We start from the raw sequence: 57,490 nt of genomic DNA, 5'->3' as shown, positions 1-57,490 counted from the left end.
GGCTTCTGCCGTCCGTGGCTGATCCCGGGCATGATCCAAGTCCCTAGCTGGTCCCGAGCGACGCGTACGGAGACGGCCTTGTTCCTGGCGAAGACCCCTGTTGTCCCCGTTGCCCCCGTTGCCCTTGCGGTCCTGGCTGCCGCGGTCCTGGCGGTCGGCTGCTCGCGCACCCCCGGGCCGGGGCTGGCGCGTGGCACGCAGATCTACGACACCTGCGTGCCCTGCCACGGGCCCCGCGGCCTCGGCAACCCCACCATCGGCGCTCCCGAGATCGCAGGCCTCCCGAAGTGGTACCTGGTGGCCCAGCTGGGCAAGTTCAAAGGCGGCCTCCGCGGCACGCATCCCGACGATGCGGAGGGCGCGCGCATGCGCCCCATGGCCCGCTCGCTGTACCGGCCGGGCGACCTGGAGTCCGTGGCCCAGTACGTGGAGACGCTCCGGCCTGCCCGCCCCGCCGCCAGCCTGGCGGGAGGCAACGTCGCAGCGGGCCAGGCGCGCTTCAACGCGGTGTGCATCGCCTGCCACGGTGCCGCGGCCGCCGGCAACCAGGCGCTGGGGGCGCCGCCGCTGAACCGCCAGGCCGACTGGTACATGTTCAGCCAGCTCTCCAAATTCCGCAGCGGGCTGCGCGGCGCGCACCCGCAGGACGCGACCGGCATGCAGATGGCCGCGATGGCGAAGTCGCTGCCCGACACCACGGCGATGAAGGACGTGATCGCCTACATCCGCACCCTCCAGCCGTAACGTGGGAGACTTCCAGATGGCGAAGGCGACCGAGGAGCGCGACGACGACTGGGGCGACTGGCTGGGTGGGAAGACGTTTCTCTGGACGTTGATTGGCGCGGGGCTGTTCGCGGCCGCCGTGTTCCTGTTCATTCTCTGAAGCCCGGGACCCGCCCATGATCGAGCACTACATTCCGAGCCTCTCGACCTACTCCAGCGACGTGGACCAGCTGGTGTGGCTGGTCACGATCCTGGTGGGCTTCTGGTTCGTGGCCGCCGAGGTGATGTTCTTCTGGCTGATCTGGCGTTTCCGCGCCCGGGCCGGCGTGGCGGCGCAGTACGTGACCGGCAAGGAGAAGCGGCTCAAGCGCTGGATCAACGTCCCGCACACGCTGATCCTGGTGTGCGACGTGCTCATCATCGTGGCCGCCATCCGCGTCTGGTACAAGGTGAAGCAGACGCTCCCGCCGGCCGACGAGACGGTGCGCGTGATCAGCCAGCAGTGGACCTGGACGTTCCAGCAGCCCGGTCCCGACGGCCGGCTCGACACCCCGGACGACATCTTCTCGGCCGACACGCTGCACGTGCCCGTGAACCGGACGGTGCACTTCCAGCTGGAGTCGAAGGACGTGCTGCACAGCTTCTTCGTGCCGGTGTTCCGGCTGAAGCAGGATGCCGTGCCCGGGCGCGTGATCACCGGCTGGTTCCGGGCCACCCGCACCGGGGTCCACGACATCCGCTGCTCGCAGATCTGCGGCGTGGCGCACGGGATCATGAGCGCCGAGATCGAGATCCAGTCGCAGGAGCAGCATGCCGCGTGGATGCGCTCCCACGCCGGCACGCCCATCGGGGCGTTCCATGCCGGCGCCGGGGGCGCCGCGCCCGCTCCTGCCGGCACGACCACCGCGGACGCGCCGCGGGCCGCGCTGGCGGCCGCCGCCGCGGCCGCCGACACCAGGAACTGACGGGGAGACGATGGCCAGCCACGCAATCGAAGCGGCCCACGGGGCCGGGCACGCCGCCCACCACGGGGAGTCCTTCTTCCGGAAGTACCTGTGGTCCACGGACCACAAGACCATCGCCTTCCAGTACATGTTCACCGGCATGGCGATGGCCCTGCTGGGCGCCTTCTTCGCCTACGTGTTCCGCATGCAGCTGGCCTTCCCCGGAAACGCGGTGCCCTTCTTCGGGCACGTCTCGCCGGGCAAGTACAACGCGCTGGTGACCAATCACGGCAGCATCATGATCTTCTGGGTGGCCATGCCGGTGCTGATCGCGGGCTTCGGCAACTACCTGATCCCGTTGATGTGCGGCTGCGACGACATGGTCTTCCCCCGGATCAACCGCCTCAGCTACCAGGTGTTCCTGCTCAGCGCGCTGGTGCTGCTGGCGTCCCTGTTCATGCCGGACGGTGGTTTCGGCGGCGCGTGGACGGCCTACCCGCCGCTGTCGGCGTCCGCCAAGTACAACCTGACCCCGCAGGGGGCCAGCATGTGGGTCATCGCGGTGGCGCTGGAGTTCGTGGCGTTCCTGCTGGGGGGGATCAACTTCATCGTCACCGCCATGAATGCCCGCGCCCCCGGCATGAAGGCCTTCGACGTGCCGCTGGTGGTGTGGATGATCGTGGTGGCCACGCTGCTGTTCATGGCCTCGGTGGGCCCGCTGATCGCCGGCGCGGTGATGCTGCTGTTCGACCAGTTGCTGGGCACGGGGTTCTTCAATCCCACGCGCGGGGGCGACCCCATCCTGTGGCAGCACCTGTTCTGGTTCTTCGGCCACCCCGAGGTGTACGTGGTGCTGCTGCCGGCGATGGGGATCGTGGCCGAGGTGATCACCGTGTTCTCGCGCAAGAAGATGTTCGCCTACAAGACGGTCATCTACACGGTCATCGCCACCGGGATCCTGAGTTTCTTCGTGTGGGCCCACCACCAGTTCGTGGCCGGGATCGACCCGCGCATGGCCAACGTGTTCACCGTGACCACGGTGCTGATCTCCATCCCGATCGCCGAAATGTGCTTCCTGTACATCGCCACGCTCTACGGCGGCTCCATCCGGTTTGCGACCCCGATGCTGTGGGCGCTGGGCTTCCTGGCGGAGTTCCTGATCGGCGGCGCGACGGGGATCTACCTGGGTGCCAGCGGCGCGGACATCTTCTTCCACGACACCTACTTCGTGATCGCCCACTTCCACTACACGTTCTTCCCCATCGCGATCATCGCGGTGTTCGCGGGGATCACATTCTGGTTCCCGAAGATGTTCGGGCGGATGATGAACGAGACCCTGGGCAAGATCCATTTCTGGGGCACCATCATCCCGTTCAACTTCATCTTCATCCCGATGTTCATGGTGGGGCTCAACGGCGAGCACCGGCGCATCTACGACTACACCCACTTCCCGGAGCTGGCCACGCCCGCCATGCAGGCGTTGCGCACCACCTCGACCATCGCGCTGGTGGTGATGCTGCTGTTCCAGTTCATCTTCATCTACAACTTCCTGGTGAGCATGCGCCGCGGAAGGAAGGCCGGCGCCAACCCCTGGAAGTCGAACACGCTGGAGTGGAGCGCGGAGTCGCCGCCGCCGCACGGCAACTGGGCGGAGCTGCCCGTCTGCCACCGCGGTCCGTACGAGTACAGCGTCCCGGGCCGGGAGAAGGACTACTGGCCCCAGCACGAGAAGGCCTGAGGAGAGAGCCCAAGTGAGCGCGAAGACGATCGCCGCCACCCGGAGCGCCATGGGGATGCCCACCGGCCGGCTGGCCGTGTGGTGGGTGCTGGTATCGGAGATCGTGGTGTTCGGGGGCGTGCTGGTCTCCTACATCATGAACCGGCTCGGTCACGTCGAGTGGGCGGAGCAGGCATCGCATACCAACACCTGGGCGGGCGCGTTCAACACGCTGGTGCTGCTGAGCTCCAGCCTGTCCGCGGTGCTGGCGCACCAGGCGGCGGAGCGGCGGGACGGCCCGCGCGCGGCGCGCCTGCTGCGGCTCACCATCCTGGGCGGGCTGGTGTTCCTGGTGGTGAAGTCGTTCGAGTGGGCCCACGAGATCCGCGAGGGCTTCACCATCCAGTCCGGCGGGTTCTGGTCGTACTACTACACCGCCGCCGGGCTGCACGCATTCCACGTGATCGCCGGCATGGCCCTGATGGGGTGGGTGGCGGCATCGGCTGCGAGGAACCAGGACCTGCACCGCGTCGAAAACGTGGGCATCTACTGGCACTTCGTGGACGTGGTGTGGATCTTCCTGTTCCCGCTGCTGTACATCGCGAAGTAGGAGGGAGACGGGCATGTCGTCGCATGTGGAGACGCGCCGGGCCGGGGACGGGGAGGAAGACCGCGCCCGCCACGGCCAGGAGCCGCACGCGGGCCCCGCGGGGGCGCACCCCACCAACTACGTGAAGGTCTGGGCGCTGCTGGTGGGGCTGCTGGTGGTCAGCGTGATCGGGCCCATGACCGGGATCCGGGTGGTGATGCTGATCGCCGCCTTCGGCGTGGCGCTGGTGAAGGCCTACATCGTGGCCCGGAAGTTCATGCACCTCGACGTGCAGAAGCCCGTGGTCCACTGGGCGCTGGGGATCGCGCTGGTGTTCATGGTGCTGCTGTTCGCCGGGGTGGCCCCGGACGCCATGAAGCACAGCGGCCAGCACTGGCACAAGACGTACGTGGCGCCGGCCGCCGGCGCGGGCGGGGAAGCCCATGGCCAGCGCGGCCACTGAGCGCCTGGGCGCGCCACCGGCCCCGCGCCGCGGCTTCACCAGCCATGGCGTGTTCGGCATGGCGCTGTTCGTATTCTCCGAGGTGATGCTCTTCACCGCGTTCATCAGCGCGTTCCTGATCGTGCGCGGCGGCACCGCCCCCGGGGCGTGGCCCCCCGCGGGCCAGCCGCGGCTGCCTTTCGCGCAGACCGCGGTGCACACGCTGGCGCTGCTGGCGAGCGGGGTGGCGCTGTGGCTCGCGGCCCGCTCCGGCGGGCGTCGCGCCACGGTGGCGTCGGGCGGCCCGATGCTGGCGGCGCTGGCGCTGGGCGCGTACTTCGTGGCGGCGCAGGGCGTGGAATGGGCGGCGCTGCTGCGCGAAGGCCTGACGCTCACCTCCAGCCAGGCCGGCGCCTTCTTCTACGTGATCGTGGGCGCGCACGCGCTGCACGCGCTGGCGGCGCTCGCGGCGCTGGCGCTCTGCTGGGCCCGCCTGCGCGCCGGAAGGCTCACTCCGGGCGTGTTCGGGGCCACGCGGCTGTTCTGGAACTTCGTGGTGCTGATGTGGCCGGTCCTCTACCTGGTGGTGTACCGGTGAGGCGGGGGATCTGCGGGCTGACCGTGCCGGCCGCGGCCGTGGGACTGCCCGGCCTCGCGCGCGCCTGCGCGGTGTGCGGCGCGGGCGCCGGTCCCGGGCAGGCTGCATTCTTCTGGACCACCGTGCTGCTCTCGCTGCTGCCCCTGGCGATGCTGGCCGCGGGCCTGCTCTACCTGCGCCGCGCCGTCCGCCGGCACCTGCCGGACGAGTTCGCGGACCCGGACGAGGCGCGCTTCACTCCTCCCGCACCGGCACCCTGACCCTCCGCACCTTCTCCTTCGCGAAGTACAGCCTCACGTCGAGCGTGTCGCCCGCGGTCAGCGGCTTCGCGAGGCCCACCAGCATGACGTGGTCTCCGCCGGGCCGGAAATCCACCGGCACGCCCGCCGGCAGCGGCACCGCATCCACCCGGACCATGGACATCTCCCCGCCCGCCTCCCGCAGCGTCCGGTGCAACTGCGCGGCCGCGGCCACGCCGGGCTCCACGCTCACCGCGCGCAGCGTGTCTCCCTCGTCGGAACGCAACGCCAGGTACACGGCGGCGGCGGTCGCGCCCGCGGGCGTGGCGCGGGCCCACGGGCCCGACACCTCCGGACCGGCTTCCGCGGGCCTGCCCGCCTGCTCGCCCAGCAGCACCCGGATGTCGTGCGCCAGGTCGGCGGGTTTCGTGCCGAACTCCCACACCACCACCACGCGCCCGCCCGAATCCACAAGGTAGCTGCTGGCGGTGTGGCTCACGTCCACCTGCCCGCCCGGCTGGCGGGTCACGCTGGACGTGGCTCCGAAGACCGTCTCCGCGAGGGCCAGCTGTTCCTGGGTCTCCGGGACCAGCGCGTGGGCGCTGTCCACGAAGGACGCCAGGTAGCGCGCGAGGACGTCGCCGGAATCGCGCGCCGCGTCCACCGTCACCATGGCCACTTCCACGCGCGCCGCGTCGCCACCCAGCATGGCCAGGGCCTTGCGCAGGCTGCCCAGCGTGGCGGGGCAAATGTCGGGGCAGGTGGCGTAGCCGAAGAACACGTACAGCACGTGCCCGGGGGAGGCCCGGAAGGCGAAGGGCCGTGCGGGGGCGCTGCCGCGCCGCTCCTGCACGCTGACGTGGCCCACGAACCCGCCCTGCGCGGGGCGCGAGCCCTTGAGCTGGGAGCCGCCCCGCGGCCCGCAGCCAGGGAGAGCCGCCGCCGCCATCAGTGCGAGCGCGACCGAAACGGGCATCCATCGCGCCCGCCCCACGCGCCTCCCGACCCGCCCGATCACCCCGCGATCCTCCGGGCGAGGCGCACCAGCATCTCCACGCCGATCTGCATGGCGCGCTCGTCCACGTCGAAGCGCGGGTGGTGGTGCCCGTACACGAGATTCCGCTCCGCGTTGCGCGAGCCCACCGCGAAGAAGCATCCGGGCACACGCTGCAGGAACGATGAGAAGTCCTCGCCGCCCATGGTGCGCACGTCGTCGCGCACGTTGCCGGCCCCCACGACCTCCACCGCCACCTCCCGCGCCAGCGCCGCCATGGCGGGATCATTCACGGTGGGCTGGTGGGTGCGGTTGTAGGTGATCTCCGCCTCGCAGCCCATCGCCGCGGCCACGCCCTTCACCACGCGTTCGAAGTGCCCGGGAAGCGCGGCCCACAGGCCGGTGTCCATCACCCGCACCGTCCCGTTCATCCACGCGGTTTCGGGCACGATGTTGAAGGCCGAGCCGGCGCGCAGCTGCGTCACGCTCACCACCGCACCCAGGAAGGGATCGGTGTTGCGGCTGACCACGGACTGCAGCGCCGTGATCGCCTGCGCCGCCGCCAGCACCGGGTCGCGCCCCAGGTGCGGCGCGGCGGCGTGGCAGCCCACGCCCCGGAAGGTGACGCTGAATTCGTCCACGGCGGCCATGAACGGCCCCGGCGTGACGGCCACGATGCCGTAGTCGAGATCCTGCCACACGTGGTAGCCGAACGCGGCCTCGGGCGCGGGGCCCTCGAGCACGCCGTCGCGGATCATCTCGTTCGCCCCGGAGAAGCCCTCCTCGGCCGGCTGGAAGCAGAGTTTCACGGTGCCCTTGAGGCCGGGCTCCCCGCGCTTCAGGGCGCGCGCCGCCGCCAGCAGCGAGGCGGTGTGGCAGTCGTGTCCACAGGCGTGCATCCGCCCGTCGTGGACCGAGCGGTAGGGAACGTCGTTCTCCTCCTGGATCGGCAGCGCGTCCATGTCCGCCCGGAGCAGCACCGTGCGGCCTGCGTCGCCGGCCGAGGCGCCGCGCCCCACCAGCCCCACGATGCCGGTGCGTGCCAGGCCGGTCCGGTGCGGCACGCCGATCTCACCCAGCCGTTTCGAGACCACACCGGAAGTGCGGACTTCCTCGAACGCAGTCTCGGGATGGCGATGGAGGTCGCGGCGGGTGGCGACGAGTTCCTCGATGTCGGCCGGGGTGAGGGTGCGGATGTCCGGGCTCACGGGCTTGTTCTCCTGGGTGAATGGGACGGTCCTGGCCATGGAATCCGGGGAAACAGGCGGCCGGGCGCCCCGGGCGCGCGCGTCCCATTTTGCGGCATCCGCGGCCGGGGCGCCACACGCGTCGCGGAGTGTGCCCCGGGGCGTCTTGGAGCGGGTCGCCCGGCGTTCCGGGGGCGGGTGGGGGGGCCGGGACCGGCCGCACGGGAATGCGCCTCCGGGGGCGCATCCCCTCGTGCTTTCATGAACTATTGATGTTTCATTGCACCATTGCCGATGAAGCGGGTGAGAACTTGACCTGTCTCGCGGCCGTTGCTGCCACCCACCCCGGAGCGGGGTATGCGACATTTCCGGCGGCCGCCCCTGGAGGGACCATGACGGGTGAGCAGATCTGCCTCCAACTGGACACGTTTGTGGCCTCCGGCGCCGAGTTTCACGACGTCCTGGAAGCGGCCGTGCGCCTGCTCCACGAATCCGACAGCCGCTTTCACTGGACCGGCATCTACGAGCTGTTCCCCGACCAGGTGCTGAGGCTGGGCCCGTTCATCGGCGCGCCCACCGACCACTGCTTCATCGCGGTGGGCCGGGGGGTGTGCGGGACGGCCGTGGCCGAGGGGCGGAACATGAACATCCCCGACGTGCGCCGGCAGGAAAACTACCTGGCGTGCAGCAGCGAGACGCGCTCCGAGCTCGTGGTGCTGATCCGGAGCGGCGAGTGGATCCACGCGCAGGTGGACATTGACAGCCACGAGGTGGACGCCTTCGGCCCCGAGGCCGTGGCCCGCGTGGAGCGCGTCGCCGACTGGCTGGCGATCCTGTACAGCCGCCAGGGCATGGAAAAGGAGCGCTGATCCCGGAATGACTCCGACCCCGCCGACCTCCGGCGCCCCCGCGGGCATGCAAGACGCGCTGGGCGCCTTCCTGGGAGCGGCATCCCTGGCGGAGGGCGCGCGCGCGCTGGCGCGGCTCCTGAGCGAGACCTCGGGGCTGCCCGTGGCGCTGGCGCTCCCCGGCGAGGAGGGTTCCGCCGGCGTGGACTCCTACGGCAGCGACTCCGGGCTTCCTTCCGAGTGCGCCTTCGACCGCCTTGCGCGCCTGGCCGAGTGGGCCCTGCAGGGCTACGAGGACATGGGCCTGCTGCGCGACGGGCTGGGCGAGGACGCGGGCGACGCCGCCGTGGCCGCCGTGCCGCTGCTGGAGCAGGGCGTGGCCGTGGCGGCCGTGGCGTTGCCGCGGCAACAGCGGGCCGCGCTTCCTGGCGGCCCGGAATCGCTCGCGTGGCTCGGTCACATCGTGGCCACCCGGCGGGACCGCGGCCGCGCCGCCGCGGACGCCACGGCCACGGAGCGTCAGCACCAGCGCCGCTTCCGGACCATGGACGCACAGCTGCGCCTGCTGGACCGCGAGCGCCAGAAGTTCCAGGCGTTGGTGAAGCGTTCGGACGCGGCGGTGATGGTGCTGGGCTCCGACCTCAAGATCCGCTGGGTCAACCGGGAGATGGGCCGCATCCACCTCGGGGACGCCCGGCCCGAGAGCGAGCTTCACGGGAGCGTCTGTTGCGACGTGTGCCGGCAGGGCAACGGCAGCTGCACGGAGTGCCCGGTCCGCGCGGCCCTGGGCGGCGCGCCGATCGCGCACGGCGAGTTCAAGCGGGTCATCAACGGCGTGCCCCGCCAGCTCTACGTCACCGCCCAGCCCATCCGCGGGCCCGAGGGTGGCGTGGAGGAGGTCCTGGTGACCATGCAGGACCTGACCGGCCTGGACATCCTGCGCCGCTCCGAGGCCCGCATGCGGCAGCTATTCGATGGCAGCGTGGACTCCATCCTCATGGTGGAGCCGAGCACCCTGCGCATCGTCCTGGCCAACGCCACCGCGTGCCGCACCCTCTCCGCCGGGGAGGACCTGGGCGCCCTGGGTCTCGACGCGCTGTTCTCCGTTCCCGAGCTGGGCCGCGTGCGCGCCTACCTGGACGCGCTGCTGGCCGGACGCCCGGCGGGCGGGGCGGACTTCGAGGTCCGGGCCCCCCGGGGGCCCATCCTGTGCAACGTCGTGGCCACGCCCTTCGACCTGGATGGCACGGAGGTGCTCATGGTGCAGATGCGGGATGTGACCGCCGTGCGGCGCCTGGAGCGGGAGCTCGTCCACGCGGACCGGTTGGCGAGCCTGGGGACCATGAGTGCCGGCATAGCCCACGAGTTCAAGAACCGGCTGGCACCGCTGCGCGGGCTGGCGCAGCTGGTGGCCTCCGGCGCCGGGGATCCCGACCGGGTGGAACGCTATGTTCCGCGCCTGCTCGAGGAGCTGGACCGCCTCGCCCGGCTGGTGCGCGACGTGCTCGACGCCGCGCGCCCGCAGGAGGCGCGGCGGGAGCGCTGCGACCTGCGCAGCCTGGTGCTGGGGCACGTGGAGGAATTCCGTCACGAGTGTGCCGACGCGCTGCACGCCCAGGGTGTGCGGGTGCTCGACTCGGTCGAGGGGGAGAGGCCGGAAGTGGTGGCCGTGGATGCCGAGCAGCTGCGGGTGGTGTTCCAGAACCTGCTCAAGAACGCCCTGGAAGCCTGCCCCGAGGGCGGCGAGATCCGGGTGGAAGTGAAGGCGGAGGGCGGCAGGGTGACGGCGACAGTCGCGGACACCGGCTGCGGCATGGACGCGCGCGTGCGCGAGCGCATCCTCGAGCCGTTCTTCACCACCAAGGGCGCCCGGGGCACGGGGCTGGGAATGTGCATCGTGAAGTCCCTGGTGGAGGCCAATGACGGGGTGCTGGAGATCCACAGCGAGCCGGGCCGGGGCACCGAGATCAGCGTCACGCTGGGCGAGGTGGGGACATCCGGGAACCGATCCCCCGGGCTGCAGACGTCCGGGGACGAGGAACGACGCGAGGAAGCCGCGTGAAGGGTGCGATCCTGGTCGTGGACGACGAACCGGGAATCCGGTTCGTGTACGAGGAATACCTGGGTGACCTGGGCTTCGAGGTTCACGCGGTGGGCGACGGTGTGTCCGCCCTGCGTGAGGCCGAGGCTTGCCGGCCGGTCCTGGCTCTCGTGGACATGAACCTGCCGGACATGGGCGGACTGGAAGTGATCCGAAGGCTGCGCGAGACCCACAGCGGGATGGCCGTGGTGGTGATCAGCGCCAACCCGCCCGAGCGGCACCTCGCCGAGCTGGCGAGCCTGCGCGTGGACGGGGCGCTGGAGAAACCCGTGGAACTGGAGCAGCTCGGAGAGGTGGCGCGGCGCTTCGCCGCCTGATGCGGCCGGCCTCGCCGGCCTGGAACGCCCGGCCATGGCCTGCCGGGAATCGCATTCAGGATGCGCCGCAGGCGCGCCGATCATACCCATGGAACGCCCCCACGATTCCGGGTAGTCCGCCGCGCTCGCGCCGGACCAGCCCGGCCCAGGAGCAAGCATGCCTTCGCAGAACCTCTCCAAGGAGGAGCTGATCCAGCGGGTAGGGGAGCTTCCGCCCCTGCCGCAGACGCTCATGCGGGTGTGGCAGGTCGTGGACAATCCCGCGGCGGATTCGCACACCCTGGCCCAGGCGGTGTCCGCGGACCCGCCCCTGGTGGCCAACCTGCTCCGGATCGCGAACTCCGCCACCTACGGCCGCATGCGCTCCGTGAACTCGATCTCCGACGCCATCACCCTCCTCGGGTTCAACGTGATCAAGAAGATGTGCATGGGCATCATGGTGCACGTCGGCCTGCTCTCGCAGGACAAGGGGACCTCCAACTTCGATCGCGTGCTCTTCTGGCGCCACTGTGTCGGCACGGGGCTCACGGCCGAGATCCTGGCCGAGATGCTCCATCTGCCGCTCGCGCCCACGACATTCTCCCACGGGCTGCTGCACGACCTGGGGCTCCTGGTGCTCGATCGGCACCTGTCCCACGAGCTGGAGGAAATCCTGGGGGTGTACGAGGCGACCGAGGGGGACTGCACCCTTTTCGAGATCGAGCAGGAGCTCCTGGGCCTGAACCACGCCCAGCTGGGAGCCGAGCTGGCGCTGCAGTGGGGCTTTCCGCAGAGCCTGGTGGATGTCGCGGCGAACCACCACCACCCGCGCATCACCGCCGACACGACGATGGAGTGCATCGTGCACCTGGCCTGCGCCATGACCGACCAGCAGCAGCTGTGCCGCTGCGACCAGGCCGAAGCGGTGTTCGAGGACGCCCGGCGCTTCCTGGGGCTGGGCCACGGGCAGCTGCACGAGGCCCGCGAGACCATGAGCCGGCGCCTCATGCCTCTGGCCGAGGCATTCTCGATCTGAGCCGCCGGGGCGCCCCTGCGCCAGCCAGTTGACCCGCTGTTCTCGAGGCCCCGGGGTCGCCACCCCGGGGCCTCGCCTCGTCCGCGCATCCTGGTTTGACCGGTGCCGTCCCCCGTGGCACAGTCTCCGTCCGGACCCCGCCCGTTCGCCCGCCGACCGCGCTCCCGACCGCGCTTCCGGCCCGACTGATTTCCGAAAGGGGATTTCAGGATGCGTTTCCGTGCCCTGCCGAGCCGCCTGCTCCTGTGTGCCTTTGCCTGCGCGTTCGCATGGGGCCTCGCCCCGGCCGCGCCCGCCGGCTCCGCTCCCGCCACAGCTTCGCCGGAGGTTCCCGCCGCCGCCCCGGGATCCGCCGCGCGGGGGCTCGACCCGGCCAACCTCGACCCGTCGGTCTCCCCGGCGGCGGACTTCAACCTCTACGCCAACGGCAGCTGGATGAAGCGCACCCGGTTGCCGGCCTCGTACGGCCGGTACGGCGGGTTCACCGAGCTGGCCGACCGCAACCAGGCGGTCCTGCACCGCCTGCTGGAGGAGATCCTCGCGGATGCGAATGCCGCCCCGGGGAGCGAGCGATGGAAGCTGGCGGCGTTCCACGGCGCGTGCATGGACTCCCAGCTGGCCGACTCGCTGGGCGCCGCCCCGCTGCGGCCGCGGCTGGAGCGCATCGCGGCGCTGAAGGAGAAGGCGGACCTTCCGCGGCTGGCGGCGGAGCTGCACGTGGACGGCGTGGGCGCGCTCTTCCGCTTCGGGGCCGCCTCCGACCAGCGCAACAGCTCGATGACCCTGGCACAATTGGGCCAGGGTGGCCTGGGCCTGCCGGACCGCGACGCCTACTTCAAGACCGACACCGCCGCGGTGCGCATCCGCACGGAATACGTGGCGCACCTGGCGCGCACCCTGCAGCTGCTGGGGGATCCCGGGGCCGAGGCCGGGGACGCCGCGTCGCGGGTGATGGCCGTGGAGACGGCGATCGCCGCGATTTCGAAGAACCGCGTCCAGCTGCGGGACCCGCGGGGCAACTACCACAAGATGAAGGTGGCTGAGCTGCAGGCCCTCACGCCGGATTTCAAGTGGGCGGACTACTTCGAGCAGGCCGGCCTCCCGAAGTTCGACGAGCTGAACGTCGCGCAGCCCGAGTTCCTCACCGCCGTGGGGCGGCTGATGGACAGCATCCCCCTGGCGGACTGGAAGGCCTACCTGCGCAGCCACGCGGTGCAGGATGCGGCCCCGCTGCTCAGCTCGGCCTTCGTGGAGGAGAACTTCCGCTTCGAGCGGCTGCTGAGCGGGGCCCCGGAGATGCAGCCCCGCTGGAAGCGCTGCCTGCGCCTGACCGACGCCGCGCTTGGTGACGCCCTGGGCCAGGAGTACGTGGCCCGCCACTTCACTCCTGCGGCCCGCGCGCGCGCCCTGGAGATGGTGCACAACCTGGAGGCCGCGCTGGAGGCGCGCATCCGGAAGCTGCCGTGGATGAGCGACTCCACCCGCATCCAGGCGCTCGGCAAGCTGCACGCCTTCGGCGAGAAGGTGGGCTACGCCGAGAAGTGGAAGGACTACACCTCCCTGAAGCTGGAGCGGCGCGAGTTGCTGCTCAACAGCATCCGCGCGCAGCAGTTCGAGTACCGGCGCCGTACGGCCCGCATCGGCGGGCCCGTGGACCGCACCGAGTGGGGCATGACGCCGGCCACGGTGAACGCCTACTACAGCCCCACGAACAACGAGATCGTGTTTCCCGCGGGCATCCTGCAGCCGCCGTTCTTCGACCCCGAAGCCGACGATGCGGTGAACTATGGCGGCATGGGCGCGGTGATCGGGCACGAGATGACCCACGGCTTCGACGATCGCGGCCGCCAGTTCGACGCGCAGGGAAATCTCCGTGACTGGTGGACCCCGGCGGACGCCGAGCAGTACAAGGCGCGCGCGGCGAAGATCATCGACCAGTTCTCGGAGTTCGTGGCCATCGACACGCTGCACGTCAACGGGCGGCTCACCACGGGCGAGAACATCGCCGACCTGGGCGGGCTCACGGTGGCCTACGAAGCGCTGCAGCGCGCGCTGGCAGGCCAGCCGCGCCCGGCGCCCATCGGCGGGTTCACTCCCGAACAGCGGTTCTTCCTGTCGTGGGCGCAGATCTGGCGCACCCTGATCCGGCCCGAGGCGCTGCGCAACCAGGTGCTCACCGACCCGCATTCCCCCGGGAACTTCCGCATCAACGGGCCGCTGGCGAACATGCCGGAATTCCACAAGGCCTTCGGCGTGAAGCCGGGTGATGCCATGTACCGGCCGGATACGCTGCGCGTGGAGATCTGGTAGGGCCGGCGCAGGAACGGAGCGGGGAGAACATGGGACGCCTGCTGCTGGTGGGCCTGGGTGGCGCGCTGGGCTCGATGGCGCGCTACCTTGTGGGCGGCCTCGTCGGGCGCATGCGCGGCGGAGCGTCGTTTCCCTTCGAGACACTGTTGGTGAACGTGACCGGCTGCCTGGTGATCGGGCTGCTGGCCGGGCTGGCCGAATCGCGGGGGCTATTCTCGGGAGCCACCCGCGCTTTCCTGTTCATCGGCGTGCTGGGCGGGTTCACCACCTTCTCCACGTTCGGTTACGAGACGTTCCAGCTGGCGCGCGGGGGCGAGGGAGTGGCGGCCCTCGCCTCCGTGGCGCTGCACCTGGTCCTGGGCCTCGGCGCGGTCTGGGCCGGCTTCGCGCTGGCGCGCGCCGCGTGAGGGAGCGGACATGATGCTGCCCGAACAGGGTCACCTGCTGCGCATCTTCATCGGCGAGAGCGACCGGCACGAAGGTCACCCGCTGCACGAGTGGCTGGTGCGGGCCGCGCGCGAGCGGGGCCTGGCCGGGGCCACCGTGATCCGCGGGATCGCGGGCTTCGGCGCCCACAGCCGGCTGCACACTTCCAAGATCCTGCGCCTGTCCGAGGACCTGCCCATCGTGGTGGAGATCGTGGACACCGAGGAGAAGATCGAGGCGTTCCTGCCGGTGGTGGACGGGGCCATCCGGGAGGGGCTGGCCACGGTGGAAAAGGTGAACGTGAGGCTGTACCGCAGCGGGAGCAAGCCGGGGGCCTGAGGGAGTCCCCGTTCGGCCGCACCCCGGGGCTGCCCCGGGCATCCAAGAAGTGATACGCTTCACTCGTTCGTTGGCCGCAACTCGTGAAGTCGCAGGGACGCCTCGCCGCCCCTGCCTCCGCCCGCACCGGGCAGGACGGGTCCATGCAGCCGACGGCACAGGGAAGTGAGTCCGCGTTTGACGCCCACATCCGTGACCACCTCCACGTCGAGCCCCGCGACTGGATGCCCGACTCGTACCGCTCGCAGCTCATCCGCCTCATCTCCCAGCACGCCCACTCCGAGATCGTCGGGATGCTCCCCGAGGGCAATTGGATCACGCGCGCGCCCTCGCTGCGGCGCAAGATCGGGCTCCTGGCGAAGGTGCAGGACGAGGCCGGGCATGGCCTGTACCTCTACTGCGCGGCCGAGACGCTGGGCATCAGCCGCGAGGAGATGTTCGAGCAGCTCCTGGCGGGCCGGGCGAAGTACTCCAACATCTTCAGCTACCCCACGCTCTCCTGGGCCGACATCGGCGTGATCGGCTGGCTCGTGGACGGGGCCGCGATCCTGAACCAGACCACCATGGCGAAATGCTCCTACGGCCCGTACGCGCGCAGCCTGCTGCGCATCTGCCGGGAGGAGAATTTCCACAAGCGCCAGGGCATGGAGATGGTGGCGGCGCTGGTGCGGGGCACGCCCGCGCAGCAGGCCATGGCCCAGGAGTCCCTCGGGCGGTGGTGGTGGCCAACCCTGATGATGTTCGGGCCCCCCGATTCCGACTCGCCGAACTCCGCCGACCTGATGAAGTGGCGCGTCAAGCTGCGCACCAACGACGAACTGCGCCAGAGATTCGTGGACATGACCGTGCCGCAGGCCCTGGCCTTCGGGCTCACCATCCCGGATCCGAAGCTGCGCTTCGACTCCGACACCGGCCACTGGGTGACCGGCGAAATCGACTGGGAGGAATTCCGCCTGGTGATCCAGGGGTTCGGCCCCTGCAGCGCCGAGCGGCTGGAGGCACGGCGGCGCGCGCACGCGGAGGGGGCGTGGGTGCGCGAGGCCGCGCTCGCGCACGAAGCCAGGCGCGGAAGGAGGGAGGTCGCCACCCCATGAGCATCGAGGAAGCGAAGCCCACGCACGACCAGGGGGACCTGTGGGAGGTGTTCCTGCAGGAGGACGGCCAGCCGCACGTCCACGCCGGCAGCCTGCGCGCCCCGGACGCCGAGATGGCGCTGCAGAACGCGCGTGACGTTTACGCGCGGCGCGGCGCCGTGACCGGCCTGTGGGTGGTCCGCACGGCCGACATCGCCGCCACGGAGCCCGCGGACCGCGCGGCCCTCTTCGACGGGCCGCGCACGAAGGCATACCGCCACGCGCATTTCTATCCTCTGCCCGGCGGGATGAAGGAACCATGAGCCGCGAACTGCCCGCCGCCCGCGCGACGATCGTGGAGCTGCTGCTGCGCCTGGCGGACGACCGGCTGGTCCTGGGCCACCGGCTCTCGGAGTGGTGCGGGCGGGCCCCGCTGCCCGAGGAGGACATCGCGGTGGCCAACATCGCCCTGGACTGCCTCGGCCACGCCTCGATGCTGCTGGAGGAGGCCGGCCGGGTGGAGGGCCAGGGACGGGACGCGGACCGCCTCGCCTTCTGGAGGGAGCCGTACGAGTTCCGCAACTGCCTGTTGGTGGAGCAGCCCAACGGCGATTTCGCCCATACCATGGTCCGCCAGTTCCTGGTGGACGTGCACGCGGACCTGCTGTACGGCGGGCTCGAGGCCAGCTCGTTCCCCCCGCTCGCCGCGATCGCGGCCAAGGCGCACAAGGAGATCCTTTACCACGGGCGGCACAGCGGCGCATGGGTGCTGCGCCTGGGCGACGGCACGCCCGAGAGCCGTGCGCGCACCCAGGCCGCGGTGGACGCCCTGTGGGCGTACACCGACGAGCTGTTCGCGGTGGACGAGGCGGCGGAAGCCGCGGCCGCGGCCGGAGTGGCCCCGGTTCCTTCGCGCTTGCGGCAGGAGTGGCGCATGCGGGTGGAGGCGCACCTCCGGGAGGCCACCCTGCGCGTCCCGGAGGCGCGGCCGCGCGTGCCGTTCCGCGGCCGCGCCGGGCGGCACACCGAGTCCCTGGGTCACCTGCTGACCGTGATGCAGTCCGTGCCCCGCGCACACCCCGGCGCGGCGTGGTGAGCCCCGTGGACGCGCCGTGCGACGAGACCCGGGTGCGCGAGATCCTGGGCACGGTAGCCGACCCGGAGATTCCCGCGCTCTCCGTCGTGGAACTTGGGCTGGTCCGCGCGGTCCGATGGACGGGGGAGTTCTTCGAGATCGACATCACCCCCACCTACTCGGGCTGCCCGGCCGTGGCCATGATCGAAGAGGAAATCGCCGCGGCCATGAGCGCGGCGGGGGTGCCCGCGGTGGTCCGGCGCGTGCTCGCGCCCGCCTGGACCACCGACTGGCTCTCGGCGGAGGCCCGCAGGAAGCTGACCGGGGCCGGCATCGCCCCTCCCGGGCGCGTCATCCCCGGGTGGGAGCGGGACCCGGTCGCGTGTCCCCATTGCGGTTCATCCGAAACCGAGTTGGTTTCCGCGTTCGGGTCCACCGCCTGCAAGGCGCTGCACCGGTGCCGGGGTTGCGGATCGCCGTTCGACCACTTCAAGCCGCTGTGACCCCGGAGGGGAAGCCATCCACCTCATGACCGAAGACACCGTATGACCGAAGACTTCGTGCTGCGCGCCGATTCCGGCGCAGTCGCCGTGCTGACCTTGAACCGGCCCGCCGTGCGCAACTGCTTCGACCGGCGCATGGCGCTGCGCCTGCAGGAGCATCTGGCCGCGTGCGCGGCCGACACGCGCGTGCGCGCCGTGGTGCTCACCGGGGCCGGTCCCGGCTTCTGCGCGGGCCAGGACCTCAACGAGTTCATGGCCTGCCCGGAACCAGGGCGGATCCGGGCCACCGTGGAAGCCTGCTACAACCCCACTATCCGCGCGATCCGGGACCTGGAACGGCCGGTGGTGTGCGCGATGAACGGCACCGCCGCGGGGGCCGGCGCCAACCTGGCCCTGGCGTGCGATTTCGTGATCGCCGCCGAGAGCGCGTGCTTCATCCAGTCGTTCACGAAGATCGGCCTGGTGCCCGACAGCGGCGGCTCCTTCTTCCTGCCCCGACTCGTGGGAATGGCCCGGGCCACCGAGCTGATCCTGCTCGGGGACAAGCTGCCCGCCGCGGAGGCGGCCCGCTGGGGGCTGATCCACCGCGCGGTGCCCGACCCCGACCTGATGGAGGCGGCCATGGCGCTCGCGCGGCGCCTGGCCGGCATGCCCACCCGCGCGCTGGGCATGTCCAAGCGGCTGATCAACGCGGGTGTCGTCAACCCGCTGGACGCGCAACTCGACCTGGAGCGCGACGTGCAGGCGGAAGCCGGCGGCACGGCAGACTTCCGCGAGGGCGTGGCGGCCTTCCTCGAGAAGCGCCCGCCGCGTTTCGAGGGGCGCTGATGGCCGGCCTGGAGGCGCGGGACGGGCTCCTGGGCGTGGTCGGAGCGGGAACCATGGGCGCGGGCATCGCGCAGGTGGCCGCCGGCGCGCGCTGGCACGTGGTGCTGGTGGATGCCCGCCCCGGCGCCGCGGAAGCGGCGGTGGGGCGCGTGGCCGCGGCGCTGGCCCGGCTGGTGGAGAAGGGCCGGCTGATTCCTGCCCAGCGCGACGAACGGCTCTCCCGGCTGCGCCCCGCCCGCGGGCTCGGGGAGCTGGCCCCGGCCGCGCTGGTGATCGAGGCCATCCACGAGGACCTGTCAGCGAAGCGGGCGGTGGTGGCCGAACTGGGCGCGCTGCTGTCCGACCCGGCGGTGATCGCCACCAACACCTCATCCCTCTCGGTCACCGCCATCGCCGCCGCAGCCCGGCTGCCTGCCCGCGCGCTCGGGATTCACTTCTTCAACCCGGCCCCGCTCATGGAAGTGGTGGAAGTGGTCCCGGCGCTGCAGACGGAGCCCGGCGTGGTCCAGGAATGCGTGGAACTGCTGCGCGCCTGGGGCAAGGACCCGGTGGTGGTGCGCGACACGCCGGGCTTCCTGGTGAACCGGGTCGCCCGGCCGTTCTACGGCGAGGCGCTGCGGCTGGTAGAGGAGGGCCTCGCCACCCCGGAGGAGGTGGACGCGGCCATGAAGACCGAGGCCGGCTTTCGCATGGGCCCGTTCGAATTGATGGACCTGATCGGCAACGACGTGAACTTCGCGGTGACCGAGTCCATCTTCCGCGGCACGGGCTTCGACCGGCGCTACCTGCCCTCGGCGCTGCAGCAGCGGCACGTGGAGGCCGGCTACCTGGGCCGCAAGTGCGGCCGGGGGTTCTACACGTACCCGCCGGGGCCGGTTGCCCCGGTCCGCGTGGACCCGGAGCGCGCGCGGTGGATCGCGCGGCGGGTCCTGGCCCTGCTCATCAACGAGGCGGCCGAGGCGCTGCGAACGCGCCTGGCGTTGGCGGACGACATCGAGAGGGCCATGACCGGGGCGTCCCACTACCCGAAGGGCCTGCTCCACTGGGCCGACGAGCTGGGTGCGTCGGAAGTCGTGGTCACGCTGGAGGAGCTGTTCGGCACATATGGCGACATGCGCTACCGGCCCTCCCCGTTGCTGAGCTCCATGGCCCGCAAGGGCACGAAGTTCTTCCCGGCGGATGTGCCGGGCGCCCGTGAAGGCGCACGCGCCGCGCGCCCCGCCGCGCGGACGGCGAAGCCGTGAGAGACGCCTTCCTGGTCGCAGGCGTGCGCACGCCGATCGGAAAGTACGGCGGCGCCCTGGCTTCCGTGCGCGCGGATGACCTGGCCGCGCTGGTGCTGCGCGCCGCGCTGGCCGCCGTGCCGTCCGTGCCCCCCGCCGAGATTGACGACGTGGTGCTGGGCTGCGCCAACCAGGCCGGCGAGGACAACCGCAACGTGGCGCGCATGGCGCTGCTGCTCGCGGGCCTCCCGGCCTCGGTGCCCGGCATGACCGTCAACCGGTTGTGCGCCTCCGGGATGAACGCGGCCACCCACGCCGCGGCCATGATCCAGTCCGGCCACGGGGACCTGTTTCTGGCCGGCGGGGTGGAGCACATGACCCGCGCGCCCTACGTGATGGCCAAGCCCACGGAGGCGTTCGACCGGCGGCCGGAAGTGGCGGACAGCACGCTGGGGTGGCGCTTCGTCAATCCCGCGATGCGCGAGGCGCACGGCGTGGATTCCATGGGGGAGACGGCCGAGAACGTGGCCGAACGCTGGCACATCCCGCGCGCGGACCAGGACCACTTCGCCGCGTGGTCCCAGCGAAAGGCGGCCGCGGCCCAGGCCTCCGGACGGCTGCGCGCGGAGATCGTCCCGGTGGAAGTCCGCGGGAGAGGCGGCGCGCGCGTGGCGGACACCGACGAGTTCCCGCGCCCCGACACCACCCCGGAGAAGCTGGCGCTGTTGCGCCCGGCGTTCCGCGCCAACGGCACGGTCACGGCCGGCAACTCCTCCGGCGTGAACGACGGTGCGTGCGCCCTGGTGGTGGCCTCGGGCGAGGCGGTGAAGCGCCACGGGCTGAGGCCCCTCGCGCGGGTGGTGAGCTTCGCCACGGCGGGCGTGGAGCCGCGGTACATGGGCATGGGGCCCGTCCCGGCCACCCGGAGCGTGCTCGAGGCCGCCGGGTTGAAGATGGGTGCCATGGACGTGATCGAGATCAACGAGGCATTCGCGGCGCAGTCGCTGGCCTGCGCCCGCGAGCTGGGGCTGGCCGACGACGACCCGCGGGTCAATCCCAACGGCGGCGCGATCGCGCTGGGACACCCCCTGGGGATGTCCGGGGCACGCCTGCTGCTGACCGCCGCGATCGAGCTGCAGTCGCGTTCCCTGCGCCACGCCCTGTGCACCCTGTGCGTGGGAGTGGGGCAGGGCATGGCCACCGTGCTGGAGCGCGCGTAGGGGTCGGCGTCCGACGGCCCGGAACCACCTGGAGACACGATGATCGAGGTTCGAAGCTACTCGGCGGGGAAGTGGGCGGTGGGGAGCGGCCCGCAGGCGCTGCTGCTCAGCGCGGTCACCGGCGAGCCGGTGGCGGAGGTCCGCTCCGGCGGCTTCGACGCCGCCGCGATGGTTCGCCACGCCCGGGGGGCGGGGGCGGCCGCGCTGCGGGCGCTCACGTTCCACCAGCGGGCGCTGCTCATCAAGGACCTGGCCACCTACCTGGGCGCGCGCAAGGAGGAGTACTACCGCGTTTCCAGCCACACCGGCGCCACGAAGCAGGACAAGTGGATGGACGTGGACGGCGGCTTCGGAACGCTGTTCACCTTCTCCAGCAAGGCGCGGCGGGAGCTGCCCAACGACACCGTGCTCACGGACGGGCCCGCGGAGGCGCTGTCGAAGCGCGGGACGTTCGTGGGGCGGCACGTGTACGTGCCGCGGCGCGGCGTGGCGGTGCAGGTGAATGCCTTCAACTTTCCGGTGTGGGGCATGCTGGAGAAGCTCGCGCCCGCGTTCATCGCGGGCGTGCCGACCATCGTGAAGCCCGCCACGGTGACCTCGTACGTGGCGCAGCGCGTGGCGGAGGACATCGTGGCCTCGGGCCTGCTGCCGCCCGGGACGTTCCAGTTCATCGGCGGCGGCGCCGCGGCCCTCGTCGCGCACCTGGAATTCGGGGACTCGATCAGCTTCACCGGCTCGGCCTCCACCGCCGCGCTGCTGCGGGACGATCCCGCGGTGCGGGCACGCGGCGTGCACCTCACCACCGAGACCGATTCGCTCAACAGCTGCATCCTGGGGCCGGATGTGCGGCCCGGCGACGAGGAGTTCGGTCTCTTCGTGGAGGAGATCGCGCGCGAGATGACCATCAAGTCCGGGCAGCGCTGCACCGCGATCCGGAGGTGCCTGGTCCCCGCGGCGCTGGTGACCGAGGCGGTCGGCGCACTCCGGGAGCGGCTGGGACGGATCGTCACCGGCGACCCCGGGATCGGGGGCGTGCACATGGGCCCGCTGGTGAGCGTGGGACAGCGCGACGAGGTGGTGGGGCGCGTGGCCGAACTGGAGCACAGCTGCGAGCGCGTGGCGGTCGCCTCCGAGACGCGCGACGGCGGCCGGGCCGGAGGGGCATACTTCACCCCGGCGCTGATGCTCGCGCGGCGGCCGCGCGAGAACCGGGCGGTGCACGAGGTCGAGGCCTTCGGGCCGGTCACCTCGGTGCTCGGCTACTCCGACACCGACGACCTGGTGGACCTGGTGACGCGCGGCGGGGGCAGCCTGGTGTCCACGGTGGTCACCAACGACGACCGGGTGGCCCGCGAGATCGTGCTGGGCATCGCGCCCAGCCACGGTCGCCTGCACCTGCTGAACCGGCGCTGCGCCGCGGAGTCCACGGGGCACGGCTCGCCGCTGCCGCACCTCGTGCACGGCGGCCCGGGCCGTGCCGGCGGCGGCGAGGAACTGGGCGGCATCCGCGGCATCCAGCAGTACATGCAGCGGACCGCGTTGCAGGGCTCGCCCACGACGCTGGGCGGCGTGTACCACGAGTACATGCGCGGCGGGGAGACGCACGACGACGTGGTGCATCCGTTCGCGAAGCACCTCGAGGATCTCCGTGTCGGCGACTCGCTCCTCACGCACCGGCGCACCGTCACCGAGGCGGACCTCGTGAACTTCGCGGGCGTGAGCGGTGATTTCTTCTACGCACACATGGACGACGGCGCGGCGAAGGACTCCCTGTTCGGCAAGCGCGTGGCGCACGGCTACTTCGTGCTGTCCGCCGCGGCCGGGCTGTTCGTGCGCCCCGGGCCGGGCCCGGTGCTGGCCAACTACGGGCTGGAGGGCCTGCGCTTCACGAAGCCGGTGGCCCCCGGCGACACCATCCAGGCGCGGCTCACCTGCAAGGCGGTCCGCCCCAAGGAGCGCGAGGATCACGGGGTGGTGGAGTGGGACGTGGTGGTGCGCAACCAGGCCGACGAGGAGGTGGCCGTGTACACGCTTCTGACGCTGGTGCGCAAGCGGCCTGCCGCCGTGGTGCCGGAATGAGCGGGCGGCGGGGCCGGACCGGGCGGAGTGACGGTGCCGGGACGAGCGAGCCCGCGGCGGCAACAAGATGAGCGGTCCCGCGGCCGGCGCGCAGGTGGTCCTCAGGGTGGAGGATCACGTGGCGCGCGTGGAGCTCAACCGCCAGCCGGTGAACGCGCTCGACCGCGGGTTCATCGCCGAACTGCGCGCGATGGCGCAGGAACTGGCGGGCCGTTCCGACGTGTGGCTGGTCGCCATGACCTCGCGGCAGCGCGTGTTCAGCGCCGGAGCCGATCTGAAGGAGCGCGCGGCGATGCCCGAGGCGGAGGTGCCGGCCGCGGTCGGGGCCATTCAGGCCATGGTGCGCGCGTGGGGCGACCTGCCGCAGCCGCTGCTCGCGGGCGTGCAGGGGGCCGCGCTGGGCGGCGGATTGGAACTGGCGCTGGCGGCGGACCTGATCGCCGCGGCCGACGGCGCCGTGCTGGGATTCCCGGAAGTGAGCCTGGGCATTCTCCCCGGGGCGGGCGGCATCCCGAGGCTGGCGCTGCGCGCCTCCATGGGCGTGGCCCGCAGGTGGGCGCTCGAAGCGCGACAGCACACCGCCGGCGAGGCCCTTGCGGACGGGGTGGTGGATTACGTGCTGCCGTCCGGGGGGTTCCGCGACGGCTTCGAGCAGCTGGTGCGCTCGCTGGCCGGCAACGCGCCTCGCGCCCTGCGCGAAGCCAAGGGCCTGCTCGCCCGGATCTCCGCGCCGCTGCTGGACGCGGGCGCCGCCGCCGAGCGCGAAGCCTACCGGCCGCTCGTCGGCACGGAGGACCGCCGGGAGGCGCTGCGGGCGTTCGCCGAGAGGCGCGCGCCGCGCTGGCAGGGGAAGTAGGGCGGGGCGGGAGGCCGCGCTCCGAGGATCGCGACCCACGGCCTGCGGCCCCCCGAACCCGCCCCTTGCCCCGGCCCATCCGGATGTTATGATGCAGCCTTTCCCGCCCATTTGGGGATCCACGCGCGGAGGGGGCTGTGCACGAGGCCGGGACCATCCTGGAAGTCCGCGAAGACGAGACCATCCGGCGTCACCAGATCGCCAACCGGCTCACCGATGTCGAACGGCGCCTGCTCACCTACCTGGCACGCCACCAGACCCTCATCGCGTGCGTGGGCAACATCGGTGCGGGCAAGAGCTCGCTGGTGAAGCTGCTGGCCTATAGCACCGGCATGAACGCGCTCTTCGAGCTGCCCGACGAGGGGTTCGAGGACTATGTCGCGCAAAACCCGTCGCTGTTCCCGCTCCTGGCCACGGCCAAGGACTCCGCCAAACGCACCCTGGGTCGCTACTACGGCGCCATCAACGAGTTCATCGCCTGCCAGGCGCGCGAGCCGGCCGGGAGCCCCGCATGGCTGGCCGCGAAGCGCAATCTCGAGCACGCCGCGCTGGACATCCAGCACGCCTACCTGGACCTCCGCAAGATGCAGCTGCAGGCGGTGCCCCACCTGTCGTCCTCGACCTGCATCGACGGGTCGCCGCTCGCCGACCGCTACGCCTTCTGCGAAGTGCTGCACCGCGACATGGACGTGCCCTACCTGACGTCGGAGTCGCTCCAGGTGATTGACGCGCGGCTGGAGAGCGAGTTCCGCGCGCTGGTGCGCCCCGGACTGCTGGTGCTGCTCAAGTGCCCGGTGGAGTCCCTGCTGCGCAACATCCGCGACCGCTGGCGGGACGAGGAGCGGGCGAACGGCGGCGAACTCCCGGAGGGGCTGACCCGCCTGGTGCGGGCGCTGAACCACCGCTACGACGAGTTCGTGGCCAAGCTGCGCGAGAGCGGCTGGTACACCGGCCCGGTGCTGGTCATCGACGTGTCCAGGATCGACTTCGTGTCCAACGTGCGTCACCTGATCGCGGTGTACGAGGGTATCGAGTCCCTGCTCGTGCCGAAGGAGTTCCGGGCCTGACCGCCCGGCGCCCGGCCGCGGCGCAATGCCCGGACTTCATGTAGGAAGATCTCAAGGAGGGATTCCATGCGTAGGTGTGCCAGCCTGCTGCTCATCGCGGTGATCGCATTCGCACTCGGGGTGTCTTCCGGGCCCGCCCGGGCCCAATTCGGCGGCCTCAAGGACAAGCTCAAGAAGAAGGCCAGCGACAAGGTGGAGAAGAAGGTGGACGACACCCTGGACGGCAAGGACACGAAGTCCTCCGACGACCAGGCGAAGGACCCGCAGGACTCCGGGAAGTCCGCGAAGAAGGGGTCATCGGGCGAATCCGCGGACGGCGCCGCGGCCGCACCGGCCGAAATGGCGCTGTACACCAAGTACGACTTCGTTCCAGGTGACAAGGTGATCTTCTACGACGACCTGTCCCGCGAGGAAATGGGCGAGTTTCCTTCGCGCTGGAAGCTGCAGAACGGGGTGTTCGAGGTCGCGAAGGGAGGGGACCGGCCGTGGATCCTGTGCACGGACCGGGGGACGATCTTCCCCAAGGTGGCCGAGGGCCCGCTTCCGCCGAAGTACACCTTCGAAATGGACTTCTACAGCAAGGGTCCGGGTCTCCGCGGGCACTGGTTCTGCATCGCCTGGTTCGGGAAGGGCCTCGATCCCATCGGATACTTCCGGCTCGGGAACAACGGCCAGACGAACGTCAGGATCCTGGACAAGGACCTCGCTTCGAAGACCCTTGAACCGGAGCTTGCCGCGGGTCCGCACGCCATGCGCATCATGGCCACCAGCACGACCCTGAAGTGCTATGTGGACAACGTGCGCGTGGCCAACATCCCGGCGACCGACGGGTTCCTGCCCACCCATTTCGGGCTGTACCAGAGTCCCTACACGGAAGAGGGCAACAACCCGATGCTGTTCGGAAACGTCCGCTACGCCGAGGGCGGCAAGACGCTCAAGGAGCAGCTCGACGAGGCCGGGCGCATCGTGACCCACGGGATTCTCTTCGCCTCGGGCTCGGCCGTCATCAAGGGCGAGTCCTACAAGACCCTGGCCGACATCGGCAAGCTGCTCACGGAAAGCGCGGAACTCCGGCTGTCCATCGAGGGCCACACCGACAGCGACGGCGCGGACGCGGCCAACCTGGGCCTCTCGCAGAAGCGGGCGGAATCGGTGAAGACCTACCTGGTGGAGAACTCGGGCGTTGACGCCGGCCGGCTCGAGACCAAGGGCTGGGGCGAGGGCAAGCCCATCGACAAGAACGTCACGCCCGAAGGCAAAGCCAACAACCGGCGGGTGGAACTGGTCAAGTTGTAGACCGTGGCCCCGGCGGCGGTGCCGGGGACACGCACCATCGGAGGGATCCCAATGAAGACGGTCCCCGCTGTCCTCCCCGCGATGCTCCTGGCCACGGCGGTCGCCCTGTTCTCCGGCTGTTCGAACTCCACCCGCACGGACCTGCCGCCCGGCATCTTCGCGGTGCAGGAGCAGCTCGTGGACGCCCACGGCGTGCTGATCTACGTGAAGACCGTGGGCCAGGGCGACCCCCTGGTGATCCTCCACGGCGGCCCCGGCGCCTCCCACGACTATTTCCTGCCGCATCTGCTGCCGCTGGCGCGCACCAACCGGCTGGTGTTCGTGGACGAGCGCGGCTGCGGGAAGTCGGAGAAGCTCGAGGACCCGACGCAGTACACCGTGGAAAACATGGTGGAGGACGTGGAAGCCGTGCGGGTGGCCCTGGGCGGGGGGAAGATCAACCTGCTGGGCCACTCGTTCGGCGGCGTGCTGGCCCAGGCGTACGCGCTGAAGTACCAGTCCAACCTGGATCACCTGGTGCTGTGCAGCACCCTGCACAGCACCAAGGCCATGAACGAGGTGTTCCGGAAGCTCAAGGCCAGGATGCCAGCCGAGCTGCGGCTGCGGATCGAGAGCATGGAGGCGGCGGGGCTGTACGGGCGCGGCAAGGACTTCGAGAAGAATCGCTACACCGGCGCCTACATGACCGCCGCCTGGGGCGAAGGCTACTTCCCCTATCTCTACGGAAAGCGGCCGGACCCCAACTTCGACCCGGTGGCCTCCGGGATCATGTCCTGGGACGTGTACCGCGAGATGTGGGGCTCGCACGGCGAGTTCGTGATCGACGGCAACATGGTGTCCGTGGAGTACGCCGGCCGCCTGGGCACGCTCAAGGTGCCCACACTCATCACGGTGGGCGACCACGACGAGTGCGCCCCGTCGCTGTCGCAGGACATGCACGCGCGGATTCCCGGCTCGAAGCTGGTGGTGCTGCCGGAGAGCGGCCACATGACGTTCGTGGACCAGCCCGTGCAATTCCGGGCGGCCGTGGACGGTTTCCTGCACCCGAAGTCCCGGTAGCCCACCCGGAGGAAGCATCCATGAAGCGCGCCACCATGCTCTTGTGCCTCGCGATGCTGGCCCTGTCGGCGGAGGCGTCGATCGCCGCCGATCCCGCGCCGGCCCCGGATTCCGCGCGGGTGCTGGCGATCCGCGCCGCCCGCCTGATCGACGGCCGCAGCCCCCGGCCGATCGCCAACGCCGTGATCCTGGTGCGCGGGGACCGGATCACGGCCGCGGGACCGGGCCTGGCGATCCCGCAGGGCGCGGAGGTGATCGACCTGGGCGAGGCCACGATCCTGCCCGGCCTCATCGACTGTCACACCCACATGACCTCCCAGCCGCAGGACTACTACGCCGACAAGTTCCGCCGCAGCGCCATCGACGTGGCGGTCTCGGCGCACGTCTACGCGCGGCGCACGCTGGAGGCCGGATTCACCACGGTGCGCGACATGGGCGCCACCGAGTTCGTGGACGTGGCGCTGCGCAACGCGATCGACAAGGGCATGGTGGCCGGCCCGCGCATGCAGGTCTCCACCCTGGACGTGGGCTCCACCGGCGGCCACATCGACCTGGTGGGCTTCTCGCCGTATCTCCGCTTCGAGAAGTTCAAGGGCGTCGCCGACGGGGTGGACGAGATCCGCAAGCTGGTCCGCTTCGAGGTCAAGAACGGAGCCGACTTCATCAAGATGATGGCCACCGCCGGCGTGACCAGCGAGGAACAGGCCGTGGGCGCGCCGCAGTACTCCCAGGAGGAAATGGATGCGGTGGTGCAGGAGGCGGCCATGTGGGGCCGCCGCGTGGCGGCGCACGCGCACGGCACCGAGGGCATCAAGCGCGCGGTCCGGGCCGGGGTGCACTCCATCGAGCACGGCTCGCTCGTGGACGACGAAGGCATCCGCATGATGAAGGAGCGCGGCACCTGGCTGGTCGCCGACATCTACAACGACGACTACATCCTGGCCGAGTACGGCCGCCTGGGCTTCCCGCAGAAGGTGCTCGACAAGGAGCGCCTGGTGGGCCGCCTGCAGCGGGAGAACTTCAAGAAGGCCGCGCTGGCGGGGGTGAAGATCGCCTTCGGGACCGATGCCGGGGTGTACCCGCACGGCTGGAACGGGAAGCAGTTCAAGTACATGGTCCAGTACGGGCTGACCCCGATGCAGGCCATCCAGTCGGCCACCTCGCGCGCGGCCGAGCTGCTGGAGTGGTCGGACCGGGTGGGGGCCGTGGCGCCGGGGCTGTACGCGGACCTGGTGGCGGTGCGCGGCAATCCCCTGGACGACATAACGGAGCTGGAGCGGGTGACCTGGGTGATGAAGGGGGGCGTGGTGTACCGGAAGTAGGGTCTGAAAACGATTTCTCGACCTCCGATGTTCTTTCTCACGCAAATTCCGCGCTGCGACCCCGTCCCCGGGCATCCAACAGGTGGAGGGGGAGGTACCAGGGAACATGAACATCCGAACTTGGGGTACCGCAGCGATCGTCGTGTCCGTGGCGGCCGTGGGCCTGGCTCTTGCCGGGGCCCGCGGCGGCGTGCCCCGGGCGAACCCAGCGAAGGACGGAAACCGCGTGAGCCAGGAAGACAAGCCCAGCCGGGAGGAGCTCAGGAAGAAGCTCACCCCCACCCAGTACCAGGTGACCCAGGAGTGCGGCACCGAACCGGCCTTCCAGAACCAGTTCTGGAACGAGCACCGGGACGGGATCTACGTGGACATCGTGAGCGGGAAACCGCTGTTCTCCTCGAAGGACAAGTTCGACTCCGGCAGCGGGTGGCCCAGCTTCACGGAGCCGCTGGCGGCCGACGAGGTCGTGGAGAAGCGGGACGTTTCCTTCGGCATGATGCGCACCGAGGTGCGCTCGAAGACCGCGGACTCCCACCTGGGCCACGTCTTCGACGACGGCCCCCGGGACCGCGGGGGCCTGCGCTACTGCATCAACTCGGCCTCGCTGAGATTCGTCCCGGTGGACGACTTCGAGAAGGAGGGCTACGGCAGCTATCTCGCGCTGTTCGGGAAGGCCCCCACGGGGGTGAAGCAGACTCCCTCCGGTGCCAAGCAGGCTCCCTCCGGTGCGAAGCAGGCCGCAGCGGCCGCGAAGGAGGAGGTGGCGACGCTGGCCGGCGGGTGTTTCTGGGGCATGCAGGAACTGCTGCGCTCGCAGCCCGGCGTGATCCGCACCGAAGTCGGCTACACCGGGGGCAAGGTGGCCCACGCCACCTACGGGCACCACGAGGGCCACGCCGAGGCCGTCGAGATCGTCTTCGATCCGTCGAAGACCAGCTACGAGGCGCTGCTGCGCTTCTTCTTCCGGATGCACGACCCCACGACGCTCAACCGCCAGGGCAACGACGTGGGCAGCTCCTACCGCAGCGCCATCTTCTACCACGACGAGGAGCAGCGGAAGACCGCGGAGAGGGTGAAGCGCGAGGTGGACGCTGGCGGGAAGTGGAAGAAGCCGCTGGTGACCGAAATCGTGCCCGCGGGGGCGTGGTGGAAGGCCGAGGAATCCCACCAGGACTACCTGGTGAAGCACCCCGACGGGTACACCTGCCACTTCGTGCGGGACTGAGGCGCGCGGCGGCAGACGCCGCGCGCGGGAACAAGGAGGAGGCCGAGCCGTGCGAGTTCTCGTTGTGGGCGCCACGGGCCTGATCGGGGGCGCCGTGGTCGAGGCTCTCAGGCCCCGCCACGAAGTCGTGGCGGTGAGCCGCAGCAAGGCGGCGCTGGCGGTGGACCTGGATGATCCGGGTTCCATCACCCGCATGTACCAGGCGGCCGGGAGGGTGGACGCGGTCGTGAGCGCCGCGGGCCTGGGCACGTTCGGCCCGCTGGCGGACCTCACGGACGCGGACTTCCTGGCGGGGTTGGGCAACAAGCTGATGGGCCAGGTGAACCTGGTGCGCCGCGGAGCCGGCTTCGTCAACGACGGTGGTTCGTTCACCCTCACCAGCGGCGTGCTCTCGCGCCGGCCGATGCAGGGAAGCGCGGCCATCAGCATGGCCAACGCGGGCCTCGAAGGCTTCGCCCGCGCGGCCGCGCTGGAGCTGCCGCGGGGCATCCGCATCAACGTGGTCAGCCCGGGCTGGGTCGCGGAGACGCTGAAGGCGATGGGGATGGACCCCTCGAAGGGCACCCCGGCTTCCGAAGTGGCCCGCGCCTACCTGTCCTGCGTGGAGGGCTCGGCCACCGGCCAGGTCCTGGACACGCCGCCGCTCTGAGGCCCGCCGGTCCCTGAGATCCCCGCGAGCGGGCCTTCAGACCCCCGTCCTCCTGCGGATCAGGTCGCGCAGCCACGCATGCTCGTCGCCCGTGATCTCCTGCCGGACCACGGCTCCCCGTGCCGGAAGGTCCTGGGCGATCCGGTAGACGCCCGCCGATCTCGACAGGAATCCGTAGTCCACCAGCTCCCGCCGCAGCGTGGCCACGTCGTCGTGGGCGGCGCGCAGCAGCTCGTTGACGTCCCCCTCGGTGTAGTCGCGGTCCGCCCGGAAGCGCTCCATGAGATGCTGCAGCACGATCACCCGCTTCTTCCGCTGGGCCGGGATGCGCTTCAGCCGCGGGCCCTCGAAGAACGCGCCCAGGACCCGGGTGCGGGCGGGGGCGTTCGGGGCTGCCGCCTCGCGCGTCTCGGCCGCGGCGGTGTCCGCCGCCAGCTTCGCGAGCGCGTCCAGCGCGCGCACGTCCAGCGCGTACCTTCGACGCTGGCCCTCCCGCGTGACGCTCACCAGCCCGGCGCGCTCCAGCTTGTCCATGTGATGGCTGATGGTCGCGGCGGAAAGGCCCAGCTCCGCCGCGCACTGCATCCCCGTGCGGTCCTGCCCCGCCAGCAGGCCGAGAATCCGCAGCCGGCTCGGATCCGCCAGTACCCGAAGGAGTTCCGCCCACTGTTCGACCGTCTTCCCGTGCCTGTTCATGACCCCTTCCTGGTTAGACAGTTAGACAACTATCTAACTATAGCCGCGCGCGGAATCCAGCGTCAAGCCGGTTGTCGGAGTGCTAGACTCGCCCGTTGGTGTGCCCATCTCTACCCAAAGGAGCGAAGCATGAAGCGTATCCGACTGACCCTCGTTCTCGCCGCCCTGGCGGCCGCCGTCACCCTCGCGCCGGCGATCCGTGCCGAGGAGCGCGCCAACGTCCCCGAGAAGTACAAGTGGAACACCGCCGACCTGTATGCCACCGAGGACGCCTGGAGCAAGGCCAAGGACGAAATCGCGGCGCGGATCCCGAAGATGTCCGCGTTCCAGGGCAAGCTCGGCGAATCGGCCGCGAGCTTCAACGCCGCGCTCTCGGAGATCGAAGACCTGGACCGGGACCTCAGCCGCCTGGCGGTCTACGCCAATATGCGGTCCGACGAGGACACCCGGGTGGGCAAGACCCGCGAGATGAACCAGGCCGCCAACCAGCTGGCGGTGCAGTTCTACGCCGCGATTTCCTACCTGCGCCCCGAGATCCTGGCGATAGGCAGCGAGAAGGTGAACGGCTTCATTGCCGCCGAGCCGAAGCTCGCGCAGTACAAGCCGCTGCTCGACGACATCCTGCGCTACGCGCCGCACACCCTGACCGCGGCGGAGGAGAAGGTCTCGTCCGAGGCCGCGATCATGGCCGACGCGGCGGGCAACTGCTACCGCACCTTCACCAGCGCGGACCTGCCGTATCCCTCGATCAAGCTCTCCAGCGGAGAGACGGTGCGCCTCGACGCCCAGGGCTACACCAAGTACCGCGCCTCGGGCGTGCGCGCCGACCGCGACTCGGTGTTCCAGGCGTTCTGGACGCGCTACCTGGACTTCGAGCGCACCCTGGGCACCACCCTGGACGGAAACGTCAAAGCCCACATGTTCGACAAGACCGTCCACAAGTACGGTAGCAGCCTCGAGGCCGCGCTGTTCAATTCGAACGTCCCGGTGAGCGTCTACAAGCAGCTCATCGCCGACGTCCACACCAACCTGCCCACGCTGCACCGCTACCTCAGGCTGCGCCAGCGCATGATGGGCGTGGACCAGTTGCGCTACGAGGACCTGTACGCGTCCATCGTGAAGAAGGTGGACCTCCGGTACACGCCGGAGCAGGCCATGGACCTGGTGCTCAAGGCGGTGGCTCCGCTCGGGCCCGACTACGTCTCGGTCCTCAAGGGCGGCTTCGACAGCCGCTGGGTGGACTTCGTGCCCACCACCGGCAAGCGCTCCGGCGCCTACAGCACCGGCGTCTACGGCGTGCACCCCTACCAGCTGCAGAACTTCACGGGACTTTACGAGGAGGTCTCGACCCTGGCGCACGAGTCCGGCCACTCGATGCACACGTATCTCTCGGCCAAGAACCAGCCGTACGCCAGCAGCGACTACAAGATCTTCGTGGCGGAAGTGGCCTCGACGCTCAACGAGAACCTGCTGCTGCACTACATGCTCGACCAGACCAAGGACCGGGACACCCGGCTGTTCCTGCTCGGCAGCTATCTCGACGGGATGCGCACCACCCTGTTCCGCCAGACGCTCTTCGCCGAGTTCGAGATGAAGATGCACGAGATGGCCGAGGCAGGACAGCCGCTGACCGGCGAGAAGCTCTCGGAGCTCTACCTTGGCCTGCTGAAGGACTACTACGGCGATGCGAAGGGCGTCTGCAAGATCAACGACCTGTACCGCATCGAGTGGGCCTACATTCCCCACTTCTACCGCAACTTCTACGTGTTCCAGTACGCCACCAGCCTCACCGCGTCGCAGCAGATCGCTGCCAACATGCGGGCGGACGCGGCGGCGAAGAAGCCGCTCACGACGGCGCGGGATGCGTATCTCAAGATGCTCTCCTCGGGCTCGTCCAAGTACCCGATTGACCTGCTCAAGGGCGCAAACGTGGACATGACCACCTCCGGCCCGTTCAACGCGGCGATCACCGAGATGAACGTGATCATGGACGAGATGGAGAAGCTGTTGAAGTAGGCGGGCCTCGATCCGGGAAATGCGAAGGGCGGGCAACGAGGTTGCCCGCCCTTCCGCAGTACGCCGGTGGCCCGATTCATCGGAATCTGCTATCATCTTCGGACTGGTCGCCACACGCACTTTCTGTCAGGAGATCCCCATGCGAGCGACCTTCCGCGCCTGTGCCACAACCCTGCTGCTGATCTTCTGTTCCTTCCTGGCCGTTTCCGACGCCGCGGCCGTCAACCTGGTGCCCAATCCCGGATTCGAGAGCCTCACGAGTTGTCCCACCGGGTTCGGGCAGCTGAACCTCGCTGCGCCGTGGGACATGCCCAACACCGGTACGTCGGATGCGTTCAACACCTGCGTGACCGGGTGGCCTCCGTTCCCGACGCCCTGCGTGCCGGTGAGCCCGTTCGGCTACCAGGTGCCCCACGGCGGGAACGGCTACGCCGGGATCATCGTCCGCAGCAGCGCGGCCGACTACCGCGAGTACCTCGAAGTGCCGCTGTCCTCGCCCCTGGTGAACGGACAGACCTACGCGGTGAAGTTCTACGTGAACCTGGGCGACACCTGCTCCATCGCCATTGACCGGCTGGGGGCGTACTTCTCCGTCGGTCCCGTGGGGCCGCTGGGCAACTACGCGCCGCTGGCCTACACCCCCCAGGTCGAGACCCCGGTCAACGTGTTCTACAGCGACACACTCAACTGGGTGCTGGTGAGCGGCACGTTCGTGGCGGCCGGCGGGGAGACCCACATGATCGTCGGCAACTTCCACGACGACGCGACCACCAACACCCAGGCCACCGGCAACACCTGGCCCGGCGGCGCCTACTACATGGTGGATGACTTCAGCGTCGAGGTGCAGCTTCCCACCGTGCAGGCCTGCTGCACGCCGGACGGCCTGTGCTCGATGCAGTACCCCGGCGAGTGCACGCTGATGGGAGGCTACCCGGGCGGCGCGGGCACCAACTGCACCTCCAACCCGTGCGGCGTGACGCCCGTCGGCAAGGGCAGCTGGGGTAAGCTGAAGAGACTGTACCGCTGAGGACGCCCGCGGCGACGGCACCGCGGGAATGGTGACGCGTCGCGCGAAGTCGGCCCGGCTGGGATGGCGCAGCGATCCATGGAACTGGCCCAGGAGCCTTGACCGATGCCCGTGGTGGCAGGTAGACCAGCACCCGCCTTCTCGCTCCAGGATGCGGAAGGGCGCGCGGTGAAGCTGGCGGACTTTGCAGGCAGGAACCTCATCCTTTACTTCTATCCCAAGGACGACACGCCCGGCTGCACCAGGGAGGCCTGCGGTTTCCGCGATGGCTGGAGCGAGCTCAAGAAGCTCAAGGTCGCGGTGGTCGGGGTTTCCGCCGACGGAGCGGAATCCCACCGGAAGTTTGCGGACAAGTACAGCCTCCCGTTCACGCTGCTGTCCGACCCGGACCGCTCGGTGATGAAGCGCTACGGGGCATGGGGCGAGAAGGTGTCCTACGGCAAGGCCACCGTCGGGGTCATTCGCTCCACGGTCTGGATCGGGCCGGACGGCAAGGTGCGCAGGCTGTGGCAGCCGGTCCGCGATGCCGCGGCGCACCCCGAACAGGTGCTGGCGGCGCTCCGCGAGGGCTGAAGCGCCGGGGCCGCCCGCCCCGCAATCACGATTCGCTCCCTGGCCGATTCGAGTCCTTCCGTTGCCTGATGGGCCGCGTACCCGTGACCGCCGACCCCCCCCTCATTGCACCACACGGAGGAACGATGCTGCGAAGGCCCACGATCTTCCACGCTTGCGCCCTGCCGGTCCTGTGGACTGCCTTGTTCTCCACGGCGTCGGCCCAGTCGACTTTCCAGGTTGTCTCCCAGGGAATCGTCACCTCGGGATCCACGCCGCAGACCGTGGGCTCGATGCCCTTCACGGGGACCTCCGGCGCCTCCGGCACCACCGGGGGCACAGCCGACCGCGGCATCCTCAAGGCCCACTCCGAGTGCCAGAACCCGGCGCTCAAGAACGCCGCCACCATCACGATCGATCCCTGGGGGATCACCCAGGCGTCGTTCGACGTGAACGACGTGGTCATCACCGCCCCGCCCGGGCCGCCTCCGACCGGCACGATGAACCTGGTGCTCGAGGGGGACGTCGCACCGACCGGCTGCGGACTCAGCCTGTGGGACTCCGGCGTCACCGTCGAGGTGAACTGGAACTCGTCCACCGGCAGCTGCCTGGTCGAGGGGAGTGGCCCCGTCACGGCCGGCCTGCTGGCGGGCACGTCGGGCCCGCACTTCAACAAGAGCATCCACGTTCCGATCCCGCCATTCGGCGCGGGCCCGCAACGTCTCTGGTGCCAGCTGACCAGCCGCGTGGGGGGCCAGGCCGATGGCCTTTGCATCAACACCGGCCTGTCGGACTTCGCCACGTTTCCAACCTACGGGCTCCGTTTCCCCGCCGCAAGCCCCGCGTTCAGCGTGCCGGCCGGCGTGACCGTGAACATCCCCTCCCTGAACATCGTGAACAACTACTGGCGCGGCGGGGAACTGGTGGGCGTGGGGCCCGTGCCGGGCGTCGGCGGGAAGCTGGTGTTGAGCGTTGCGCCCAATCCCGTCCGCGGCCAGGGGGAACTGCAATTCCACCTGCCGCGGGATGGCCGGGCACTCCTGCAGGTGTTCGACGTGGAGGGGCGCGTGCGCAGCGTGCCGCTGGACGCCGTCCTGGCATCCGGCCCGCATACTGTGGCCTTCCCGGCGGGTGGGGGCCGCGGGGCCGCGCTGGCCTCAGGGGTGTACTTCGCGCGGCTGACCTTCGGGGGTCAACACGTCGTCCGGCGCATCGCCGTGGTTCGGTGAGAGCATCCCTGCCAATGCGCATCCTGGGCGGAATGGTCCTGGCGGCGGTCGTGGTGGCGACGGCGGCGGCGTCCCCGCCCGGCACGGTGCCGCCCCCGGAGCCGGCCGTCGCTCCGTCCACTGCCGGTGTGCGGTCGGCGGCCGCACCGGGTGTGGCCTCGAATTTCGAGATCCAGCAGGTCGCGCCGGGTGTGTACGCCGTGCTCCGCCGCGACCCGCCGGGCCTGATGTGCGACGGCAACTGCGCGTTCATCGTCAACGACAGCGACGTGGTGGTGGTGGACGCCCCGGAATCCTCGCGGGAGGTGCTGGCGGCGATCCGCAGCGTCACGGACAAGCCGGTGACCTGCGTGGTGAACACGCACTGGCACGACGACCACGTCACCGGCAACCAGGTGTACCGGGACGCCTTTCCGGGAGTGCAGTTCATCGCGCACGCCGCCACGAAGCAGTACCTGCCGGGGAAGGGCGTTGCGGCGCGCAGGCAGATGCTCCAGGGCGCGCCGGGCGGGGTGGACATGCTGCGCGGACTGCTCGAGAAGGGACGGTCGCTCCTCGGCGGGGAGCTGAACGCCGAAGAGCGGGAGAGCTACACCAGCGACATCGCCCTGGTGGAGCACTACCTCAAGGTGGTGCCACACACGGAGTACATCCTGCCCACGCGCACTGTCGAGGACAGCCTGGTGCTGCGCCGGGGAGCGCGGAACATCGAGATCCGCCGTCCCGGGCCGGGGCACACGGGGGGGGACGTCGTGGTGTGGCTGCCGGCCGAGCGCGTGCTGATGAGCGGCGACCTGGTGGTGTGGCCCGTGCCGCTGGTGGGCGCCGAGCAGTCGCACGTGGGGGAGTGGAGCGCCAGCCTGGAAGCCCTGCGCGCGCTCCGGCCTGCCGCGATCGTGCCCGGGCACGGGCCGGTGCTGCGGGACGACTCCTACCTGGCGCTGATGTCCGGGCTGTTCGCCTCGGTGACCCGCCAGGTGCGCGACGCGGTCGCGCACGGAGACAGTCTCGCGCTGGTGCGCAGGAGCATCGACCTGTCGGACTTCCGGGAGAAGTTCGCCGGGGCGAGCAGGGTGCGCGGGGTGCTCTTCTCGAACTACGTCGTGGGGCCCGCCGTGACCGCCGCGTACCGCGAGGCCACGGCGAAACCGTAGAGGTGGGTTGGGTTTCCAGAAACCCTGCCGGCCACCGGATCCGTGGCGCCGCCGGACTTCTACCTGGTCTCCCCTGCCGTGAACTCGACCCACGGCTGCGAGGGCCGGCTGTCCAGGATGTCCCTCATCCACTCGAACTGCGGGTTGGCCTTGAGGAACGCGGTGGCGTCGAAGGCCCTGCCGCAGGCGGCCCCCCAGCGGGCGGCGAAGCTCATCCTCCTGGCCAGGGCCGTGTCCAGCACCTTGCCGTCGAACGTCCCTCCGGGCTCGTTCGGGGTGCTCGCCGGCCACGCCGGCGAATGGTCCATTTCTCCGTGGGAGCACAGACCCCGGGAGCCGAGGTGCTCCTCACCCAGGTACACGTCGAAGTGGTCGGCCTCGAAGCGCTTGCCGGCCTCCAGGTCGATCCTGCCCACGTTCTGATCCAGGAGTTGCTTCCAGCGGATGCGGCGCGCCACGTTGGAGGCGCGGATGTCGTTGTCCTTCGTCTCCGTCTCCAGGCGCAGGATCTTGAGGTCCTCGGCCACGTTCGAACCGCTGAACCAGCCGTCGCGCTTCTTCTCGTAGCCCACGTACTTGAGTCCCAGCTCCAGGCGGGCGATCTCGCGCGTGTTCACGTCGCCCAGCAGCCACGCGTTGGCGTAGCCGCCGTTGTTGCCCTTGCGCATGATGGCGCACCACTCGTCGATGGACGCAGCATCCTGCGTGGCGCGCCGCATCCGGCTGAACTCGGGCACGCCTGTGGAATCGAAACCGTCGAAGCCGCCGAGGGTGGTCTCCGAGCCGACCAGTCCGGCGTCGGTGATGAAGAAGTCGGACCCGCTGTGGATCCAGCCCGCGGCCGACTGCATCAGGATGCGATGACCCTTCTCCGGGGCGACATCAAGGACCAGGTTCATCGGCGCCCCCTCGTAGCCGCCCACCGTGTTGTGCCCCAGGACCACGCCGCCGTCCGCCGTCGCGCCGCCCGTGGCGATGAACGAACTGCATCCTGCCCTCTTCACCGGCGGCACCTCCGCCTTCAGCTTCCCGATGTAGCGCGGCCACCAGTACCCGGACAGCTCGATGATGCCGTTCCAGGCGATGAGATCCGCCCGCGACGCGGGGACACCGGCTGCCGCCAGGCCCTCGACGATGCCGTCCACCTCGGCCAGGTTCTCCGGGTCGATTCTCGGGGTGAACATGGTGTCGGCCTTGGCCGCCAGCCAGCTCCACTCCATGGAACTCTGGCGGGTCCAGCAGATTCCCGCCGCCCGCAGCGCGCGGCCGATCTCCGGCGCGAGCAGGTAGCCGTGCTGGAACCCGCGTTCCCGCGCGGGGCCCTCGACGTGCAGGAAGAGCCAGCCGGCCTTCTCGTGGCGGTGGGCCTTCGCGGCCCAGGCGCGCTGGGTGTCGGTGAGCGGGGCTGCGGGGGCCGCGGTGGCGGGGAAAGACCGGCACAGCGTCGCCGTTGCGGCGGCGGTGATGAGGGCCAGGAGCAAACTCTTCACGGCGGGTCTCCCTCCGGGTTCGGGCCCGGGCGCCCCGCGCCGGAATGGTGTGCGCGGTGCAGCGCCTCGGCGGCCACGAGGCAGGATCGTTCCGGCGAAGAGTACCATCCGGCCGCTCCCGGTGCTACGATCCGGCTTGACTCCCGCCCCGACCTGCGGGCATCCGAGCAGATTTCCGGTTCGTCCTCGGAATTCCGGGGACATCAGTCACTCGCCCGCCGACCGGACGAAGGGGAGGGAATCCACCATGAGCAGCAAGTCCCTGGCCGCGGCGCCCGCCGTGGCGGCACTGCTGTGCCTCACAGTCATCCCCGCCCGCGCAGGCGCGCTGCAGAGCGTGTGGGCCGGGCAACCGGTCCCCTTCGACAGCAGCGGCGCCTCCTGGAGCCCGCGCCTCGCCGACACCGACGTGCAGGGCGTGCGCCTGGCCGCGTGGAACGACTCTCATTTCCTGTACCTGTGCTTCGAATTCCACGGTGCGCCCGCATCGCGCGCCGTGATGCGCTCGGGTCTCACCGTGTGGCTGGACGCGCGCGGCAAGGAGAAGAAGGAATTCGGGGTCCACTATCCGATGGGCCTCGCCACCATGGGCCTCATGCTTGTGGGCGGCCCGGAAGGCGGCGGGCGAGACAGGATGCGTGGACGCGCGCCCCAGGAGGGCGACGAGGCCGGCAATCCGCCGGACGCGCCTCCGGGGGAAGCCCCCGCCCCGCCGGACTCAGTCGCGCGCGAAGCCGAGCGCGCCGCGCGCAGGACCCAGCTCGCGAGGCTGCAGCAGGAGATGCTGCACGAAGCCGAGATCATCGGGCCCGCGAAAGATAACCGGCGCCGGGTACTGACCAGCGAGCTCACGGACCTGACGGTGACCGTGGCCTGCCGCGATTCCGTGGTGCTGTACCGGCTGTGCGTGCCGTTCTCCACCAGTGCCGCAGGGCCATACGCGCTGCGTCTCGAGGAGCGCGACCAGGAGATCGCGGTCGGCTTCGAGTGCTCGCGTCCGCAGCGGTCAATGCGGGGTGGCGGGGAGGGTGTGGAGGGCCGGGGCCGCGGAATGCGTGGAGGAGGGGGGGGCGGCGGCTGGGATGCTGGGCGCGGTCGCGGCCCGCGCGGCGAGGGCCGGGGAGGCCCGCGTGGCGGCCCCGGCGGCGAGGGCCGCTTCGGGGGCGAGCGCATGGATGCCGAGTTCGATGCCTGGGTCAGGGTGAAGCTGGCGGAGGCAGAGCCCGCCGCGAAGTGATTCGTGCAGGCCGGGATGAGGAACCGGCCCGCGCCGGCCTGCGGCCGACCACCTTGGCTATGGCGGAGGGTGGTGCCGACATGTAACATGATACCGCCGGATCGAGATCGCGATGCGACGACGCCCCGGCTCGCGAACCGTAACGGAATCACCCGTGCTTGTTGGTCGTCGCCACTTGCGTTGTCGGCCCAATCGGACCGGCCGCGCCCAGGTCTTAAGGCGTGCACCGATGGGAAAGGCCGCGCTCCCGTCGCCAGCCGAGCAGCCCGGGTCCCGCGCGCCGTGCGGGATCTCCCGGGGCGACCCACATGCCCTCGATCCTGCACCCTCCCATTCGCTTCGACGTCTCCGATATCTCACGCTCGTCGCAATCCTGTGCGCCGGGTTCTCCCCGGGCTGCAACCACGAGGCCGAAGACAAGGGACCGCGGTTCGGGACCCGGGCGCCCACGGCCGAATTGCCGGTCTACCGCCTCGCCATTCACCCCCTGCACAATCCTGCCCGGCTGCTGCAGGCGTACCAGCCGCTGGTGGACTACCTGAACACCCGCGTGCCCCACGCAAGACTGGTGCTGGAAGCATCCCGGGACTACGGCACCTTCGAAGAGAAGTACCGGGACCGCCGGCCGGACTTCCTCCTGCCCAACCCGTGGCAGACGCTGCAAGCGATGAAGGCCGGGTATCACGTGATCGCCATGGCGGGCCAGCCCCGGGATTTCAAGGGCCTCATCGTGGTGCGCGTGGACAGCCCCATCCGGCGGCCCGCCGACCTCAAGGGGAAGGCGGTGAGCTATCCCTCTCCCACCGCCCTGGCCGCCTGCGTCATGCCGCAGTACTTCCTGCACCGCCACGGAGTTGACGTCACCCGGGACATCGAGAACCGGTACGTCGGCTCCCAGGAGTCCTCGATCATGAACGTCTACCTGGGGCAGACGGCGGCCGGCGCCACCTGGCCGCCGCCCTGGCGGGCCTTCCAGCGGGATCATCCGAAGGAGGCGGCGATGCTCAAGTGCATCTGGGAGACCGAATCACTGCTGAACAACTCGGTCATGGCGCGCGACGACATCCGCGCCGACGTGCGCGAGCAGGTCCGCGCGCTCCTGCTCGGGCTGGAAGGCGCGCCCGGGGGGCGGGAAATCCTCGACGGGATGGAAACGGGCGGCTTCCTTCCCGCGACGGACCGGGACTACGACGCGGTCCGCCGCTACGTGGCCCGCTTCGAGCGGGAGGTCCGGCCCGTGGAGACACGCTGATGTTCCTGCGGCTCGTCCGTTTCCTGTTCGGCACGCTCCGGGGCAGGCTGATCCTCGGTGTGGCGGCGGTGCACGCGGTGATGATGGCCCTGTTCATCTTCGACCTCACCATGCGCCAGCGCGCCATGCTCCTGGACCGGCAGGTGGAGGAGGCGGCGGCGCTGGCTCACGCGCTGGCCACCTCCGCGGCGGGCTGGATCGCCGCGGACGACATTTCCGGCCTGCAGGAACTGGTGGAAGCCCAGCACCGCTACCCGGAGCTCCTCTACGCCATGCTGACCGACGACCAGGGCCGCGTGCTCGCGGACACCGACAAGTCCAAGCTGGGGCTGTACATGCTCGATGTGCCGCAGGCCACGCGCCCGGTGGTGTTCTCACGGGCGGCGCGACTGGTGGACGTGGCCGCCCCGGCCATGGTCCGCGGCCGTCACGTGGGCTGGGCCCGGGTGGGCGTGGGCCAGAGGGCGGCCGGCGAGAGGCTCGCGCACATCACCCGCAGCGGCATCGCCTACGCCCTCGCGGCGATCGTGGTCGGTTCGGTCATCGCGTGGATGATGGGGCGCCGGATCACCCGCAGGCTCTACGCGGTCCAGGACACGATCAACCGGGTGCGTGCGGGCAACCGCGGTGCCCGCTCCTCGATCACCGGCGTGGACGAGGCCGCCGTGATGGCGCACGAGTTCAATTCCATGCTGGACGCCCTGGCGGAGCGGGACCTGGACCTTCGGGCCAGCGAGGAGAAGTACCGCGGGCTGGTGCGGAGGATCCGGGCCGCGATCCTGGTCCACGGGGCGGACACCCGGATCCTGATGAGCAACCCCCTGGCCCAGGATCTCCTCGGCCTGACCGAGGAGCAGTTGCTGGGCCGGGAGGCCACGGATCCGTGCTGGCAGTTCACACGGGAGGACGGGACCACGATGCCCCCGGGTGAGTTCCCCGTCAGCCGGGTGCTGACCTCGGGGCAGCCGCTCCGGGACGCCGTCCTGGGCGTGCGTCGTCCCGCCACGGGAACCGACGTGTGGGTCCTGGTCAGCGCCGATCCGGTGCGCGACGAGCGCGGGGCCGTCGAGCAGGTCATCGTCACCTTCGTGGACATCACCGACCGCAGGCTGGCGGAGGAAGCGCTGCGCCGGCTGAACCGGGAACTGCGGGCCATCAGCGACTGCAACCAGGCCCTGATGCGGGCGCAGGACGAACAGGCGCTGCTCCTCGAAGTCTGCGGGATCATCTGCGACGAGGCGGGCTACCGCATGGCGTGGGTCGGCTACGCCGGGCTGGATCCGGCCAGGACGCTCCGGCCCGTGGCATGGGCGGGAGCGGAAGACGGCTATCTCACAGGTTTCAAGGTGAGTTGCGCCGGGGGCTCGGAAGGCGGGCAGGGGCCCGCCGCGACGGCGATCCGAACCGGGGATGTGGTCTACCTCCAGGACTTCATGGTGGATGCCCACCTGGACCCGGGGCGGGAGGGCGCCCTGCGGCGCGGTTACCGATCCGGGATCGCCCTGCCGCTCAAGGACAGTGGCGGATCCGTGTTCGGCGCGCTGGTGATCTACTCCGCCGAGCCGGACGCCTTCACCCCGCACGAAACGCGGCTGCTGGAAGAGCTGGCCGGAGACCTGGCTTTCGGCATCGTGACGTTGCGCACCCGCGTCGAGGGCGCGCGGGCGGAGGAGGAGCGGGCCCGGCTGAGGCAGCACCTGCAGCAAAGTCAGAAGATGGAGGCCATCGGCCGGCTGGCCGGCGGTGTGGCCCACGACTTCAACAACCTGCTCACGGTCATCAACGGCTACAGCGAGCTGGCCCTGGGGCAGCTGGCGAAGGGCGATTCGCTGCAGGGTGATCTCCAGCAGATCCAGGCGGCAGGGCGCCGCGCGGCGGAACTGACCCAACAGCTGCTGGCGTTCAGCCGGATGCAGGTGGTGCAGCCGAGGGTGATCACGCTGAACGACCAGGTGAGGGACGCCGAGAAGATGTTGAAGCGGGTGATCGGCGAGAACATCGAGCTGGTGTGCTCGCTGGATCCGGCCTTGGACACGATCCGGGCCGACCCGGGGCAGATTCACCAGATCCTCATGAACCTGGTGGTCAACGCCCGGGATGCCATGCCCTCCGGGGGCCGCGTGGTGCTGGAGACGCGCAACGAGGTCGTGGAAACGGTCACGGCCGCGCACGGCTGGACGCTGGAGCCGGGCCGCTACGCCGTGCTCTCGGTGAGCGACACGGGAGTCGGCATGAGCGAGGAGGTGATGAACCGGGTCTTCGAGCCGTTCTTCACCACCAAGGAGCCGGGCAAGGGGACCGGCATGGGGCTGGCCACGGTGTTCGGGATCGTGCAGCAGGCGGGCGGGTTCATTTCGGTTTCCAGCCGGCCGGATCACGGCACGGCGTTCACCATCTACTTCCTGCGCGTGACGGAGGAGGGGGCGGAGCCGACCCGGCCCGCCGCGGGAGAAACGAGGGCGCGGGGGGATGAGACCATCCTGGTGGTGGAGGACCAGCAGGAGGTGCGCGGGCTGATGCTCGCCAACCTCCGGAGCCTGGGCTACCGCGTGCTGGAGGCTCAGAATGGCGAGGATGCCCTGAGGGTCTGCGAAACGCACCCGGGACCGATCCACCTGGTCATCACGGACGTGGTCATGCCGCGGATGAGTGGACCCACGATGGCGTCCCGCCTGGTGCTCATGCGGCCGGACTCCCGGGTGCTGTTCGTCTCGGGGTACTCGGAGAATCTCGAGTTGCAGGGGGACTCGCCGCAGATGTGCTTCGACTACCTGCAGAAACCCTTCAGCCTGGAAGGGCTGGCCCGCAGCGTGCGGGAACTCCTGGACCGGTCGCGCGCGATGACCTAGGCGCGCGGGATCGGCTCGATGGGTCGCGCCGCGTCCCGGTGGCGCGGGAGCGTCCGGCCGGCTCGCGCCGGCCTATGCCCCCGAACCGCCCTCGACCGCCTCGTTCAGTTCCTCGGGCGCCACGATGGGCGGACCGGAGCCCTCGCCTTCCGCGGCCGCCTTGGCGAGATTGCGCGACTGGCGCTCCTCGCGCTTGCGGTTGGCCTTGGCCGCGCGTTTGATCTCCTTCTGTCTCTTCAGCATGGACGGCATTCTGTTTGCTGCCACGGCTGCTCCCTTCCTGTCAGGCCCGCCACCCGGTTCGCCGGGTATTCCGGCCCGGGCGGCAGACTCCTCGAACTCGAGCTTCCAACAGCCTCGCGTACCCCCAGTTTACACGGCATTGCCTCCCGGTGATAGAATGCGTTCTTCGCAGTTCCCGCGGACCATCGAACATCGGGGGGCCCAACCGTCATGCACGATGAACCAGCCCAGAAGTCGTTGCCGGAGAATGCGTACACCCCGCTGAAGCCCGGCGAGACCTACCAGCCCATCATCCCGGCGGCGACGCGACTGCCCGAACTTACCTGGCGCTCGATCCTCTGGGGGCTGTTCCTGTGCATCGTGTTCACCGTGGCCTCGGCCTATTCGGGGCTGAAGGTGGGGCAGGTCATGGAGGCCGCGATTCCCATCTCGATCCTGGCCATCGGCCTGGCGCGGGTGTACCCCCGCCGCTCCACGCTGCTCGAGAACGTGATCATCACCGGCATCGGCGGCGTGTCGGGCTCGGTGGTGGCGGGCGCCATCTTCACCCTGCCGGCGCTCTACATCCTGAACCTGAACCCGCACCCGGTGCAGAGCATCTTCATCTGCCTCGCCGGAAGCTGCCTGGGGATCCTGTTCCTGATCCCGCTGCGCCGCTACTTCGTGCGCGAGACCCACGGCGAGTTCGCCTACCCCGAGGCCACCGCCATCACCGAGGTGCTGGTCACCGGCGAAAAGGGCGGCTCGCAGGCGGCGCTGTTGCTCCAGGCGACCGGCATCGCGGCGGTGTACGACTTCTTCGTGACCACCTTCCAGGTGTGGCGCGAGACGATCAACTTCCAGTTCCTCCCGGTCGTGAAGGGCCTGGCCGAACGGGGGCGGGTGGTGGTCAACTTCGACGCCATCGGCTTCATCCTGGGCCTGGGATACGTGATGGGGCTCCGCTCCTCGATGATCCTGTGCGCGGGAGGGGTGCTGGCGAATTTCGTGGTGGTGCCCCTCATCTGGATGATGGGCCAGCACTCCCCGGAACTGGTGGTCTACCCGGGGGCGATCCCCGTCGCGGACATGACCGCCGCGCAGATCTTCCGCTCCTACGTGCGACTCATGGGCGTGGGGGCCATCGCCTCGGCGGGCATCATCGGCATCATCAAGTCGCTGAAGATCGTGTGGGGATCGTTCGCGGTGGCCGCCAAGGCCTTCCGCGGAGGCGAGCACTCGGGCCTCGAGCGCACCGACCGGGACCTGCCCATCATGGGCATGCTGCTCGGCGTGGTGCTCAGCGCCGTGGCGGTGGCGGTGTTCATGGGCACGCTCGGCGCTTCCGTGGCGGTGCTGGCGGCGGGCCTGGGGCTGGTGCTGGTGTTCTCGTTCTTCTTCACCTCGGTGGCGGCCAACGCCATCGCCACCACCGCGCGCAACCCGGTCTCGGGCATGACCATGCTCACCATCATCATCTCGAGCGTGGTGCTGCTCCGGTTCGGGGTCTCGGGCACCTCCGGGATGTTCTTCGTGATGGCCATCGCCGGCATGGTCTGCACCGCGGTGTCGGTTTCGGGACAGACCATCACCGATCTCAAGGCGGGCTACTGGCTCGGCTCCACGCCGTCGGCGCAGCAAAAGGTGAAGTTCCTCGGGGCCGTTGCCGCCGCGGTGGCCGCCGGGCTTACCATCGTGATGCTCTCGCGCACCTTCCAGTTCGGGGAGGCCGCGGCCGGAGACCTGCGCCCGGTGCTGGCCTCGCCGCAGGCCGCGATCATGAAGGAGCTGGTGAGCAACTTCATGAGCCAGCAGCCCATCGCCTACATACTGTTCGGCACCGGGATCATGGTGACGCTGCTGCTCGAGATGCTGGGCGCGCCCTCGCTCATCTTCGCGCTGGGCATGTACCTGCCGCTGGAGCTCAACTCGCCCGCGCTGGTGGGCGGCTTCCTGCACCACCTGGTGACGCGCCGCTCCGAGAAGGCCGGCGGGCGCGACGGGAGCCGCATGCGGGAGCGGGGCGTGATCATCGCTTCGGGCCTGATGGCCGGCGGCGCGCTGGGTGGTGTCTTCGGGGCCGCGTTGCGGCTGTTCCCCTGGTTCCGGGAGGACCTGGTGAAGACCCCGTTCTTCGACAACGACCCCGTCTCGCAGATGATCTCGGCGGGGATGTTCGTGGCGCTGTGCGCGTACCTGTGGTGGGGGGCGCTGGCGAAGCCGGGGAAGGCGGAGAAGGCGGGGACGTAGCCGCGATCGCACGGCGGTTCGAGTTCGGGGTCATCCCCGCGAGGCGGTGCGCTCGAGTCGCCCCTGCACGGCGACGCGATTGAGTCATGCCCGCACGGCAGCGGGAGGGAGGGTACGTGTCCGATCACGATTGGGTGGAGGGGTTTCCCGGCGCCGTCACGGTGTGCGATCTCCAGGGGATCATCCTGTCCATGAACCAGCGCTCCGTGGAGGTCTTCGCGGCGGACGGCGGGCGCGAGCTCCTGGGCACCAACGCCCTCGACTGTCATCCCGAGCCCTCCCGGACCCGCATGGCCGAGCTGCTGGCCACGGGGGCGACAAACGTCTACACCATCGAGAAGGCCGGGGTGAAGAAGCTGATCTTCCAGGCGCCGTGGTTCCGGGGAGGCGTGCGAGCCGGGATCGTCGAGCTGGCGCTCGAGATTCCCGGGAGCCTGCCGCACTTCGTGCGCGGCGGTTGAGCATCCGGCGACGACGAATTCCGGCCACGAGACCTCGAAATTCGGCGCGCCGCTGATCCGGCGCGTTCAATAACATGAGTTGTCAATTGTACTATCGGGGTCGATCGGCGTACTCAGTTGTCCAGCCGGGGGACGCCACCCACGCCCCTCCCTCGCGCTAAGTAGCTGATCTTTCAACAGTCCTCCTCTCTGGCATGGGACTTGAGTCCCTGTGCCTTCACACGGGGCAGCCGGGCCGGCCGCAGGATGCCCGGCGGCACCCGTGAGAGTGGAGGACACCATGAAGACCATCCTTCCGCACGCTTCGATCACCTGTGCCCGACGCGGCCGCCGGATCGCGGTGCCCTGGATCCTCGTGGCCACGGCGGGCATCTTCTTCGCGGTCCCCTCGTTGGCCGAAACCTCCGCGGCACCGGGCGGACAGCTGATCCCCTCCGTCGGCATGACCCGGTCCGTCGATGGGGATCAGGCCCGCGCGTCCGTGGGCATCGCCGCGCGGGCCCCGCTGATGCCGGGGCTGCTCGACGCCGAACTGGGCGTGTCCTACCGCAGCCAGCAGTACTACGGCGGTACGATGACCGTCCGGAGCTGGCCGCTCACCGCCTCCGCGTGGCTCACCCCGATGCGTCCGCTGTACGCGGGCGGGGGCGTGGGGTGGTACAACACTTCCTACCGCTATTCCGCCGGATCCCCCGGCGAGGATCGGACCACGCAGAAGCTCGGCCTGCACCTCGGCGGTGGGATGCAGTTGCCGCTCGGGCGCAGCGTGGCGCTCGACGCCTCCGGCCGCTACATCTTCCTGGGCAAGGAAGACAGCGGGCTGTTCCCCGACAAGTACAACCCCGATTCCTGGGTGACCTCCGTCGGGCTGGCCATCCGCTTCTAGCCCGTTCGAAGGCCGCCGGGATTCGCAGGTGGCCGTGGTGGCCGCAACTCCCCCCGAGGAGGACGTCATGAACGGATTGACGCGCAGGTGGATTGTCGCGTCGGTCGCGTTGCTGGCGGCCGGCGGAGTGGCCGGTGCGACGCTGACCGGATATCACCGAACACCGTTGCGGAATACGGCAGTTTCCACGGAGCCGACACGCGGCTTGCTGGTGTCCACCGACGCCTACGATCGGCACGAATCCCCGGTCACCCTGGTGGCCGGGATGCGGGCCTTCGCCCGGATGCAGTCGCGCATCTCGAGCGAGAGCGCGCGGGTGGGCGATGAGTTCCAGGCCACGCTGACGGATCCGTGGCTGCTCGGCAGCCGCGTGGTGGTGCCGGCGGGCACCCGGGTCCTCGGCGAGGTGTCCGAGGTTGAGCCGACCGGCCGCGGCAAGCACAAGGCCCGGCTCGTCCTGCGCTTCACGCGCCTGGAGCCGGAGGACGGGGAGCCGGTGCCGCTGGAGGCCGCGCTCATCGGTGGCGGCGCGCTCGTGGGCGGCATCGTGGGCAAGATCACCGGGAACGCCGGGCGCGGGGCGGTGCTGGGCGCGGCCGCGGGGACCGGCGCGGCCGTCGCCACCAAGGGCGAGCCCGTGGTGATTCGCCCCGGTCGCGCGCTTCGCGTTGTCCTGCAGCGCGACGTGCGCATCCCGGTGCCGTCCACGCGGTCCTGAGGGGTGAGGGCGGGGTAGTCGCGGCCGGCTGGGAGGGAGCCTTCCAGCCGGCCGCGAGCGTGTCCGGCATGCAGGCCGTCCAGGGACCCCACCCGGCCCCGCGGGCGGCCGGATTGACCGCTCCTCGAGTCCTCCGCTAGCTTCCAGTGCAAAGGCATCCCCGGCATCCCGCGCCGATCCCGTATTCCACCCGAACCAGGAGCACCCCCGATGTCCGACTGTTCGCGTTTCGCCCCGCGGCCCGCGTCGCTCCTGGCCGCGCTGGCCGTGTTGCTTGCCGCTGCCGCCGTCGCCGCTGCCGCCCCGGATCCCGCGCCCTTGCCCGCCTACACCCCGGACGCCAACACGCCCCGTTCCGCGGTGCCCGACGTCTACAAGTGGGACCTCTCGCCCATGTTCGCGTCGGACGCGGCCTGGGAGCAGGGGCGGGTCGCGCTCCTCGCGGACATCCCGCAGCTCAGCAAGTACAAGGGCAGGCTGGCCGACCCGAAGGCGCTGCTGGCCTGCCTCGGCCTGTACTTCCGGCTGCACGGGGAGGTCAACCGTCTCACGCTGTACGCCAACCTGCGCCAGACCACGGCCCAGTCGGACGATCGCGCCGGGGCCATGAACGACCACGGGCTGGCGGCCATGGACCGGCTGACCTCGGCCGCCTCGTTCATCCGGCGCGAGGTGCAGACCCTGTCCCGCAACGCCGTGGCGAAGGCCTTCACGTCCCAGCCGAAGCTGGCCCCGTACCGCGCCTACGTGGAGGGCCTGCGCCGCCGTGCGCCGCGCCTGCTGAGCCCGGACGCGGAGAGGGCCCTGGGGCTGCTGGGGGACAACCTGTGGGCGGAGATCGACCTGAACGAGATTCCCTCCGCCCTGGAGACGTGCCACTCGGCGCTGCTCACCGACATCCCGTGGCCCGTGGTGAAGGACGCGCACGGCAAGGACGTCCAGCTCACCCTCTCCAACTACTCGCTCTTCCGTCAATCGCCCAGCCGCGACGTCCGCAAGGGCGCGGTGGAGGCGCTCCTGGCCACGCTGCGCCAGTACCAGCGCTCCCTGGCGACCACGCTGGCCGGCCAGTTCAAGCTGGATGTGGCCTATGCCCGCGCGCGCAATTACGACACCGCGCTGGAGGCGTACACCGACAAGGACGAAGTCTCGACCGCCGTCTACGACAACCTCGTCCGCACGGTGAACGCGCACCTGCCGCTGCTGCACCGCTACATGGCGTTGCGCAAGCAGACCCTCGGTCTGCCGGAACTGCACCTCTACGACCTCTACATCCCGCTGACCGAGGAGGTGCAGGAGGACGTGCCGTACGCCCAGGCGGAGAAGACGCTGGTTGAGGCGCTCGCCCCACTGGGTCCCGCCTACACCCGGCGGCTCGCGGAGGGCCTCGACCCGCACAACGGCTGGCTCGACCTCTACCCGCACAAGGACAAGGACAGCGGCGCATCCTCGTCGAACGTGTACGGCGCCCACCCGTTCGTGAAGATGAACTACCAGGACAAGCTGGACGACATGTCCACTCTGGCCCACGAGATGGGCCACGCCCTGCACAGCGACATGGCCATGAAGGCACAGTCCTATCCCGACGCGCGCTACGTGACCTTCCTGGCCGAGATCGCCTCCACCTGCAACGAGGCGCTCCTGAACGACTACCTCGTGGCCCACTCGAAGAGCGACGCCGAGAAGGCGTACCTCCTCGTGGACCGCCTGGAGACCATGCGGGGAACCATCTTCCGCCAGACCCTGTTCGCGGAATTCGAGCGCGCGGTGCACGGCTACGTGGAGAAGGGCGTTCCGGTCACGGCCACCCTGCTCGACTCCACCTACTCGGAGCTGGTGCGCCGCTACTACGGCCCGGCCTACACGCTGGGTGAGAACGACGGCATGGAATGGGCGTACATCCCGCACTTCTTCTTCAAGTACTACGTCTACCAGTACGCCACCGGGCTCACCAGCGGCATCGCCATCGCCGACCGGGTGCGCCAGCTGGGGCCGCCGGCCGCGGAGGCCTACCTGGGAATGCTCAAGGGCGGCTGTTCGGAGCCGCCGCTCACGCTGCTGCGGAAGGCCGGCGTGGACCTGACCCAGCCCGCCCCCATCGAAGCGGCCATGCACGCGTTCGAGCGCACGCTGGGCGAGGTGGAGAAGCTGGTGGGGAAGAAGTAGGACCGCAGAGGCCGAGCCGGGCCTGCAGCACCGAAGCCGCACCACCTCAGTCTGGGAAACCGGGGGCGGTCGCCCCCTGCACGGCCGCGATTGATCGCAGGAGGCGTGAGTGGATCCCATTCTCACCGAAGAGCAGCTCGCGATCCGGGACCTGGCGCGCACCATCGCCGAAGAGAAGGTCAAACCGGTCCGGGCGAAGTATGACGAGGCGGGCACCTTCCCCTGGGACATCGTGAAGGAGCTGGCGAAGGTGGACCTGTTCCGCGTGTTCATCCCCGCCCAATACGAGGGCATGGTCGAGAGCGGCTACGGCATCACCAACATGTGCCTGGCCACCGAGGAGCTGTCCAAGGCCTGCGCGGGCATCGCGCTGGCCTTCGCCGGCACCGCGCTGGGCACCTTCCCGATCCTGCTGTTCGGCTCCGACGCGCAGAAGCAGAAATACCTCCCCCAGATCGCCTCCGGGAGCCGGCTGGCGGCGTTCGGGCTGACCGAGCCCATGGCCGGCTCCGACGCCGGCGCCCAGCGCACCACCGCGCGCAAGGACGGTGACGACTACGTGCTCAACGGCACCAAGGTCTTCATCACCAACGGGGGGGAGGCCGACATCTACACCACCGTGGCGCTGACCGACCCCAAGAAGGGTGCGCGCGGAGCGTCGTGTTTCATCATCGAGAAGGGCACGCCGGGGTTCACCTTCGGGAAGACGGAGCACAAGATGGGCATCCGCGCGTCCGCCACGCGCGAACTGGTCTTCGAGGACGCCCGCGTGCCGAAGGAGAATCTCCTGGGGCGCGAGGGCCAGGGCTTCGTGGTGGCCATGAAGACCTTCGATGTCTCGCGGCCCGGCGTGGCCGCTCAGGCGCTCGGGATCGCCGAGGGGGCGCTGGAGGAGGCGCTGCGCTACGCGCACCAGCGCAAGCAGTTCGGGCAGAGCATCGTGAACTTCCAGGGTCTGCAGTGGATGCTGGCCGACATGGCCACGCAGGTCGAGGCGGCCAAGGCCCTGATCTACTCCGTCGCCGCCCGCGTGGACGCCGGGGACATGCGGGACGTCGGCTCCCTCTCCGCGATGGCCAAGATGTACGCCAGCGACGTGGCCATGAAGGTCACCACCGACGCGGTGCAGATCCTGGGTGGCTACGGCTACATGAGCGACTACCCGGTGGAGAAGATGATGCGCGACGCCAAGATCACCCAGATCTACGAAGGCACCAACCAGATCCAGCGCAACGTGATCGGCTCGTGGCTGGCAAAGGAGGCGGCGCGGCTGGCGCGGTGAGGCCCGGAGTTCCGGCTCCGGGAGCGCCCAAGTCCCGTGAATAGAACATTTTGTGGATTTCGAGGGAATCGCGGACCGGTCTCCCTACATCCCAAGAACTGACGGTCCAGTCGCATCTGCGGAGCGGGGGCATCCCCGCTCCGCTTCCGCTCACCCGTCTCCCGCATTTCGATCGAGGCTGGCCGCCACGTCGAGGCCCCCATGCCCCTGTCCATTGGTTCGCGCTTCGGTCCGTATGAAGTCCTTGCACCCCTCGGCGCCGGCGGCATGGGTGAAGTGTACCGGGCCCGCGACAACCGGCTCGGCCGCGACGTCGCGCTCAAGGTCCTGCCGCAGCACCTCGCCGCCACCCCGGAACTGCGCGCGCGCTTTGAACGCGAGGCGAAGTCCATCTCCAGCCTCAATCACCCGCACATCTGCACGCTCTTCGATGTCGGCCGCGAGGGTGACGTCGATTTCCTGATCATGGAGCTGGTGGAAGGGGAGACGCTGGAGGCGCGGCTGGCGAAGGGCGCCCTTCCCGCCGAGCAGGTCCTCAAGCTGGGGGCGGAGATCGCGGACGCGCTGGACAAGGCGCACAAGGCCGGCATCATCCACCGCGACCTCAAGCCCGGCAACATCATGCTCACGCGCAACGGCGCCAAGCTGATGGACTTCGGGCTGGCCCGCGCCACCGGCCTGGAGGGCCCGGGCACGGGCAGCGGACTCACCATGGCCGCGCTCACGCAGTCGCCGACGATCGCCAAGCCCCTGACCGTCGAGGGCACCCTGGTGGGCACGTTCCAGTACATGTCCCCGGAGCAGCTCGAGGGGCGCGACGCGGACTCGCGCAGCGACATCTGGGCGTTCGGCTGCGTGCTCTTCGAGATGGCCACCGGCAAGCGTGCGTTCGAGGGCCGCAGCCAGGCCAGCCTCATCAGCGCGATCATGGAGCGCGTGCCGTCCTCGGTGTCCCAGGTGGCGCCCACGGCCCCGCCGGCGCTGGACCGCCTGGTCTCCCAGTGCCTGGCCAAGGACCCCGAGGACCGCTGGCACAGCGCCGCGGACATCCGCCGCGAACTGGAGTGGATCGCCACGGCGGGCTCGCAGGCGGGCGTGCCGGTCACGGTGTCCGCCCGCCGCAAGGGCCGCGAGCGCCTCGCGTGGGCGCTCTCCGCGGGGCTGGCGCTGCTGTCCCTGGGGCTGGCCGCCTGGATGGCCACGCACCCGGTGCCCTCCACGCCGGCGACCCGGTTCAGCGTGATGCCCACCAACGGCATCCGCACCATGCAGTGGCCGCGAATCTCGCCCGACGGGCGCACGCTGGCCTTCCTCGCCACCGACACCAGCGGGAAGGCGCTGATCTGGGTCCGCCCGGTCCACACCCTGACGGCCACTGCGCTCGCGGGCACCGAGGGAGCGGGCCGGCCGTTCTGGTCCCCGGACAGCCGCTACCTCGCCTTCATGGTGGGCACGCAACTGAAGAAGATCCCGGCCGCCGGCGGCCCGGCGCAGCTGATCTGCGACGCCCGATCGGCCGCGGACGGCTGCTGGGGCTCGAAGGGCGTGATCCTGCTCGACGGGACCACCAGCGACAGTATCCGGCAGGTGAACGCGGAGGGCGGCGAAATCACCGCCGCCACCACGTTGAACCACAAACGCGGCGAGACCTCGCACGCCTGGCCCGCGTTCCTTCCCGACGGCCGGCATTTCCTGTTCCTCGCGAACAGCCCCTCGCGCGACAGCACCCGGCTCTGTGTCGGCTGCCTCGGATCGAAGCAAGTGAAGGTGCTGGGCGCCGGCGCGACCCGCATGGAGTTCGCCCCGCCCGGCTTCGTGGTCTACGGCGCCGAGGGCACCCTGATGGCGCGCCCGTTCGACACCCGTTCCCTCCAATTCCGCGGCGAACCGTTCCCGGTGGCCGAGCGGGTGGAGTCCTCCGGCGACCTGGTCCATTTCTCGGTCTCGAACACCGGCGTGATCACCTTCATGCCCAGCGGCGCGGGCGAACGCAGCCGGCTGGTGTGGCTGGACCGGACCGGAAGGGAAGTGGGTCACGTTGGAGGTCCCGCGGCGTACGGCGACTTCGCCATCTCCCCCGATGGCTCCCGCGTGTGTTACGGACAGGTGGACCCCGGCACGCGCACCTCCGACCTGTGGGTGTGGGACTCGCGTCGGGAGGTGGCCACCAAGCTGACCTTCGACCCGAAGACGAGCGAGATCTGGCCGGTGTGGGCCCCGGACGGCTCGCGGATCGCGTACGCGTCCGACACGAGGGGAACTTACACCGTGTGGACGCTGCCTGCCTCCGGCACGGGGGAACCGCGCGAAGTGTGCCGCTCCAGCGGGCCCACCGGGCCCTCGGGCTGGCCAGGGGCGGGGCCGATGCTGGTGCTGAATTACGACGACGGCGCGCCACGGATCTGCACCGCCTCCGCGGACACCCTCGGGCCGCCGCGCCCCCTGATTGGCGGGAAGGCCGGCTACACCGGCGCGCAGCTTTCACCGGACGGCAGGTGGATCGCCTACCGATCCGACGAGTCGGGGCGGGGCGAGATCTACGTGCAGTCCTTTCCGCCCTCGGGCGGAAAGTGGCAGGTCTCCATCCAGGGCGGGGGCCAGCCGTTCTGGCGCGGAGACGGCAAGGAACTGTACTACCGGGACCGCTCCAACGGCGTGATGGCCGTCCCCGTGAGCACCTCGACCGGGTTCGAAGCGGGCATCCCGGTGCGGCTCTTCGAGCGCCCCGCCGCCGGCGGCAACATCATCCGGAACCGGATCGCCCCCAGCGCCGACGGCCAGCGCTTCCTGATGAACGTGCCCGAGGAGAGCGGTGCGCTGGCCACGTTCACGGTGGTGCAGGGGTGGACTTCCGAGATCCGGAGGAAGTAGGGGGATGAGAGCGATGGAGACGCGATGAACCTGGATCCCGGAACCCGGCTCGGCCCCTACGAGATCGCCGGCCCGCTGGGCGCGGGCGGCATGGGCGAGGTGTACCGGGCTCGCGACACGAGGCTGGGGCGCGACGTGGCGCTCAAGGTGCTGCCCGCGGCCTTCGCGCTCGACGCCGAACGGCTGGCTCGCTTCGAGCGAGAGGCGCGCACCGTGGCCGGGCTGAGCCATCCGAACATCGTGGTGCTGCACTCCATCGAGGCGGCCGGGGACCACCGGTTCCTCACCATGGAACTCGTGGAGGGCCAGACCCTCGACCGGCTGGTGACCCCGGGCGGGCTGCCGGTGGCGCGCGTCGTCGAGCTCGCGCTCGCGCTCTCCGACGCGCTGGCGGCGGCGCACGCGAAGGGCGTGGTGCACCGCGACCTCAAGCCGGCGAACGTGATGGTGACCCGCGAAGGGCGGGTCAAGGTCCTCGATTTCGGCCTCGCCAAGCTGGCCGATTCCCACGCGGGACTGGACGCGACCCTGGCGCTGACTCTGGACTCGCCGGTGTCCTCGGCCGGCCAGGTCGTGGGCACGGTGCCGTACATGGCGCCGGAGCAGGTGCGGGGCGAGCCGTCGGACGCGCGCACCGATCTCTTTGCGCTTGGCGTGGTGCTGTACGAGCTGACCTGCGGGCACCGGCCCTTCAGGGGGGACACCCCGGCGGACGTGAGCTCGGCGATACTGAGGGACGCGCCCGCGCCGCTCGGCACCGTCCGCGAGGGACTGCCCGGGGAACTGGAGCGCATCGTGGACCGGTGCCTCGCCAAGGATCCGGGCGGCCGGTTTCCGTCGGCGCTCGAAGTGCACAATGAACTGCACCGGCTCAAGCGGACGCTGGAGCGGGGCGGGCCCGCCCCCGCGAAGACGGGGGCGGAGGAGTTGCCCTCCATCGCGGTGCTGCCGTTCGTGAACATGAGCCGCGACGAGGAGAACGAGTACTTCTCCGACGGGCTGGCGGAGGAACTCCTGAACGTGCTGGCGAAGATCCGCGGGCTGCGCGTGGCGGCGCGCTCGTCGTCCTTCGCATTCAAGGGCAAGGGGGCCGCGGTGGCCGAGGTGGGCCGGGCGCTGGGCGTGGCGACGGTGCTGGAAGGCAGCGTGCGCAAGGCGGGCAACCGGGTCCGCATCGGCGTGCAACTGGTAAAGGTCGCGGACGGCTTTCACCTGTGGTCGGAGACCTACGACCGCACCCTCGAGGACATCTTCGCGGTGCAGGACGACATCGCGCAGCGGGTGCTGCGCGAGCTGCGGACCACGCTGCTGGGCGGGGAGCCGGACTCGAACGCCAGCGGGGAGGCGAAGGCGGAGGTGGCGGCGGCCGCAAAGGGCCGCGGCGGCAGCGGCGAGGCGCACCGGCTGTTCCTGCAGGGTCGCTACCTGGTGAACCGGCTCGTCCGCAACGACGTGGCCCGGGGCATCGACTGCCTGCGGCAGGCGATCGACGCGGACGCGGGACACGCGCTGGCCTGGGCCTGCCTGGCGTGGGCCCACTCCCTGGAGGCGGCCGCCGGCTTCGCCCCGGTGCTGGAGGCGAACACCCGCGCGCGAGAGGCCGCCCTGCGCTCCCTGGCCCTGGAGCCCAACCTGTCCGAAGGGCACCTGGCGCTGGGCACCGTCCAGCTCTGGTACGACTGGGACTGGAGCAGCGCCGACGCCTCCTACCGCAGGGCTCTGGCGCTGGCTCCCGGCAACGCCGAGGTGCTCCGCTCCGCCGGGCTGCTGGCCTACGACCTGGGCCGCATGGACGAGGCCCTGGATCTCTGCCGGCGTGCGATCGAACAGGATCCGCTGGCCGTTTCCAGCTACGCGTTCTACGGCCGTGTGTGCCGCGGTGCGGACCTGCCCGCGGAGGCGGAGAGGGCATTCCGCAAGGCGCTGGAGATCTCTCCCGACAGCGCCTCCTGCCGCGCGCTCCTGGCGTTGAGTCTCGCGGCCCAGGGCCGCATGGACGAGGCGCTCTCCGAGGCCCGGAACGACAAGGAGGACTGGGCGCGCCTGTACGCGCAGGCGGTGATCCATCACGCCGCGGGCCGCGCCGCGGAATCGGACCGGGCGCTGCGCGACCTCGTCGAGCGGTGCGCCTCGGACGCCGCCTACCAGGTGGCCATCGTCCACGCGGTGCGCGGCGAGACGGAGTCATCCTTCGAGTGGCTGGAGCGGGCCTACGCGCAGCGCGACTCGGGCCTGGCCATCATGAAGCCCGAGCCGCTGCTCCGCTCGCTGCACGCCGATCCGCGGTGGGCGGCGTTCATGACGAAGATGGGGCTGGCGGGCTGAAGGTTGCGTCCGCGCCCGGGCCGGCTTGGTGGTAGAATGAAGTGGTGGGACCGACCCCACGTTATTCCTGCCGCAATTGAGAGGCCTGCCATGAATCGAGCACTGCTGATCGGGGCCATCGCCACATTGGTGATGGCCGGAAGCGCCCCTCGCGCATGGTCCTTCGACTTGAAGGACGTCGTTGCGATGCACGAGGACAGCATCTCCGACGAGTTGATCATCGAGAAGATCCAGCACAGCGGGGAGTCCTTCGACCTCGACGCGGGTGACCTGCGCGAGCTCAAGGCCGCCGGGGTCTCCGACCGGGTGATCACCGCCCTGCTGCGCACCGAGGACCAGGGAGACGAGGAGGACGACGGCGGTTACCGCTACGCCCACCCCTACCGCGCCTACTCCTATGGCCCGGAAGGTGTGCGATTCTTAGTTGGAAATTGAAACGGCTCCAACCTCTGTGCTTTGATGGCGTTGCGAAGCGTCCATCAGGCGCAGACGAAAGGAGCCGTAGATGGGTAGTGTCATTCGTCGGGTTCGGAAGCGCAAGCG

The 57,490-nt window shown here is 70.2% G+C and carries 51 protein-coding genes; 46 read left to right on the top strand and 5 right to left on the bottom strand.

What is annotated here, in order from left to right:
- The first annotated feature begins 78 nt into the window (after positions 1–78).
- From HZB25_06350 to HZB25_06320, 7 genes are all read left to right on the top strand, one after another.
- Entirely contained in the window at positions 79–744 is a 666-nt protein-coding gene (locus tag HZB25_06350) for a c-type cytochrome (GenBank protein ID MBI5836845.1), read from the top strand.
- A 155-nt stretch (positions 745–899) separates the two neighbouring features.
- On the top strand, positions 900–1,688 hold the full coding sequence (locus HZB25_06345; GenBank protein ID MBI5836844.1) for a cytochrome C oxidase subunit II: 789 nt from the start codon (positions 900–902) through the stop codon (positions 1,686–1,688).
- A 10-nt stretch (positions 1,689–1,698) separates the two neighbouring features.
- Positions 1,699–3,405 (top strand): cbb3-type cytochrome c oxidase subunit I, encoded by a 1,707-nt coding sequence (locus HZB25_06340; protein MBI5836843.1) that lies wholly within the window; start codon positions 1,699–1,701, stop codon positions 3,403–3,405.
- A 13-nt stretch (positions 3,406–3,418) separates the two neighbouring features.
- Positions 3,419–3,994 carry a cytochrome c oxidase subunit 3 gene (locus HZB25_06335; GenBank protein MBI5836842.1) on the top strand — a complete coding sequence of 192 codons (576 nt, stop codon included), beginning with the start codon at positions 3,419–3,421 and terminating at the stop codon, positions 3,992–3,994.
- 13 nt (positions 3,995–4,007) lie between these two features.
- Positions 4,008–4,436, top strand: a complete 429-nt coding sequence (locus HZB25_06330; protein MBI5836841.1) for a cytochrome C oxidase subunit IV family protein — start codon at positions 4,008–4,010, stop codon at positions 4,434–4,436.
- Complete coding sequence (locus HZB25_06325; protein ID MBI5836840.1) at positions 4,417–5,013, top strand: heme-copper oxidase subunit III; 597 nt, start codon at positions 4,417–4,419, stop codon at positions 5,011–5,013. The genes HZB25_06330 and HZB25_06325 overlap by 20 nt, the downstream gene beginning before the upstream one ends.
- Positions 5,010–5,273 (top strand): hypothetical protein, encoded by a 264-nt coding sequence (locus HZB25_06320; protein ID MBI5836839.1) that lies wholly within the window; start codon positions 5,010–5,012, stop codon positions 5,271–5,273. Before HZB25_06325 ends, HZB25_06320 begins: the two co-directional genes overlap by 4 nt.
- Here the strand turns inward: HZB25_06320 and HZB25_06315 are convergent.
- Both HZB25_06315 and HZB25_06310 read right to left on the bottom strand, forming a co-directional pair.
- Positions 5,248–6,228, bottom strand: coding sequence for a copper chaperone PCu(A)C (locus HZB25_06315; GenBank protein MBI5836838.1), 981 nt, complete (start codon positions 6,226–6,228; stop codon positions 5,248–5,250). The genes HZB25_06320 and HZB25_06315 overlap by 26 nt on opposite strands.
- Positions 6,229–6,266: 38 nt before the next feature.
- Entirely contained in the window at positions 6,267–7,454 is a 1,188-nt protein-coding gene (locus tag HZB25_06310) for an amidohydrolase (protein MBI5836837.1), read from the bottom strand.
- A 371-nt stretch (positions 7,455–7,825) separates the two neighbouring features.
- Here HZB25_06310 and HZB25_06305 point away from each other — a divergent pair, with 371 nt between their 5' ends.
- From HZB25_06305 to HZB25_06200, 22 genes are all read left to right on the top strand, one after another.
- Positions 7,826–8,302: a GAF domain-containing protein gene (locus HZB25_06305; GenBank protein MBI5836836.1), complete on the top strand. Its 477-nt coding sequence runs from the start codon at positions 7,826–7,828 to the stop codon at positions 8,300–8,302.
- 7 nt (positions 8,303–8,309) lie between these two features.
- On the top strand, positions 8,310–10,343 hold the full coding sequence (locus tag HZB25_06300) for a PAS domain-containing protein (protein MBI5836835.1): 2,034 nt from the start codon (positions 8,310–8,312) through the stop codon (positions 10,341–10,343).
- On the top strand, positions 10,340–10,699 hold the full coding sequence (locus HZB25_06295; GenBank protein MBI5836834.1) for a response regulator: 360 nt from the start codon (positions 10,340–10,342) through the stop codon (positions 10,697–10,699). The genes HZB25_06300 and HZB25_06295 overlap by 4 nt, the downstream gene beginning before the upstream one ends.
- A gap of 157 nt (positions 10,700–10,856) precedes the next feature.
- Positions 10,857–11,714: an HDOD domain-containing protein gene (locus tag HZB25_06290; GenBank protein MBI5836833.1), complete on the top strand. Its 858-nt coding sequence runs from the start codon at positions 10,857–10,859 to the stop codon at positions 11,712–11,714.
- A gap of 210 nt (positions 11,715–11,924) precedes the next feature.
- On the top strand, positions 11,925–14,024 hold the full coding sequence (locus HZB25_06285; GenBank protein ID MBI5836832.1) for a M13 family metallopeptidase: 2,100 nt from the start codon (positions 11,925–11,927) through the stop codon (positions 14,022–14,024).
- Positions 14,025–14,053: 29 nt separating this feature from the next.
- On the top strand, positions 14,054–14,431 hold the full coding sequence (crcB, locus tag HZB25_06280) for a fluoride efflux transporter CrcB (protein MBI5836831.1): 378 nt from the start codon (positions 14,054–14,056) through the stop codon (positions 14,429–14,431).
- A 10-nt stretch (positions 14,432–14,441) separates the two neighbouring features.
- A complete protein-coding gene (locus HZB25_06275; protein ID MBI5836830.1) occupies positions 14,442–14,789 on the top strand; it encodes a DUF190 domain-containing protein in 348 nt (115 codons plus the stop codon).
- Positions 14,790–14,932: 143 nt separating this feature from the next.
- Positions 14,933–15,883, top strand: coding sequence for a 1,2-phenylacetyl-CoA epoxidase subunit A (gene paaA, locus HZB25_06270; GenBank protein ID MBI5836829.1), 951 nt, complete (start codon positions 14,933–14,935; stop codon positions 15,881–15,883).
- Positions 15,880–16,185: a 1,2-phenylacetyl-CoA epoxidase subunit B gene (gene paaB, locus HZB25_06265; protein MBI5836828.1), complete on the top strand. Its 306-nt coding sequence runs from the start codon at positions 15,880–15,882 to the stop codon at positions 16,183–16,185. The genes paaA and paaB overlap by 4 nt, the downstream gene beginning before the upstream one ends.
- Complete coding sequence (gene paaC / locus HZB25_06260) at positions 16,182–16,958, top strand: phenylacetate-CoA oxygenase subunit PaaC (protein ID MBI5836827.1); 777 nt, start codon at positions 16,182–16,184, stop codon at positions 16,956–16,958. Before paaB ends, paaC begins: the two co-directional genes overlap by 4 nt.
- Positions 16,952–17,440 (top strand): phenylacetate-CoA oxygenase subunit PaaJ, encoded by a 489-nt coding sequence (gene paaJ / locus HZB25_06255; protein ID MBI5836826.1) that lies wholly within the window; start codon positions 16,952–16,954, stop codon positions 17,438–17,440. The genes paaC and paaJ overlap by 7 nt, the downstream gene beginning before the upstream one ends.
- Before the next feature lie 42 nt (positions 17,441–17,482).
- Positions 17,483–18,268 carry a 2-(1,2-epoxy-1,2-dihydrophenyl)acetyl-CoA isomerase gene (locus HZB25_06250; protein MBI5836825.1) on the top strand — a complete coding sequence of 262 codons (786 nt, stop codon included), beginning with the start codon at positions 17,483–17,485 and terminating at the stop codon, positions 18,266–18,268.
- Positions 18,268–19,512: a 3-hydroxybutyryl-CoA dehydrogenase gene (locus HZB25_06245; protein ID MBI5836824.1), complete on the top strand. Its 1,245-nt coding sequence runs from the start codon at positions 18,268–18,270 to the stop codon at positions 19,510–19,512. The genes HZB25_06250 and HZB25_06245 overlap by 1 nt, the downstream gene beginning before the upstream one ends.
- Positions 19,509–20,711 (top strand): 3-oxoadipyl-CoA thiolase, encoded by a 1,203-nt coding sequence (gene pcaF, locus HZB25_06240; GenBank protein MBI5836823.1) that lies wholly within the window; start codon positions 19,509–19,511, stop codon positions 20,709–20,711. The genes HZB25_06245 and pcaF overlap by 4 nt, the downstream gene beginning before the upstream one ends.
- A gap of 42 nt (positions 20,712–20,753) precedes the next feature.
- Complete coding sequence (paaZ, locus tag HZB25_06235) at positions 20,754–22,790, top strand: phenylacetic acid degradation bifunctional protein PaaZ (GenBank protein ID MBI5836822.1); 2,037 nt, start codon at positions 20,754–20,756, stop codon at positions 22,788–22,790.
- Positions 22,791–22,857: 67 nt separating this feature from the next.
- Complete coding sequence (locus HZB25_06230; GenBank protein ID MBI5836821.1) at positions 22,858–23,646, top strand: enoyl-CoA hydratase/isomerase family protein; 789 nt, start codon at positions 22,858–22,860, stop codon at positions 23,644–23,646.
- A gap of 137 nt (positions 23,647–23,783) precedes the next feature.
- A complete protein-coding gene (locus HZB25_06225; protein MBI5836820.1) occupies positions 23,784–24,713 on the top strand; it encodes a deoxynucleoside kinase in 930 nt (309 codons plus the stop codon).
- A gap of 66 nt (positions 24,714–24,779) precedes the next feature.
- Positions 24,780–26,009, top strand: a complete 1,230-nt coding sequence (locus HZB25_06220; GenBank protein ID MBI5836819.1) for an OmpA family protein — start codon at positions 24,780–24,782, stop codon at positions 26,007–26,009.
- 51 nt (positions 26,010–26,060) lie between these two features.
- Positions 26,061–27,068 (top strand): proline iminopeptidase-family hydrolase, encoded by a 1,008-nt coding sequence (locus HZB25_06215; protein MBI5836818.1) that lies wholly within the window; start codon positions 26,061–26,063, stop codon positions 27,066–27,068.
- A gap of 35 nt (positions 27,069–27,103) precedes the next feature.
- Positions 27,104–28,390, top strand: a complete 1,287-nt coding sequence (locus HZB25_06210; GenBank protein ID MBI5836817.1) for an amidohydrolase family protein — start codon at positions 27,104–27,106, stop codon at positions 28,388–28,390.
- 106 nt (positions 28,391–28,496) lie between these two features.
- On the top strand, positions 28,497–29,615 hold the full coding sequence (locus HZB25_06205; protein MBI5836816.1) for a bifunctional methionine sulfoxide reductase B/A protein: 1,119 nt from the start codon (positions 28,497–28,499) through the stop codon (positions 29,613–29,615).
- Between the two features lie 49 nt (positions 29,616–29,664).
- Positions 29,665–30,264, top strand: coding sequence for a short chain dehydrogenase (locus tag HZB25_06200; protein ID MBI5836815.1), 600 nt, complete (start codon positions 29,665–29,667; stop codon positions 30,262–30,264).
- A 36-nt stretch (positions 30,265–30,300) separates the two neighbouring features.
- On the opposite strand, the gene HZB25_06195 is transcribed toward HZB25_06200, so the two are convergent.
- Positions 30,301–30,960, bottom strand: a complete 660-nt coding sequence (locus tag HZB25_06195; GenBank protein MBI5836814.1) for a metalloregulator ArsR/SmtB family transcription factor — start codon at positions 30,958–30,960, stop codon at positions 30,301–30,303.
- Between the two features lie 129 nt (positions 30,961–31,089).
- Between HZB25_06195 and pepF (HZB25_06190) the strand changes: the two genes are divergently transcribed.
- From pepF (HZB25_06190) to HZB25_06170, 5 genes are all read left to right on the top strand, one after another.
- Positions 31,090–32,976, top strand: a complete 1,887-nt coding sequence (gene pepF, locus HZB25_06190; protein ID MBI5836813.1) for an oligoendopeptidase F — start codon at positions 31,090–31,092, stop codon at positions 32,974–32,976.
- 139 nt (positions 32,977–33,115) lie between these two features.
- Positions 33,116–34,003 (top strand): hypothetical protein, encoded by an 888-nt coding sequence (locus HZB25_06185; protein MBI5836812.1) that lies wholly within the window; start codon positions 33,116–33,118, stop codon positions 34,001–34,003.
- 105 nt (positions 34,004–34,108) lie between these two features.
- Positions 34,109–34,576, top strand: a complete 468-nt coding sequence (gene bcp / locus HZB25_06180; GenBank protein MBI5836811.1) for a thioredoxin-dependent thiol peroxidase — start codon at positions 34,109–34,111, stop codon at positions 34,574–34,576.
- A gap of 125 nt (positions 34,577–34,701) precedes the next feature.
- Positions 34,702–35,784 (top strand): hypothetical protein, encoded by a 1,083-nt coding sequence (locus tag HZB25_06175; protein MBI5836810.1) that lies wholly within the window; start codon positions 34,702–34,704, stop codon positions 35,782–35,784.
- A 14-nt stretch (positions 35,785–35,798) separates the two neighbouring features.
- Positions 35,799–36,938: an MBL fold metallo-hydrolase gene (locus HZB25_06170; protein MBI5836809.1), complete on the top strand. Its 1,140-nt coding sequence runs from the start codon at positions 35,799–35,801 to the stop codon at positions 36,936–36,938.
- Between the two features lie 59 nt (positions 36,939–36,997).
- On the opposite strand, the gene HZB25_06165 is transcribed toward HZB25_06170, so the two are convergent.
- A complete protein-coding gene (locus HZB25_06165) occupies positions 36,998–38,428 on the bottom strand; it encodes a phospholipase (protein MBI5836808.1) in 1,431 nt (476 codons plus the stop codon).
- Between the two features lie 247 nt (positions 38,429–38,675).
- On the opposite strand from HZB25_06165, the gene HZB25_06160 reads away from it, so the two are divergent.
- From HZB25_06160 to HZB25_06150, 3 genes are all read left to right on the top strand, one after another.
- Positions 38,676–39,665 (top strand): hypothetical protein, encoded by a 990-nt coding sequence (locus tag HZB25_06160; GenBank protein MBI5836807.1) that lies wholly within the window; start codon positions 38,676–38,678, stop codon positions 39,663–39,665.
- Positions 39,666–39,894: 229 nt separating this feature from the next.
- Entirely contained in the window at positions 39,895–40,917 is a 1,023-nt protein-coding gene (locus HZB25_06155; protein MBI5836806.1) for a phosphate/phosphite/phosphonate ABC transporter substrate-binding protein, read from the top strand.
- Positions 40,917–43,766, top strand: coding sequence for a GAF domain-containing protein (locus HZB25_06150; protein ID MBI5836805.1), 2,850 nt, complete (start codon positions 40,917–40,919; stop codon positions 43,764–43,766). The genes HZB25_06155 and HZB25_06150 overlap by 1 nt, the downstream gene beginning before the upstream one ends.
- A gap of 72 nt (positions 43,767–43,838) precedes the next feature.
- Here HZB25_06150 and HZB25_06145 read toward each other — a convergent pair whose 3' ends face one another.
- Positions 43,839–44,009 (bottom strand): hypothetical protein, encoded by a 171-nt coding sequence (locus HZB25_06145; protein MBI5836804.1) that lies wholly within the window; start codon positions 44,007–44,009, stop codon positions 43,839–43,841.
- 210 nt (positions 44,010–44,219) lie between these two features.
- On the opposite strand from HZB25_06145, the gene HZB25_06140 reads away from it, so the two are divergent.
- From HZB25_06140 to HZB25_06100, 9 genes are all read left to right on the top strand, one after another.
- A complete protein-coding gene (locus HZB25_06140) occupies positions 44,220–46,238 on the top strand; it encodes an oligopeptide transporter, OPT family (protein ID MBI5836803.1) in 2,019 nt (672 codons plus the stop codon).
- A gap of 134 nt (positions 46,239–46,372) precedes the next feature.
- The gene (locus HZB25_06135) at positions 46,373–46,699 is read left to right on the top strand and encodes a hypothetical protein (GenBank protein MBI5836802.1); all 327 of its coding nucleotides are present in this window, start codon (positions 46,373–46,375) and stop codon (positions 46,697–46,699) included.
- A gap of 280 nt (positions 46,700–46,979) precedes the next feature.
- Positions 46,980–47,585 carry an outer membrane beta-barrel protein gene (locus HZB25_06130; GenBank protein MBI5836801.1) on the top strand — a complete coding sequence of 202 codons (606 nt, stop codon included), beginning with the start codon at positions 46,980–46,982 and terminating at the stop codon, positions 47,583–47,585.
- 205 nt (positions 47,586–47,790) lie between these two features.
- Entirely contained in the window at positions 47,791–48,303 is a 513-nt protein-coding gene (locus tag HZB25_06125; protein ID MBI5836800.1) for a TrbI/VirB10 family protein, read from the top strand.
- A gap of 210 nt (positions 48,304–48,513) precedes the next feature.
- Positions 48,514–50,469, top strand: coding sequence for an oligoendopeptidase F (gene pepF / locus HZB25_06120; GenBank protein ID MBI5836799.1), 1,956 nt, complete (start codon positions 48,514–48,516; stop codon positions 50,467–50,469).
- Between the two features lie 109 nt (positions 50,470–50,578).
- Positions 50,579–51,751, top strand: coding sequence for an acyl-CoA dehydrogenase family protein (locus HZB25_06115; GenBank protein MBI5836798.1), 1,173 nt, complete (start codon positions 50,579–50,581; stop codon positions 51,749–51,751).
- A 201-nt stretch (positions 51,752–51,952) separates the two neighbouring features.
- Positions 51,953–54,622, top strand: a complete 2,670-nt coding sequence (locus tag HZB25_06110; protein MBI5836797.1) for a protein kinase — start codon at positions 51,953–51,955, stop codon at positions 54,620–54,622.
- A gap of 24 nt (positions 54,623–54,646) precedes the next feature.
- The gene (locus HZB25_06105) at positions 54,647–56,947 is read left to right on the top strand and encodes a protein kinase (GenBank protein ID MBI5836796.1); all 2,301 of its coding nucleotides are present in this window, start codon (positions 54,647–54,649) and stop codon (positions 56,945–56,947) included.
- A gap of 90 nt (positions 56,948–57,037) precedes the next feature.
- On the top strand, positions 57,038–57,382 hold the full coding sequence (locus HZB25_06100) for a hypothetical protein (protein ID MBI5836795.1): 345 nt from the start codon (positions 57,038–57,040) through the stop codon (positions 57,380–57,382).
- Positions 57,383–57,490: the final 108 nt, after the last annotated feature.

The sequence above is a fragment of the Candidatus Eisenbacteria bacterium genome (assembly GCA_016235265.1).
Lineage (GTDB): Bacteria > Eisenbacteria > RBG-16-71-46 > RBG-16-71-46 > JACRLI01 > JACRLI01.
The sequence above is the reverse complement of the archived record's forward strand: the minus strand, read 5'-3'. Positions and strand labels throughout refer to the sequence as shown.

Excerpts from the sequence above, each read along its gene's own strand:
- HZB25_06345 (MBI5836844.1), top strand. The coding sequence starts at position 900 with ATGATCGAGCACTACATTCCGAGCCTCTCGACCTACTCCAGCGACGTG.
- HZB25_06340 (MBI5836843.1), top strand. The coding sequence starts at position 1,699 with ATGGCCAGCCACGCAATCGAAGCGGCCCACGGGGCCGGGCACGCCGCC.
- HZB25_06330 (MBI5836841.1), top strand. The coding sequence starts at position 4,008 with ATGTCGTCGCATGTGGAGACGCGCCGGGCCGGGGACGGGGAGGAAGAC.
- HZB25_06325 (MBI5836840.1), top strand. The coding sequence starts at position 4,417 with ATGGCCAGCGCGGCCACTGAGCGCCTGGGCGCGCCACCGGCCCCGCGC.
- HZB25_06315 (MBI5836838.1), bottom strand. The coding sequence starts at position 6,228 with ATGCCCGTTTCGGTCGCGCTCGCACTGATGGCGGCGGCGGCTCTCCCT.
- HZB25_06305 (MBI5836836.1), top strand. The coding sequence starts at position 7,826 with ATGACGGGTGAGCAGATCTGCCTCCAACTGGACACGTTTGTGGCCTCC.
- HZB25_06300 (MBI5836835.1), top strand. The coding sequence starts at position 8,310 with ATGACTCCGACCCCGCCGACCTCCGGCGCCCCCGCGGGCATGCAAGAC.
- HZB25_06290 (MBI5836833.1), top strand. The coding sequence starts at position 10,857 with ATGCCTTCGCAGAACCTCTCCAAGGAGGAGCTGATCCAGCGGGTAGGG.
- HZB25_06285 (MBI5836832.1), top strand. The coding sequence starts at position 11,925 with ATGCGTTTCCGTGCCCTGCCGAGCCGCCTGCTCCTGTGTGCCTTTGCC.
- crcB (MBI5836831.1), top strand. The coding sequence starts at position 14,054 with ATGGGACGCCTGCTGCTGGTGGGCCTGGGTGGCGCGCTGGGCTCGATG.
- HZB25_06275 (MBI5836830.1), top strand. The coding sequence starts at position 14,442 with ATGATGCTGCCCGAACAGGGTCACCTGCTGCGCATCTTCATCGGCGAG.
- paaA (MBI5836829.1), top strand. The coding sequence starts at position 14,933 with ATGCAGCCGACGGCACAGGGAAGTGAGTCCGCGTTTGACGCCCACATC.
- paaB (MBI5836828.1), top strand. The coding sequence starts at position 15,880 with ATGAGCATCGAGGAAGCGAAGCCCACGCACGACCAGGGGGACCTGTGG.
- paaC (MBI5836827.1), top strand. The coding sequence starts at position 16,182 with ATGAGCCGCGAACTGCCCGCCGCCCGCGCGACGATCGTGGAGCTGCTG.
- HZB25_06250 (MBI5836825.1), top strand. The coding sequence starts at position 17,483 with ATGACCGAAGACTTCGTGCTGCGCGCCGATTCCGGCGCAGTCGCCGTG.
- HZB25_06245 (MBI5836824.1), top strand. The coding sequence starts at position 18,268 with ATGGCCGGCCTGGAGGCGCGGGACGGGCTCCTGGGCGTGGTCGGAGCG.
- HZB25_06230 (MBI5836821.1), top strand. The coding sequence starts at position 22,858 with ATGAGCGGTCCCGCGGCCGGCGCGCAGGTGGTCCTCAGGGTGGAGGAT.
- HZB25_06220 (MBI5836819.1), top strand. The coding sequence starts at position 24,780 with ATGCGTAGGTGTGCCAGCCTGCTGCTCATCGCGGTGATCGCATTCGCA.
- HZB25_06215 (MBI5836818.1), top strand. The coding sequence starts at position 26,061 with ATGAAGACGGTCCCCGCTGTCCTCCCCGCGATGCTCCTGGCCACGGCG.
- HZB25_06210 (MBI5836817.1), top strand. The coding sequence starts at position 27,104 with ATGCTCTTGTGCCTCGCGATGCTGGCCCTGTCGGCGGAGGCGTCGATC.
- HZB25_06205 (MBI5836816.1), top strand. The coding sequence starts at position 28,497 with ATGAACATCCGAACTTGGGGTACCGCAGCGATCGTCGTGTCCGTGGCG.
- HZB25_06195 (MBI5836814.1), bottom strand. The coding sequence starts at position 30,960 with ATGAACAGGCACGGGAAGACGGTCGAACAGTGGGCGGAACTCCTTCGG.
- pepF (MBI5836813.1), top strand. The coding sequence starts at position 31,090 with ATGAAGCGTATCCGACTGACCCTCGTTCTCGCCGCCCTGGCGGCCGCC.
- HZB25_06185 (MBI5836812.1), top strand. The coding sequence starts at position 33,116 with ATGCGAGCGACCTTCCGCGCCTGTGCCACAACCCTGCTGCTGATCTTC.
- bcp (MBI5836811.1), top strand. The coding sequence starts at position 34,109 with ATGCCCGTGGTGGCAGGTAGACCAGCACCCGCCTTCTCGCTCCAGGAT.
- HZB25_06175 (MBI5836810.1), top strand. The coding sequence starts at position 34,702 with ATGCTGCGAAGGCCCACGATCTTCCACGCTTGCGCCCTGCCGGTCCTG.
- HZB25_06170 (MBI5836809.1), top strand. The coding sequence starts at position 35,799 with ATGCGCATCCTGGGCGGAATGGTCCTGGCGGCGGTCGTGGTGGCGACG.
- HZB25_06160 (MBI5836807.1), top strand. The coding sequence starts at position 38,676 with ATGAGCAGCAAGTCCCTGGCCGCGGCGCCCGCCGTGGCGGCACTGCTG.
- HZB25_06155 (MBI5836806.1), top strand. The coding sequence starts at position 39,895 with ATGGGAAAGGCCGCGCTCCCGTCGCCAGCCGAGCAGCCCGGGTCCCGC.
- HZB25_06150 (MBI5836805.1), top strand. The coding sequence starts at position 40,917 with ATGTTCCTGCGGCTCGTCCGTTTCCTGTTCGGCACGCTCCGGGGCAGG.
- HZB25_06145 (MBI5836804.1), bottom strand. The coding sequence starts at position 44,009 with ATGCTGAAGAGACAGAAGGAGATCAAACGCGCGGCCAAGGCCAACCGC.
- HZB25_06140 (MBI5836803.1), top strand. The coding sequence starts at position 44,220 with ATGCACGATGAACCAGCCCAGAAGTCGTTGCCGGAGAATGCGTACACC.
- HZB25_06130 (MBI5836801.1), top strand. The coding sequence starts at position 46,980 with ATGAAGACCATCCTTCCGCACGCTTCGATCACCTGTGCCCGACGCGGC.
- pepF (MBI5836799.1), top strand. The coding sequence starts at position 48,514 with ATGTCCGACTGTTCGCGTTTCGCCCCGCGGCCCGCGTCGCTCCTGGCC.
- HZB25_06110 (MBI5836797.1), top strand. The coding sequence starts at position 51,953 with ATGCCCCTGTCCATTGGTTCGCGCTTCGGTCCGTATGAAGTCCTTGCA.
- HZB25_06105 (MBI5836796.1), top strand. The coding sequence starts at position 54,647 with ATGAACCTGGATCCCGGAACCCGGCTCGGCCCCTACGAGATCGCCGGC.
- HZB25_06100 (MBI5836795.1), top strand. The coding sequence starts at position 57,038 with ATGAATCGAGCACTGCTGATCGGGGCCATCGCCACATTGGTGATGGCC.